This is a genomic window from Nocardia sp. CDC159 (assembly GCF_023740735.1).
Lineage (GTDB): Bacteria > Actinomycetota > Actinomycetes > Mycobacteriales > Mycobacteriaceae > Nocardia > Nocardia pulmonis.
The window spans coordinates 112,983-169,134 of sequence record NZ_JAMRXH010000007.1; the positions used below are offsets into that span (position 1 = coordinate 112,983).

At 69.1% G+C, this 56,152-nt stretch carries 57 protein-coding genes (2 of these 57 only partly in view); 25 read left to right on the forward strand and 32 right to left on the reverse strand.

All coding sequences use genetic code 11. From position 1 onward, the window contains the following. Window positions 1-175 carry the 3' portion of a glucosyl-3-phosphoglycerate synthase gene (locus NDR87_RS17530; RefSeq protein WP_251914098.1) on the forward strand. Its footprint begins 776 nt before the window's first position, so 175 of the gene's 951 nt are visible here — the last part of the coding sequence; its start codon lies off the left edge, out of view; it ends in the stop codon at window positions 173-175. A 235-nt stretch (window positions 176-410) separates the two neighbouring features. Here the strand turns inward: NDR87_RS17530 and NDR87_RS17535 are convergent, their stop codons facing one another. The 5 genes from NDR87_RS17535 to sigE all read right to left on the reverse strand — a co-directional run bounded on the left by NDR87_RS17535 (window position 411) and on the right by sigE (window position 4,621). After that, entirely contained in the window at window positions 411-1,247 is an 837-nt protein-coding gene (locus tag NDR87_RS17535) for a hypothetical protein (protein ID WP_251914097.1), read from the reverse strand. A 153-nt stretch (window positions 1,248-1,400) separates the two neighbouring features. Next, complete coding sequence (gene tatB / locus NDR87_RS17540) at window positions 1,401-1,808, reverse strand: Sec-independent protein translocase protein TatB (protein WP_372494220.1); 408 nt, start codon at window positions 1,806-1,808, stop codon at window positions 1,401-1,403. A gap of 78 nt (window positions 1,809-1,886) precedes the next feature. After that, window positions 1,887-3,461, reverse strand: a complete 1,575-nt coding sequence (locus tag NDR87_RS17545; protein WP_372494212.1) for a S1C family serine protease — start codon at window positions 3,459-3,461, stop codon at window positions 1,887-1,889. A 10-nt stretch (window positions 3,462-3,471) separates the two neighbouring features. Continuing rightward, window positions 3,472-3,855, reverse strand: coding sequence for a zf-HC2 domain-containing protein (locus NDR87_RS17550; RefSeq protein ID WP_251914095.1), 384 nt, complete (start codon window positions 3,853-3,855; stop codon window positions 3,472-3,474). 64 nt (window positions 3,856-3,919) lie between these two features. Next, on the reverse strand, window positions 3,920-4,621 hold the full coding sequence (gene sigE / locus NDR87_RS17555; protein ID WP_251914094.1) for an RNA polymerase sigma factor SigE: 702 nt from the start codon (window positions 4,619-4,621) through the stop codon (window positions 3,920-3,922). Between the two features lie 265 nt (window positions 4,622-4,886). Here sigE and NDR87_RS17560 point away from each other — a divergent pair, with 265 nt between their 5' ends. The 7 genes from NDR87_RS17560 to NDR87_RS17590 all read left to right on the forward strand — a co-directional run bounded on the left by NDR87_RS17560 (window position 4,887) and on the right by NDR87_RS17590 (window position 10,369). Next, window positions 4,887-5,534 carry an O-methyltransferase gene (locus tag NDR87_RS17560; RefSeq protein WP_251914093.1) on the forward strand — a complete coding sequence of 216 codons (648 nt, stop codon included), beginning with the start codon at window positions 4,887-4,889 and terminating at the stop codon, window positions 5,532-5,534. Window positions 5,535-5,616: 82 nt separating this feature from the next. Beyond that, on the forward strand, window positions 5,617-6,345 hold the full coding sequence (locus NDR87_RS17565; protein ID WP_251914092.1) for a phosphodiesterase: 729 nt from the start codon (window positions 5,617-5,619) through the stop codon (window positions 6,343-6,345). A 70-nt stretch (window positions 6,346-6,415) separates the two neighbouring features. Further along, window positions 6,416-7,078: a TetR family transcriptional regulator gene (locus tag NDR87_RS17570; protein WP_251914091.1), complete on the forward strand. Its 663-nt coding sequence runs from the start codon at window positions 6,416-6,418 to the stop codon at window positions 7,076-7,078. A gap of 18 nt (window positions 7,079-7,096) precedes the next feature. Then, complete coding sequence (locus NDR87_RS17575; protein WP_251914090.1) at window positions 7,097-8,029, forward strand: ABC transporter ATP-binding protein; 933 nt, start codon at window positions 7,097-7,099, stop codon at window positions 8,027-8,029. After that, a complete protein-coding gene (locus NDR87_RS17580; protein ID WP_251914089.1) occupies window positions 8,026-9,681 on the forward strand; it encodes an ABC transporter permease in 1,656 nt (551 codons plus the stop codon). Before NDR87_RS17575 ends, NDR87_RS17580 begins: the two co-directional genes overlap by 4 nt. Before the next feature lie 147 nt (window positions 9,682-9,828). Then, window positions 9,829-10,053 carry a hypothetical protein gene (locus NDR87_RS17585; RefSeq protein WP_251914088.1) on the forward strand — a complete coding sequence of 75 codons (225 nt, stop codon included), beginning with the start codon at window positions 9,829-9,831 and terminating at the stop codon, window positions 10,051-10,053. Window positions 10,054-10,150: 97 nt separating this feature from the next. Continuing rightward, window positions 10,151-10,369: a hypothetical protein gene (locus NDR87_RS17590; protein WP_251914087.1), complete on the forward strand. Its 219-nt coding sequence runs from the start codon at window positions 10,151-10,153 to the stop codon at window positions 10,367-10,369. Between the two features lie 4 nt (window positions 10,370-10,373). Here NDR87_RS17590 and glgC read toward each other — a convergent pair whose 3' ends face one another. Continuing rightward, a complete protein-coding gene (gene glgC / locus NDR87_RS17595; protein ID WP_251914086.1) occupies window positions 10,374-11,588 on the reverse strand; it encodes a glucose-1-phosphate adenylyltransferase in 1,215 nt (404 codons plus the stop codon). A gap of 241 nt (window positions 11,589-11,829) precedes the next feature. On the opposite strand from glgC, the gene glgA reads away from it, so the two are divergent. Continuing rightward, on the forward strand, window positions 11,830-12,999 hold the full coding sequence (gene glgA / locus NDR87_RS17600) for a glycogen synthase (RefSeq protein ID WP_251914244.1): 1,170 nt from the start codon (window positions 11,830-11,832) through the stop codon (window positions 12,997-12,999). Window positions 13,000-13,034: 35 nt separating this feature from the next. On the opposite strand, the gene NDR87_RS17605 is transcribed toward glgA, so the two are convergent. The 5 genes from NDR87_RS17605 to NDR87_RS17625 form a co-directional block, all read right to left on the reverse strand. Further along, on the reverse strand, window positions 13,035-13,886 hold the full coding sequence (locus NDR87_RS17605; protein ID WP_251914085.1) for a putative RNA methyltransferase: 852 nt from the start codon (window positions 13,884-13,886) through the stop codon (window positions 13,035-13,037). Window positions 13,887-13,901: 15 nt separating this feature from the next. Further along, entirely contained in the window at window positions 13,902-14,069 is a 168-nt protein-coding gene (locus NDR87_RS17610; protein ID WP_019929283.1) for a DUF3117 domain-containing protein, read from the reverse strand. A gap of 181 nt (window positions 14,070-14,250) precedes the next feature. Beyond that, complete coding sequence (locus tag NDR87_RS17615) at window positions 14,251-14,838, reverse strand: DNA-3-methyladenine glycosylase I (protein ID WP_251914084.1); 588 nt, start codon at window positions 14,836-14,838, stop codon at window positions 14,251-14,253. Then, window positions 14,835-15,236 carry a DivIVA domain-containing protein gene (locus NDR87_RS17620; protein ID WP_251914083.1) on the reverse strand — a complete coding sequence of 134 codons (402 nt, stop codon included), beginning with the start codon at window positions 15,234-15,236 and terminating at the stop codon, window positions 14,835-14,837. The genes NDR87_RS17615 and NDR87_RS17620 overlap by 4 nt, the downstream gene beginning before the upstream one ends. A 151-nt stretch (window positions 15,237-15,387) precedes the next feature. Beyond that, window positions 15,388-15,660, reverse strand: coding sequence for a hypothetical protein (locus tag NDR87_RS17625; RefSeq protein ID WP_251914082.1), 273 nt, complete (start codon window positions 15,658-15,660; stop codon window positions 15,388-15,390). A 135-nt stretch (window positions 15,661-15,795) separates the two neighbouring features. Here NDR87_RS17625 and NDR87_RS17630 point away from each other — a divergent pair, with 135 nt between their 5' ends. Then, window positions 15,796-17,088 carry a hypothetical protein gene (locus tag NDR87_RS17630; RefSeq protein ID WP_251914081.1) on the forward strand — a complete coding sequence of 431 codons (1,293 nt, stop codon included), beginning with the start codon at window positions 15,796-15,798 and terminating at the stop codon, window positions 17,086-17,088. A gap of 5 nt (window positions 17,089-17,093) precedes the next feature. Continuing rightward, entirely contained in the window at window positions 17,094-18,014 is a 921-nt protein-coding gene (locus NDR87_RS17635; RefSeq protein ID WP_251914243.1) for a phosphotransferase, read from the forward strand. Window position 18,015: 1 nt separating this feature from the next. Here the strand turns inward: NDR87_RS17635 and NDR87_RS17640 are convergent, their stop codons facing one another. The 6 genes from NDR87_RS17640 to NDR87_RS17665 all read right to left on the reverse strand — a co-directional run bounded on the left by NDR87_RS17640 (window position 18,016) and on the right by NDR87_RS17665 (window position 24,375). Then, the gene (locus tag NDR87_RS17640) at window positions 18,016-18,600 is read right to left on the reverse strand and encodes a Uma2 family endonuclease (protein ID WP_251914080.1); all 585 of its coding nucleotides are present in this window, start codon (window positions 18,598-18,600) and stop codon (window positions 18,016-18,018) included. Between the two features lie 93 nt (window positions 18,601-18,693). Then, window positions 18,694-19,830 carry an Mrp/NBP35 family ATP-binding protein gene (locus NDR87_RS17645; RefSeq protein ID WP_251914079.1) on the reverse strand — a complete coding sequence of 379 codons (1,137 nt, stop codon included), beginning with the start codon at window positions 19,828-19,830 and terminating at the stop codon, window positions 18,694-18,696. A gap of 93 nt (window positions 19,831-19,923) precedes the next feature. Further along, window positions 19,924-20,715 carry a lytic murein transglycosylase gene (locus NDR87_RS17650; RefSeq protein ID WP_251914242.1) on the reverse strand — a complete coding sequence of 264 codons (792 nt, stop codon included), beginning with the start codon at window positions 20,713-20,715 and terminating at the stop codon, window positions 19,924-19,926. Between the two features lie 176 nt (window positions 20,716-20,891). Next, complete coding sequence (locus NDR87_RS17655; protein WP_251914078.1) at window positions 20,892-22,280, reverse strand: lytic murein transglycosylase; 1,389 nt, start codon at window positions 22,278-22,280, stop codon at window positions 20,892-20,894. A gap of 194 nt (window positions 22,281-22,474) precedes the next feature. Beyond that, window positions 22,475-23,065, reverse strand: a complete 591-nt coding sequence (locus tag NDR87_RS17660; protein ID WP_251914077.1) for a DUF1003 domain-containing protein — start codon at window positions 23,063-23,065, stop codon at window positions 22,475-22,477. Continuing rightward, a complete protein-coding gene (locus NDR87_RS17665) occupies window positions 23,062-24,375 on the reverse strand; it encodes a magnesium transporter MgtE N-terminal domain-containing protein (protein WP_251914076.1) in 1,314 nt (437 codons plus the stop codon). Before NDR87_RS17665 ends, NDR87_RS17660 begins: the two co-directional genes overlap by 4 nt. 51 nt (window positions 24,376-24,426) lie before the next feature. On the opposite strand from NDR87_RS17665, the gene NDR87_RS17670 reads away from it, so the two are divergent. Genes NDR87_RS17670 through NDR87_RS17680 form a run of 3 tightly spaced genes read left to right on the forward strand, consistent with a single transcriptional unit; the run spans window position 24,427 to window position 26,465 of the window. After that, entirely contained in the window at window positions 24,427-25,383 is a 957-nt protein-coding gene (locus tag NDR87_RS17670) for a CoA ester lyase (RefSeq protein WP_251914075.1), read from the forward strand. Window positions 25,384-25,395: 12 nt separating this feature from the next. Then, entirely contained in the window at window positions 25,396-25,887 is a 492-nt protein-coding gene (locus tag NDR87_RS17675; RefSeq protein ID WP_251914074.1) for a general stress protein, read from the forward strand. A 5-nt stretch (window positions 25,888-25,892) separates the two neighbouring features. Beyond that, window positions 25,893-26,465 (forward strand): suppressor of fused domain protein, encoded by a 573-nt coding sequence (locus NDR87_RS17680; protein WP_251914073.1) that lies wholly within the window; start codon window positions 25,893-25,895, stop codon window positions 26,463-26,465. On the opposite strand, the gene NDR87_RS17685 is transcribed toward NDR87_RS17680, so the two are convergent. After that, window positions 26,466-27,536 carry a magnesium and cobalt transport protein CorA gene (locus tag NDR87_RS17685; protein WP_251914072.1) on the reverse strand — a complete coding sequence of 357 codons (1,071 nt, stop codon included), beginning with the start codon at window positions 27,534-27,536 and terminating at the stop codon, window positions 26,466-26,468. A 41-nt stretch (window positions 27,537-27,577) separates the two neighbouring features. On the opposite strand from NDR87_RS17685, the gene NDR87_RS17690 reads away from it, so the two are divergent. From NDR87_RS17690 to NDR87_RS17705, 4 genes are all read left to right on the forward strand, one after another. Then, the gene (locus NDR87_RS17690) at window positions 27,578-28,432 is read left to right on the forward strand and encodes a PHP domain-containing protein (protein WP_251914071.1); all 855 of its coding nucleotides are present in this window, start codon (window positions 27,578-27,580) and stop codon (window positions 28,430-28,432) included. Then, complete coding sequence (locus NDR87_RS17695) at window positions 28,429-28,695, forward strand: hypothetical protein (RefSeq protein WP_251914070.1); 267 nt, start codon at window positions 28,429-28,431, stop codon at window positions 28,693-28,695. The genes NDR87_RS17690 and NDR87_RS17695 overlap by 4 nt, the downstream gene beginning before the upstream one ends. Before the next feature lie 51 nt (window positions 28,696-28,746). After that, entirely contained in the window at window positions 28,747-30,333 is a 1,587-nt protein-coding gene (locus NDR87_RS17700; RefSeq protein WP_251914069.1) for an FAD-dependent oxidoreductase, read from the forward strand. Window positions 30,334-30,880: 547 nt separating this feature from the next. Then, window positions 30,881-32,038 carry an NADP-dependent malic enzyme gene (locus NDR87_RS17705; protein WP_251914241.1) on the forward strand — a complete coding sequence of 386 codons (1,158 nt, stop codon included), beginning with the start codon at window positions 30,881-30,883 and terminating at the stop codon, window positions 32,036-32,038. 76 nt (window positions 32,039-32,114) lie between these two features. Here NDR87_RS17705 and NDR87_RS17710 read toward each other — a convergent pair whose 3' ends face one another. Next, a complete protein-coding gene (locus tag NDR87_RS17710; protein WP_251914240.1) occupies window positions 32,115-32,537 on the reverse strand; it encodes a CBS domain-containing protein in 423 nt (140 codons plus the stop codon). 185 nt (window positions 32,538-32,722) lie between these two features. Here NDR87_RS17710 and NDR87_RS17715 point away from each other — a divergent pair, with 185 nt between their 5' ends. Beyond that, window positions 32,723-33,661, forward strand: coding sequence for an undecaprenyl-diphosphate phosphatase (locus tag NDR87_RS17715; RefSeq protein ID WP_251914068.1), 939 nt, complete (start codon window positions 32,723-32,725; stop codon window positions 33,659-33,661). Here the strand turns inward: NDR87_RS17715 and NDR87_RS17720 are convergent. From NDR87_RS17720 to NDR87_RS17735, 4 genes are read right to left on the reverse strand one after another with little or no spacing between them, the layout of a single operon-like run. Further along, entirely contained in the window at window positions 33,658-34,341 is a 684-nt protein-coding gene (locus NDR87_RS17720; protein ID WP_251914067.1) for an ABC transporter permease, read from the reverse strand. The genes NDR87_RS17715 and NDR87_RS17720 overlap by 4 nt on opposite strands. Beyond that, a complete protein-coding gene (locus NDR87_RS17725; RefSeq protein WP_251914066.1) occupies window positions 34,338-35,033 on the reverse strand; it encodes an ABC transporter permease in 696 nt (231 codons plus the stop codon). Before NDR87_RS17725 ends, NDR87_RS17720 begins: the two co-directional genes overlap by 4 nt. Next, window positions 35,030-36,181, reverse strand: a complete 1,152-nt coding sequence (locus NDR87_RS17730; RefSeq protein ID WP_251914065.1) for an ABC transporter ATP-binding protein — start codon at window positions 36,179-36,181, stop codon at window positions 35,030-35,032. The genes NDR87_RS17725 and NDR87_RS17730 overlap by 4 nt, the downstream gene beginning before the upstream one ends. Window positions 36,182-36,191: 10 nt before the next feature. After that, window positions 36,192-37,088 carry an ABC transporter substrate-binding protein gene (locus NDR87_RS17735; protein WP_251914238.1) on the reverse strand — a complete coding sequence of 299 codons (897 nt, stop codon included), beginning with the start codon at window positions 37,086-37,088 and terminating at the stop codon, window positions 36,192-36,194. 242 nt (window positions 37,089-37,330) lie between these two features. Here NDR87_RS17735 and NDR87_RS17740 point away from each other — a divergent pair, with 242 nt between their 5' ends. Then, a complete protein-coding gene (locus NDR87_RS17740) occupies window positions 37,331-38,290 on the forward strand; it encodes a glycine betaine ABC transporter substrate-binding protein (protein WP_251914064.1) in 960 nt (319 codons plus the stop codon). Here NDR87_RS17740 and NDR87_RS17745 read toward each other — a convergent pair whose 3' ends face one another. Further along, the gene (locus tag NDR87_RS17745) at window positions 38,291-38,884 is read right to left on the reverse strand and encodes a TetR/AcrR family transcriptional regulator (RefSeq protein ID WP_251914063.1); all 594 of its coding nucleotides are present in this window, start codon (window positions 38,882-38,884) and stop codon (window positions 38,291-38,293) included. It abuts the gene before it with no gap. 104 nt (window positions 38,885-38,988) lie between these two features. Here NDR87_RS17745 and NDR87_RS17750 point away from each other — a divergent pair, with 104 nt between their 5' ends. The 4 genes from NDR87_RS17750 (at window position 38,989) to NDR87_RS17765 (ending at window position 44,233) form a co-directional block, all read left to right on the forward strand. Next, entirely contained in the window at window positions 38,989-40,536 is a 1,548-nt protein-coding gene (locus NDR87_RS17750) for an NAD(P)/FAD-dependent oxidoreductase (RefSeq protein WP_251914062.1), read from the forward strand. Continuing rightward, on the forward strand, window positions 40,533-41,363 hold the full coding sequence (locus NDR87_RS17755; RefSeq protein WP_251914061.1) for an SDR family oxidoreductase: 831 nt from the start codon (window positions 40,533-40,535) through the stop codon (window positions 41,361-41,363). Before NDR87_RS17750 ends, NDR87_RS17755 begins: the two co-directional genes overlap by 4 nt. Window positions 41,364-41,379: 16 nt before the next feature. Then, window positions 41,380-42,294, forward strand: a complete 915-nt coding sequence (locus NDR87_RS17760) for an alpha/beta hydrolase fold domain-containing protein (RefSeq protein WP_251914060.1) — start codon at window positions 41,380-41,382, stop codon at window positions 42,292-42,294. Between the two features lie 148 nt (window positions 42,295-42,442). Further along, the gene (locus NDR87_RS17765) at window positions 42,443-44,233 is read left to right on the forward strand and encodes a long-chain fatty acid--CoA ligase (protein WP_251914059.1); all 1,791 of its coding nucleotides are present in this window, start codon (window positions 42,443-42,445) and stop codon (window positions 44,231-44,233) included. Window positions 44,234-44,293: 60 nt separating this feature from the next. Here the strand turns inward: NDR87_RS17765 and NDR87_RS17770 are convergent, their stop codons facing one another. Then, window positions 44,294-45,478 carry a S1C family serine protease gene (locus NDR87_RS17770; RefSeq protein ID WP_251914058.1) on the reverse strand — a complete coding sequence of 395 codons (1,185 nt, stop codon included), beginning with the start codon at window positions 45,476-45,478 and terminating at the stop codon, window positions 44,294-44,296. Window positions 45,479-45,659: 181 nt separating this feature from the next. On the opposite strand from NDR87_RS17770, the gene NDR87_RS17775 reads away from it, so the two are divergent. After that, window positions 45,660-47,222 carry a molybdopterin-dependent oxidoreductase gene (locus NDR87_RS17775; RefSeq protein ID WP_251914057.1) on the forward strand — a complete coding sequence of 521 codons (1,563 nt, stop codon included), beginning with the start codon at window positions 45,660-45,662 and terminating at the stop codon, window positions 47,220-47,222. On the opposite strand, the gene NDR87_RS17780 is transcribed toward NDR87_RS17775, so the two are convergent. The 7 genes from NDR87_RS17780 to NDR87_RS17810 form a co-directional block, all read right to left on the reverse strand. Continuing rightward, the gene (locus NDR87_RS17780) at window positions 47,203-48,696 is read right to left on the reverse strand and encodes a DHA2 family efflux MFS transporter permease subunit (protein ID WP_251914056.1); all 1,494 of its coding nucleotides are present in this window, start codon (window positions 48,694-48,696) and stop codon (window positions 47,203-47,205) included. The two genes, NDR87_RS17775 and NDR87_RS17780, sit on opposite strands and share 20 nt — an antisense overlap. Then, window positions 48,693-49,382, reverse strand: coding sequence for a PadR family transcriptional regulator (locus tag NDR87_RS17785; protein ID WP_251914055.1), 690 nt, complete (start codon window positions 49,380-49,382; stop codon window positions 48,693-48,695). The genes NDR87_RS17780 and NDR87_RS17785 overlap by 4 nt, the downstream gene beginning before the upstream one ends. Window positions 49,383-49,514: 132 nt before the next feature. Continuing rightward, the gene (locus NDR87_RS17790; protein ID WP_251914054.1) at window positions 49,515-50,231 is read right to left on the reverse strand and encodes an AAA family ATPase; all 717 of its coding nucleotides are present in this window, start codon (window positions 50,229-50,231) and stop codon (window positions 49,515-49,517) included. A gap of 4 nt (window positions 50,232-50,235) precedes the next feature. Next, window positions 50,236-54,060 (reverse strand): multifunctional oxoglutarate decarboxylase/oxoglutarate dehydrogenase thiamine pyrophosphate-binding subunit/dihydrolipoyllysine-residue succinyltransferase subunit, encoded by a 3,825-nt coding sequence (locus tag NDR87_RS17795; RefSeq protein ID WP_251914053.1) that lies wholly within the window; start codon window positions 54,058-54,060, stop codon window positions 50,236-50,238. 351 nt (window positions 54,061-54,411) lie between these two features. Next, window positions 54,412-55,194: an ABC transporter permease gene (locus tag NDR87_RS17800; protein ID WP_251914052.1), complete on the reverse strand. Its 783-nt coding sequence runs from the start codon at window positions 55,192-55,194 to the stop codon at window positions 54,412-54,414. Beyond that, a complete protein-coding gene (locus NDR87_RS17805) occupies window positions 55,191-56,114 on the reverse strand; it encodes an ABC transporter ATP-binding protein (protein ID WP_251914051.1) in 924 nt (307 codons plus the stop codon). Before NDR87_RS17805 ends, NDR87_RS17800 begins: the two co-directional genes overlap by 4 nt. Continuing rightward, window positions 56,111-56,152: the final stretch of a hypothetical protein gene (locus NDR87_RS17810; protein ID WP_251914050.1), read on the reverse strand. The gene runs 675 nt beyond the window's last position; 42 of the gene's 717 nt are visible here — the last part of the coding sequence; the start codon falls outside the window, past its right edge; the stop codon is at window positions 56,111-56,113. The genes NDR87_RS17805 and NDR87_RS17810 overlap by 4 nt, the downstream gene beginning before the upstream one ends.

Below are 56,152 nucleotides of genomic sequence, written 5' to 3' on the forward strand. Positions count from 1 at the left end.
CATGAGCCGCCAAATCGTCGGAACCATATTGGGCCGCAGCGGAATCCGCGACTCGGGCGCGGCATTGACCCAATTCCCTTTGATAGGTGATGAATTCACCGCCCTTACCACCGAGGTCTCCCTCACCGACCGCCCCCCGATGAACACCCTCCGCCCCGCCGAAGTGGCCGCCTGACCCCGCCGCTCGCTGCGCTCGCGGCGGGGTAAATGGTTAGCCTCGCGGGGGCATGATTGGGTGAGCCTCGTGGCGGGGTGATTGGGTTAGCCTCGTGGCGGGGTGATTGGGTGAGCCTCGTGGCGGGGTGATTGAGGCCGCGAATCTTCTCGTTCCCTGTCGTTCGGCCGCCAGGCCGGACGACAGGGCCTTGCGTGTCACTCGTCGGCTGTGCGCCCGGTCCGGTTGGGGTGCATTATCTTTCGTGGCGGTAGATGGGGGTGAGGAGGTCGGCTTCCAGGGGTTCGCCGGTGTTGCGGTCGTAGCGGACGCCTACTACTGCGGAGAAGGGGTGGGTGCCTGCTCGTTCGTGGAGGGTGGCCAGGCGGGTGGCGAGGAGGCGGATGGCGCCGAGGGAGCCGGGTGGGTGGAGGCCGTCTATGACCAGGACGGTGCCTCGGGTGTCGGGGCGGGGGAGGCGGGCGAGGTAGGCGATGTCGTAGGGTTCGGTGCCGCCGGGGCGGTAGACGCGGCGGGCGGCGCGGTCCTCGATGCCGCGGCGGACGCGGCCCGCGCGGGCGACCGTGCGGCGCAGGCGGGGGTCGGCGGCGACCAGATAGCGCAGGCTGGGGGAGAGTTCGGGGCCGCCGAGGACGATGAGGCCGTCGCGGTCGAGGTCGAGCGGGCGGCCGGGCAGGAAGCGCTCCACGCCGACGGTAAATCCCAACTCGCGCAACAACTCCACCAGCCGATGCGGGGCCGCGGCGTCGGGCGCGCCGATCAGCGGCGCGGCGCGGGTGGTGCTGCGGACGTCGGGGGTGAGAATGGTCAGCGGCCCGTGCCCGAAGAACAGGCCCTCCGGCACCGGACCTTGGGTACTGACCTGATGAATGCGGGCGCGCGAAAGCCCCGCCGCCGCACCGATTCTGGCGAAGGTCCACCCCTCGGCGTGCAATTCGCGAATGACGGCCCGTCGAATACGCGTGAGCTCATTGATGGTCTGCTGGGCCTGAGCAACCCCTTCGGTGGCCGCTTTCAGGCGCTCGACCTTGTCCTCGATCGCGAACACCCGTGCCACCTCATCGGCTGACATGTGCGAAGTCTAGAGCGCTCGACAGCAGGATGTGTCCAGTCCGCTTGACGACCAACTGCCCGGGATTTTCCCGGACACAACCACGATTACCTGCGTCGATCCGTCCCAATGGCCCGAATGGACCGCATCGGGCGCCGCGGCGAACGGAAATTGTTATGTCGCATCGAAGTCGATCGGAGGTTTTTCGTTGCGCGCCAGCGGTTTCGGCGGCTCCGGCGGCATATAACTCGGCGGCGGCGAATATTCCGATCCGATAGACGAACTGGTCGGTTTATCAAACTTCCCCGTGAACAGCGAATCATCGCCATCGAGCAGATGTTTGGTCACCATCGACCGCGGCGTCATTCCGCGCAAATCGTTGAACGGCCGCCGTAACTCGTTGAGCTCCTCCAGCGGCTTGCGCAATTCGTCGAACTCGGGCCCCAGCTCGCTGCGCAGCTGAGTGGTCGCACCACTGGCGTAATCGCGCACCTGCCGCAGACTCTGCGCGGTCCACCGAATCGCTCCCGGCAGCCGCTCGGGACCCAGGATCACCAACGCCGCGACCACCAGGATCACCATCTCCGGCCAGCCGATGTTGAACACACAGACAGGCTACCTGGGCCGACTCACACCGGCCGAGGTAGCCCGTCGGGGAAATCAGTCCGATTCGAGCGTCACCGGAACGTCCACCCGGCGGCCGTCTCGGATCAATTGGATGTTCACCGTCTCGCCGATCTGATGCGACTGGATCGCGACGGTCAGCTCGGCCTTCTCGGTGACGTCGCGGTCGCCGACCTTCACGATGATGTCGCCCTCGACGATCCCGGCCTTGGCCGCCGCGCTGCCCGCCTGGACGTCGGCGACCTGGGCGCCGCTGAGCACATCGTTCTCGACCTGCTTGGTCTTGGCGCTCACGCCCAGCTGCGCGTGATGCACCTGGCCGTCGCGGATCAACGTCTGCGCGATGCGCTGCACCAGGTCGACCGGGATCGCGAAGCCCAGGCCCACCGAGCCGCCGCTCTCGCTGCGGATGGCGGTGTTGATGCCGATCAGCCGGCCCTCGCTGTCGACCAGCGCGCCGCCGGAGTTGCCGTGGTTGATGGCGGCGTCGGTCTGGACCGCGTCGAACGCTCCGGCCGAATCGTCACCCGCCTCGGGGGATTCCTCGATGGCGCGATGCAGGGCGCTGACGATGCCGGAGGTGACGGTCTTGGTCAGACCCAGCGGGGAGCCGATGGCCAGGACATCGTCGCCGACCTGTACGTCCGAGGACTTACCCAGCCGGACCACGGTCAGATTCCGGACATCGACCTTGAGCACCGCGAGGTCGGTCTTGGGATCGCGGCCGACGAGCCGGGCGGGAGCCTTGGTGCCGTCGGAGAAGGTGATCTGGATCTTGGCGCGGCCCGTCTTGTCGTTGGCCGCCATGGAGATCACATGGTTGTTGGTGACGATATAGCCGTTGCCGTCGATCACCACGCCCGAGCCGAGTGCGCCGTTGTCGCCGACGGTTTCGCGGATCGATACCACCGAGGGCAGCACGGCGTCGGCCACCTTCTGGACCTGACCGTGCGGCTTGTCGGGCGCGCTCTCCTGCTGCAGGGTGACCTTGCGCGAGGTCAGCGCGGAGGTGGCCTCGGCGGTGAACCGCCCGATCAGCCCGCCCGCCACTCCGATGAGCAGGGCCACGACCGCCAGGATGCCCAGCGCCTTCGGCGCGATCCGCCCGCCGAACAGCACCTCGCGCGCGCTCAGCTTGTGATCCGGGGGCAGCGGCTGGGGCCGCGGGGTGGCGATCGCGGGCGCGCCCAGCCGGGCGGCGGATTCGGGATCGCGCCAGGGATCGGCGGGCGCGGCCGGTGCGGCGGTGTCCTCGGCCGCGTCCGGATCGCGTTGCAGCAGTTCGGTGGAGCCCTCGGGGCGGCCGAACGCCTCGGCCAGCACCGCGTCCGGCGGCCGGTTCACCAGCTCCGGGCCGTCGGTGCGCGGAGTCGGCGCGGCGGGGGTGTGCGGTGCGAAGGATCCGGCCTGCCCGCTGGGGCGACGGAACGCCCGAGCGGTGTGAGTGTCGATGTGGGGGCGATAGACCGGCCGCGGACCCAGTACGGGCGCATCCGGCGGCCTCAGGTTCCCCCTGTCGGCCGCCGAATCCGATGCGGCGTCGCGTCCGGAATCGGCCGCGGCGCGAGGGTCATCGGACGTCGATCCGGCGTTCGTGGATTCGGAGGTCACGTGGTGAACTCTACTTGCGCCACCACCCGGTCCACCGCCTGCTCTCGGACACGAAATGGAACGAATCCGTACGCAGTCCGAGGAAACTCGCGCCGCGCGACATATCGTCCATGCCGGGCGCGGTGAGATCGGCGAGCGGAATGCGGCTCAGGGTGTCGTGCAGACCGGTGGGCGCGGAGATCTGGTGCTGCGCGGCCTGGCGCAGGGCGATGCGGGCCTGCTGCTGCGCCTCGACCTCGGCGGCGCATTCGGGGCATTTCGCGAGATGTTCGGCGGCGCGCAGATAGGCGTTCATGCGCAGCTCGCCGTCGACGTAGGCGGCGATGGCCTCACTGGCCAGATGCTCGGTGGGGGCGAATCGGGGCCGGTTCGCCGCGGCATCTTCGCCACTCATACGGTGCACACCCTTCCGACGGACAACAGCTGCGTCGGGGACTGCCGCCCGATGGCGGCCGCGGTCACCCGACCTTCTCGTCAGCGGCGTACCGCTGCTGAGAACCATTATGCGCAAGGTACTCCCGCAGTGCCTGGCGGCCACGGTGGATGCGGCTGCGCACGGTGCCGAGCTTCACCCCCAGCGTCGCGCCGATCTCTTCGTAGGACAGGCCCTCGATGTCGCACAGGACCACGGCCGCGCGGAACTCCGGCGGCAGCGCGTCGAGTGCCGACTGCAGATCGGGGTCCAGCCGGGCGTCGTGGTAGGCCTGCTCGGGACCAGGGCCCTCGGCGGGCACGCGGTCGTAGTCGTCGGGCAGGGCCTCCATGCGGATCCGGTTGCGCCGACGGACCATGTCGAGGAACAGGTTGGTCGTGATGCGGTGCAACCAGCCCTCGAAGGTGCCGGGCTGATAGCTGGACAGGGAGCGGAACACCCGGATGAACGTGTCCTGCGTCAGATCCTCGGCGTCCTGCGGATCGCCGGTCAGCCGGTAGGCCAGCCGGTAGACCCGGTCGGCATGCTCGCGGACCAGTTCCTCCCAGGTCGGCATCATTTCCCGGTCGCCGGTGGCATCGAAGGCCGCGGTGCCGGTCAGGGGCTCGAGGGAGTCGGCCGGGACATCGGTCTGTCCGGCGGCAATGGGCAGCTGGTAATCGGCCGTGCCGTCGTTCGGCAGGCTCGACTCGGGCAGGGTGGCGAACTCACGCGCCGCATCGACCATGTGGATGGGGGTTACCTCCTACTCGGGGACCGTGGCCGGCGCTACAACACGACACTGGGTCGGGTACCGAAAGCAACCGAATTTCCGGATCGGTTGTTCCCGGAGCGCCGCCGAGCGGTCGGTCGGCCTTTGCGTAGCCCTAACTCTGTCGGGTCCCGATGTGCCCGTCGTATGGGGAGGCTGAGGGACACCTGAGAAAAAAGGGGCGGCGATCCCGCATCGTCGTTCGCCACGCGGGCGGTCCTCCGCCATTAGCCTCATACCCGTGAGTCAGTTATCCACCGCAGCGGCCCTGCAGCGCAACCTCGCCTACGTCGAGGAGTCGGTCGTCGAGGACGAGATTCTCGTCGCGGCGCGGGAGCGGGCCACCGAGCTGGGCGCCGCGCCGGTGCCGCCGTCGGTGGGTGCTTTGCTGAGCATGTACGCCCAGTTGTTGGGCGCCCGGGCGGTCGTCGAGGTCGGCACCGGCGCCGGGATCAGCGGGCTGTGGCTGCTGGACGGCATGCGCGAGGACGGCACGCTCACGACCATCGACTCCGAGCCGGAACATCAGCGCGCGGCCAAGGACGCCTTCCGCACGGCCGACATCCCGCCCGCGCGCACCCGGCTGATCAACGGGCGCGCGCTGGATGTGTTGCCGCGCTTGGCCGATGGCGCCTACGACCTGGTCTTCATCGATGCGGCGCCGCTCGAGCATCCGCAGTACGTCGCCCAGGGTGTGCGGCTGCTCCGCGAGGGCGGTGCGATCCTGCTGCACAACGCCCTGCTGGGCGGGCGCGTTCCCGATCCGGCGCAACGCGATCCGGCCACCCAGGCGGTGCGCGCGGCCACCCGGGCCATCGCCGAGGATCCGGATCTGACCTGCGTGCTGATTCCGGTCGGGGACGGATTGCTCTGCGCGTCCCGGGGATGATTGACCCGGCGCAGCCTGGGTATCGCCGAAGCTGAACGTCGGCCGGTACGGCGAGCCCGGCCCGCTGAGCTGAGGTGATCATATGCCAATCCCGGATCGTATTGTCGCGGAGGCGTTTTCGGTGCTGGCGCGGGTGCGCCACGCGCGCGTGTTCCATCCCGAGGGCCTGCCGCTGACCGGCGCGCTGCATGCGGTCGACGACGACTACGCCCGCATCATCGGCGCCCGGGACAAGCCGGTGCTGGCCCGCATGTCCAAGGCCACCAGCATGCCCGGCGGCATCCCGGACGCCCTGGGATTGGCTGTGCGGGTACTGGATTGGCAGAACCGGCCGTGGGATCTGGCCCTGGCCACCACCGGCACCGGCGCGCTCGGGCGGTTCGTGCTGCGCCCGGTGCGCAGCTGGGCCGCGGCCCGCTACGGCAGCCTGATGGCCTATTCGTTCTTCGGCGGCCCGCCCGAGTGGGTGTTCGCCGAACCGGATCACGCTCAGCCGCAATCGGTTTCGCTGGAGGCGCTGTGCCGGTTCCGGGACGGGAACCGGCTCGGTTTCGTGCTGCGGGCGGCCTCGCTGCTGGGTCCGGCCCGCACCCTGGCCGAGATCACGGTGTCGCGCCCGGAGATCGGCGAGCACGCCGCCCCGGGCTTCTTCGATCCGGTGCTGAATCTGCCGCAGGAAGTGGAGCTGCTGCCGCGCGCGGTGGCCAGCGTGCGGGAATGGGCATACGCCGGGAGCAGGCGGGGGCGCGGGGAGCGGGCGCCGGTGGCCGAGGAGGGGTTGGCCGCCTTCCAGGGGCGCGAGCCCCACTGAAATTGGGGGCGAAACGCCAGGTAAAAGGCTCTTGCCCGCCTATTGAACGCCCGTTTAGTATATTGAACATGTGTTTAAGAGAGCAGCCGTATCGGAAGGATCCTCCGACGATCTGAGCACCCGCGCCCGCATCCGCGACGCCGCCATCGTCACCTTCGGCGAGCAGGGTTTCGGGGTGGGGGTGCGTGCCATCGCCGCCGCGGCCGGCGTGTCCCCGGGCCTGGTGAACCATCATTTCGGTTCCAAGGACGGGCTGCGCGAGGCCTGCGACGACTACGTCCGTGATTTGATCCGGGAATACAAGACCGAATACATTCGCCACCCCTCGCCGTCGGGTGTGCTCGAAGCCCTCGCGGAGATAGAGGATTTCGCGCCCTATATCGGCTACCTCATGCGTAGCTTCCAGGCCGGGGGTGCGCTGACGGTGACCATGTTCGAGCACATGGTCGAGGACGTGGAGGGTTACCTCCGCGCCGGAATCGAAGCCGGAACGCTACGCCCGCAACGGGATTTGCGGGCGACCGCACGATATATGGCACTGCACAACGGCGGGGGGTTCTTCCTGTTCCTCCAGCTCCACTCCGCCAGGCATGACGGAAAGCTCGACTACCGCCAGGCCCTGCGCGAATACGCCGACCAGGTCATGCTGCCCGCGGCCGACATCTTCACCAACGGCCTGTTCACCGATTCGATGATGCTGGACACCCTGCTGAACCAGAGCGGTGAACCTTAAATCTCACAAGGAGATCCGATGTCATCGGCAATCAGTGTCCGAGATCTGCACAAGCATTTCGGACAGGTGCACGCCCTCGACGGTCTCGACCTCGAGGTCGCCGAGGGGGAGGTGCACGGATTTCTCGGCCCCAACGGTGCCGGTAAATCGACCACCATCCGAATCCTGCTCGGCATTCTCGCCAGGACCTCGGGCGAGGCGCGGGTGCTCGGCCGCGATCCGTGGTCCGATGCGGTCGCACTGCACCACGATCTCGCCTACGTGCCGGGCGATGTCACCCTGTGGCCCACGCTGTCGGGTGGGGAGATCATCGATCTGCTGGCCCGCATGCGCGGCGGGCTGAACCCGGACCGCCGGGCCGAGCTGATCGAGCGCTTCGAACTCGATCCGCGCAAGAAGGCCCGCACCTATTCCAAGGGCAACCGGCAGAAGGTCGCCCTGGTCTCGGCGTTCTCCTCCAACGCCGAACTGCTGCTGCTCGACGAGCCGACCTCGGGCCTGGATCCGTTGATGGAACAGGTCTTCCGCGAATGCGCCCGCGAGGCGGCCGAGCGCGGCGCGACCGTGCTGCTGTCCAGCCACATCCTCTCGGAGGTGGAGGCGCTGTGCGATCGGGTCACGATCATTCGCGAGGGCAGGACCGTGGAGAGCGGCACCCTCGCCGAGATGCGGCATCTGTCGCGCACCTCCATCAGGGCCGAATTGCTCGGCGATCCGGGCGATCTCGGCCGTATCGCGGGGGTGGAGGATGTCAGCATCGAGGATCACACGCTGCACTGCCAGGTGGACAGTGAACATCTGGGCGAGCTGATCCGGGTGCTCGGCGACGCCGGGGTGCGCAGCCTGATCAGCCAGCCGCCGACGCTGGAGGAGCTGTTCCTGCGGCACTACTCGACCGACGGTCGCGGCACCGCGAAGTCGGCGCACAAGCTCGCGGAGGCATCGAAATGACCACCGCCACCGTCGCTCGCCACCGCTGCGCCGAAAGTGCGCGCACCGGTTCGAATTTCACCGGCACGCTCCAACTGCTGCGGCTGTATCTGCGCCGCGACCGCATCGTAGGGCCGCTGTGGGTGCTGCTGCTGTCGCTGCCACTCGGGCCCACCTATATCGCGAGCACCGAGCGGGTGATGGGCAGCCCGGCGGAACTGGCGAACTACGCGCACACCATCAACACCAGTCCGGCTCAGCTGGCCATGTACGGACCGGCCTACAGCGAAACGCTGGGCGGTGTCGGCATGTGGAAGGCCGGGCCGTTCTACACCTTCATCGCGATCGCCACGATTCTCGTCCTCATCCGGCACACCCGGGCCGAGGAGGAGAACGGGCGCGAGGAGCTGGTGGCCTCGACGCGAATCGGGCGCTACGCCAATACGACCGCGGCCCTGCTGCTCACCTGCGGCGCGGCGCTGCTCACCGGACTGCTCGCGACGGTGAGCGTGACGGGCGCGGGGGTGCCCGGCGGCGGCGCGCTGGCATTCGGACTCGCGATGGCCGGTTGCGGCATCGTTTTCGCCGGGGTGGCCGCGGTCGCGGCCCAGCTGAGTACCAGCGCGCGGACCGCACGGGGCATTGCCTTCGCGGTGCTGGGCACGACCTTCGTGCTACGGGCCATCGGCGACGTGCGCGCGGTCGACGGTCCGGCCGACGTCTTCACTTGGCTTTCCCCGCAGGGCTGGTCGCTGCAGACCCGGCCGTTCGCGGAAGACAACCTCGCGGTGCTCGGCTTGCACGCCGTGACCGCGGCGGTGCTGATCGGGGTGGCGTACGCCCTGCTGGCGCGCCGTGACCTGGGCGCGGGGCTGATCGCGGAGCGACCCGGCCGCGCGGCCGCCGGTCCCGCCCTGGCCGGGCCGTTCGGGCTCGCCTGGCGGCTGCAGCGCGGCACCCTGATCGCGTGGACCGTCGGACTCGGGTTGTACGGGCTGCTGTTGGGTAGCGTCATCCACGAGGTCAGCGATTCGCTCGGACGCAACAGGGCGCTGACCGATCTTTTGGCTCGGCTCGGTGGCTCGCAGGCGCTCGAGGACGCGTTCGTCGCCATGGGGTATACGGCGCTGGGCATGATCGCGGCCGCCTACGCCATATCCGCGGCGCTGCGGCTGCATTCGGAGGAGGGCAGTCAACGGGCGGAGAGTGTGCTCACCGGCTCGGTGAGCAGGATCCGCTGGGTCGCATCGCATCTGGTCTTCGCATTGCTCGGACCCGTGGTGGCGCTGCTCGTCTCGGGCCTCGTCGGCGGGTTGGCCTACGGCCTGGCCACCCACGATGTCGGCGGCAAACTGCCCCGAGTGCTCGCCGCGGCGCTGGTGCAGACGCCGATCATCTGGTTGTTCGCCGGTGTCGCAATGGTGCTGTTCGGCTGGTTGCCGCGTTGGGCGCCGGTGGCGTGGGGGGTGTTCACCGCCGGGATCGCGCTGTTCCTGCTGGGTTCGCTCGCCGGTATGCCGGGGTGGATCCAACGCCTGGATCCCTACGGCCATCTGCCCAGGATCCCGGCGGAGTCGTTCCGCGCCGCGCCGGTATCGATCATGCTGGTGGCGGCCGCGGCGCTGATCGCGCTGGGGCTGTTCGGCTTCCGCCGCCGCGACCTGCGCCAGTAGCGGTCCGCCGGCGCGTGGTCCGCCTCGTTCAGCGGGGTGGACCACGGTTGGGCGACCGTGATCGAAATGCCATCGGTTCGAGGTTCGGGTACCGCACGATGGGTATCAGCATCCGGGTACGCGACGGCTGCGATGTGGAGGACCGTGATGGCAGGTGAGTACGGAATGTTCTTCGGCGAACGTATGCCGCCGGGCTGGCTCATCCCGGCGGTCGTATTCCTGGGCTTCCTGCTGGCCCTGGCTCTGATTCTGATGCTACTGGTCGCGGGGGCGAACTTCGACGACGATCCGACCATCGTGCCGCTGACGACGCCCGGCTCCTGCGAACCGTTCTGCACGCGGCCCACCTCCGCGCCCGTCGTGCCGCGCTGAGCGCCGACCTACCGAGCCGACCGCGCCGGGCGGGTTTTCGCCGCCGCAGCCGATATCATTGGGCGAGTAAGCGATTCGATGGCGCAGAGGAGCTGCGATGGCGTTCGAACGCGGAGTGATCGTCGGGCATCTGCTGCTACCGCGGGGCTGGCCGGTCCTGGCCGCCGTGGTGCTCGGGATCATCGTCTTCCTCGCGCTGCTGGTGCTGCTGCTGGTGAACGGCAGCGACTTCCACGAGCAGAGCAGCGTCCCCAGGGGTTCGTGCTATCCGTTCTGTACGGCCAGTCCGGAGCCCCCGCCGCCCGGATGGCAGTAGCCGGCTAGACCCACACGCCCTTGCCGACGGTGACCACGCCACCGTTGCTGACGGCGAAGCGTTCCCGGTCGCGCTCGAGGTCGACGCCGATGATCTCGCCCTCGCCGACCATCACGTTCTTGTCCAGGATCGCCCGGCGCACAACGGCTCCCCGGCCGACGCGCACGCCCGGCATGAGCACGCTGCCCTCGACGGTCGCGCCGTCCTCGACGAATACGTTGGAGCTCAACACCGAATTGCGGACGGTCGCCGCCGACAGGATGCTGCCCGCGCCGACGATCGACTCCTGGGCCAGGCCGCCCTGGGCGAACTTGGCGGGCGGGAGGTTCTCCGCGGCGCCGCGAATCGGCCAGTGCCGGTTGTAGAGGTTGAAGATCGGGTGCACCGACACCAGATCCATATGGGCGTCGTAGAAGGCGTCGATGGTCCCCACATCGCGCCAGTAGCCGCGGTCGCGGTCGGTCGAGCCGGGTACGTCGTTGCGGGCGAAGTCGTAGACGCCCGCCTCGCCCTGGGCGACCAGCGCCGGGATGATGTCGCCGCCCATATCGTGATCGGAATCGGCGTTGTCGGCGTCGGCGCGGATCGCGTCCACGAGCACCTTGGTGGAGAAGACGTAGTTGCCCATGGACGCGAAGGTCACATTCGGGTCGTCCGGCGTCCCCGGCGGATGGACGGGCTTCTCCAGAAATCCGGTGATGCGGCCCGATTCGTCGGAATCGATGCAGCCGAACGCGTTCGCCTCGGCGCGCGGCACCCGGATCCCGGCCACGGTCACCCCGGCCCCGGAGTCGATGTGATGCTGCACCATCTGCTCCGGATCCATCCGGTACACGTGGTCGGCGCCGAACACCACGATGTAGTCCGGATCCTCGTCGAAGATGAGGTTCATCGACTGCAGGATCGCGTCGGCGCTGCCGGTGTACCAGCGCGGGCCGAGGCGCTGCTGGGCGGGCACCGGGGTGATGTACTCGCCGGTGAAACCCGACAGCCGCCAGGTCTGGGAGATGTGCCGGTCCAGCGAATGCGACTTGTACTGGGTGAGTACGCACAACCGCAGATATCCGGCGTTGACGAGATTGGACAGGACGAAGTCGATCAGCCGGTACGCGCCCCCGAACGGGACCGCGGGTTTGGCACGGTCCTTGGTGAGCGGGAAGAGCCGCTTGCCCTCACCGCCGGCGAGCACGATCCCGAGTACGTGCGGCTGGCTCCTCACATTCATAACGTACTGCATTTTTGGCGCCGTCTCCGGCGTCGCAGGTTCGCGGCCCCTAGGTCTGGTCGTTCAGCGGTCGAGACTCGCGCGGTTGCGTGCGCGCGATCCGGAGCGTTCGTCGTTACCGGTGGCAGTCGACCTGCACAAGTGGTCAAGGTCGCAGGGGAGCGTTTAGTTTGGAGCGGTGAGTTTCGGCGCGGATGGCGGTCGCGAGCCGACAGGGCCTGCGGAGCGGGAACGGTTGCGGGTGGCGATGCTGACCCGCGAATGGCCGCCGGAGGTGTACGGCGGGGCGGGGGTTCATGTCACCGAGCTGGTGTCGCGGCTGCGGGAGCTCTGCGATGTGACGGTGCACTGCATGGGGGTGGCGCGGGCGGATGCCGTGGTGCACCAAGCGGATCCGTCGCTCTACGCGGCCAATTCGGCGCTGCAGATGATGTCGGCGCAGCTGCGCATGGCCGATGCGGTGGGCGGGGTGGACGTGGTCCATTCGCACACCTGGTACACCGGTCTGGCCGGACATCTGGCGGCGACGCTGTACGGGATTCCGCATGTGCTGACCGCGCATTCGCTCGAGCCGCGCCGCCCCTGGAAGGCCGAGCAACTCGGCGGTGGCTATCGGCTGTCGTCATGGTCGGAGCGCAACGCCATGGAGTACGCCGATGCCGTCGTCGCCGTCAGCGAGGGTATGCGCCACGATGTGCTCGACGCCTATCCCACCATCGACCCGGCCCGAGTGCATGTGGTGCACAACGGAATCGACGCCGGGCTGTGGCATCCGGGCGGCCCGGTCGGCGAGGCCCGCGACGTGCTGGGCGAACTCGGCGTGCGCACCGACCTGCCCATCGCCGCCTTCGTCGGCCGCATCACCCGCCAGAAGGGCGTCGCCCACCTGCTGCACGCCGCCCGCGATTTCGATCCCGACATCCAGCTGGTGCTGTGCGCCGGGGCGCCCGATACCGCCCAGCTCGAGGCCGAGGTCTCGCAGGCGGTGGCCGAGCTGGCCCGCACCCGCGGCGGCGTGTTCTGGGTCCGGGAAATGCTCCCCACCGAGCAGGTTCGCCAGATCCTATCCGCCGCAACGGTATTCGTCTGCCCCTCGGTCTACGAACCACTGGGTATCGTGAATCTCGAGGCCATGGCCTGCGGCACCGCCGTGGTCGCCTCCGACGTCGGCGGCATCCCCGAGGTCGTCGCCGACGGCATCACCGGCCGCCTGGTCCACTACGCCCCCGACCACCCCGAGGACTACGAACGCGGCCTCGCCGAGGCGGTCAACGCCATCGCCGCCGACCCGGCCCGGGCCGCCGCCCTGGGCAGCGCGGGCCGTAGCCGCGCCATGGCCGAATTCGACTGGTCGCAGGTCGCCCGCCAAACCGTCGCGCTCTACGACCGGGTCCGCAAGGGCTGACGGCCGGGAGTTAGTCAGGGTCGGCCGGAGCCCGGCTAGCGGGGGCGGTAGGTCGATATGGTCACCGAGGCCGTTACCTGGACAACTTCTGGCAACTCCGCGATGCGGGTGGTGCGGGTGGTGGCGGCGTGGTGGGCCGAGGGGCCCATGGCGGCGACGTTGGCCATGTCGGTGTGGTCGAGCTTCATCGAGTATTCGACCAGGGTGTGGTCGAGGCGGTGGAAGTGGCCGGACAGGGTGTCGGCGAGGCGGGCGTCCTTCGCCGCGTCGACGGTGACCATGCCCAGGGGCTCGATCAGTTCGCCGAGGTGCCGCGGGGTGGGGGTCACCACCAGAAACATTCCGTCCGGTTCGAGTACGCGGGCGACCTCGTCGGGGTTGCGGGGGGCGAAGATCGACAGGACGTGAGTGAGGGCGGCGTCTCGGATGGGCAGGCCGCGCCAGGCGTCGGCCAGGATCGACGCGGCGCGCGGGTGGGCGCGGGCGCCACGCCGGGCGGCGGGCTTGCTGACATCCAGGGCGATCCCGTACGCGTCCGGCGCGGCGTCGAGGGCCGCGGCGAGGTAGTAGCCGGTGCCGGAGCCGATCTCCAGCAGCGTGTGCGGCTCCCCCCGGCCGATTGCCGTGACCAGTGCGTCGGCGATCGGGGCGAAATGGTGTTCACCCTGAAAGGCGGCCCGCGCGTCCAGCATGGCGGCGGTGTCGCCGGTCATCTTGGTCGACGCACCGGTCAGCAGGCTCACGTAGCCCTGGCGGGCGATGTCGAAGCTGTGCCGACGCGCGCAGACCAGCGAGCGATCGCGCACGGTCAGGGCATCCCCGCATTCGGGACAGGCCAGCGACCGCGCGATCGCGGTGAGCGGCTCGGCGCCGGAGTGCACCGGCATCGATGCGACGGGCGACTAGCTGGTGACTTCGGTGAGCTCTTTGCCGAGGGCCGCGGCCTCTTCCGGCGTGAGCTCGACGACCAGACGCCCGCCACCCTCGAGTGGAACCCGCATGACGATTCCACGCCCTTCCTTGGTTGCCTCGAGGGGACCGTCCCCGGTGCGGGGCTTCATGGCCGCCATCCTCTGCTCCCTCCAGATCCGCGCGGTCTGCTGCGCACTTTCTTGGAACTCATGTGTTGTCACCAACAGGCAGCCGCCGCGCGCGAGAAGCCGCGCCCGGAGGGCTGCACCACGCCTATTCTTCCTCATCACGGAACTGGGCGGGTACCTGAGTTCGAAAACCGACCGCCGTGGCGCGTGTTCACCCGCGCGGATGAACCCAGCAATCGGCCAGATGATCGTCGACCATACCGGTCGCCTGCATGAGGGCATACGCCGTGGTCGGGCCCACGAAACGGAAGCCGCGGCGTTTCAGTTCCTTTGCCAGAGCAACGGATTCGGGTGTGACCGCGGGCACGTCGCCGAGGGTGCGCGGGCGCGGGCGCGTCGGCGGCGCGAAGGACCAGAGCAGCTCGTCCAGGGACCGACCAAGATCGGCAGCAACCCGCGCGTTGCCGATGCAGGATTCGATCTTGGCGCGATTGCGCACGATGCCCGGATCGGTCAGCAGCCGCTCGACGTCGGCGTCGGTGAAGGCCGCCACCCGGTCGATGACGAAGCCGTCGAAGGCCGCCCGGAAGGCGGGTCGCTTGCGCAGGATGGTGATCCAGGACAGGCCGGACTGGAACGCCTCGAGGCACATCCGCTCGAACAGCGCGTCGTCGCCGTGCAGCGGCTGCCCCCACTCCGTGTCGTGGTAGTCGCGGTAGAGCCGCGAGGACTCCGCCCAGCCGCAGCGGATCCGGCCGTCGGCGTCGGGCTTGCCGTCGGCCGCGACGGGGGCGCTCATCGGGCGTCTCCGGTGGCGTCGGCATGCGAATCCTCGACCAGCTGGGCGGGCGGTTGCACCTGCGGGATGGACGGGGCCTCGGCGGGGCGGCCGTTGCCCGACGGTGTGCCCTGCTCGGCGCGGGCCTGGGCCAGCTGCGCCTCCAACTCGTCGATGCGGGCGGCCAAACGGGTCAGCGCCCAGTCCACCTCACCGGCCTTGTAACCGCGGAACACCTGCTGGAAGCGCAGCGCGCGCACATCGGCGCCGCCGATGCCCTCGGCGGGCAGCACGGTCGCGGTCGTGCCCTCGGGCAGCGGCCCCAGCTCCTCTCCGCGTCCGAACACCGCGCTCGCGACCAGGAACAGCAGCGCGGCGACCAGGCCGACGATGAGCACGTACAGCAGCAGCGTGAGCATAGGGACGAGGATAGGTGGCGAGGGCGACAGATTCGGCCCGGCGTCGGCCCGCCGACCTCCGCCGAGCCGGGCCCTCATCGCCCGGCTCGGCGGCCCGGCGGGGTGCGCGCCGGAAATCTGGACGGTACGGGATGGTTTGCTAGAGGATCGCTCAGCGTTCGCCGGTACGCCGGAAGCAGGAGGCCGCCGCCGCCAGATACTGTCGGCAGCCGCCGCCGTGCCCCGCATGCACGGCCAGGATGAACCGGGCGTGGTCGTAGCTGAGATCGGCCGGTTCGTGGGCGCAGTCGCGGCTGCCTGCCAGCCATGGATCGCGGGCGTCCGGGGGCGGCGTGTCCATGGGCGGTACCTCCAACAGCGCGGGCGGCGCACCCGGCGCCGACAACCGGACCATGGGGATCGCCGGCCCGGTTCGGGTTGTCACGGCTGCGAAGGTTGTCGCCTCGACGCCGGATGCACTTAGTACTTTCGCCGTGTTGCGACCGATATGAAATCGCGCACCGTTGGCGTTGGTGTTGGCCTACTGTTGGCACAAGAGCTGTGAAACAAAGGCGTAACAATGGTGTTGGGTCGTCCCTGGACCGGATTCGAAGCCGTCGCGCTGCAGGAGGCGATGCGAAAATCCGTGCGGGAGTTCGCCGCTCACCTGGGTGTCGAGATGACGACGGTGGCCAATTGGCGGGCCGGGTTGAGCGCGGTGACGCCACGGCCGCTCACCCAGGAATTGCTCGACACGTTACTGGTCCAGGTCGGTAGTCAGGTCCGCGAGCGGTTCGAACAGATCCTCGCCGAGGGCGAGCAGGCCCTGGGATCGCGCCGAATGCCCCCGCGCCGAACGACTCCCGCCGCGCCGCCCACCCCGGCGTCCGGACACGATCCGGCGCTGCTGAATCGCCTCGACGATGCCCGTGCCCAGGTCGACCGCACGCTCGCGGCCTGCACCATCGGACCGGCCATGGTCGAGCTGATGGAGGAGCGCGCCGCGGGCCGGGTGCTCACCTACACCCGCACGCCACCGGCGCGGGTGCTGGCCACGGTGCTGCCGGATGTGCTGGAGGTGCAGGCGATCTCGACGCGCCGCCAGCCCGCGGCCATCCAGTCGCGGCTGTCGGAGGTCACCGCGGTGCTGGGGCTGCTGATCGCCGACGCGCTGATGAAACTCGGTCAGATCGAACGCGCCAACTTCTGGTACGGCACCGCGCGCATGGCCGCCGACGACACCGGCAACCGGCGGCTGCGGGCCCGCGTGCGCGCCCAGCACGCCATGCTGCCGTACTACTACGGCAGTGCCGAACACGCGGTGACGCTGGCCCGCGCCGCGCAGGCGCAGCTGCCCGAGATCGCCGACGACGCAACGGCTCTGGCCGCGGCGGCCGAGGCCCGGGCGCTGGCCCGGCTCGGCGACGTCGAGGGTGCGGAGGCGGCGATGACGCGGGCCCGCACCCGTGCGGCCGAACTCGGCGACACCACCTCCGACGAGGCGTTCCGCTTCGGGGAGAAGCGGCTGCTGCTCTATCTGTCCGGAACGCTGACCAATCTCGGCCGCATCGCCGACGCCCGGCGCGTTCAGGAGCAGGCGCTGCAGCTGTACCGCGGCAGTCCCGGCGTCGTGGTCGATCCGGCGCTCATCGAATTGGACATCGCCATCGGATACGCCCGCGAGGGCGCGGTGGACGAGGCGTGCGCGCTGGCCGCGCGGGTGCTGACCACGCTCCCGGCCGAACATCGCACCACGATCGTGGTGTCGCGGGCGGCCGCGGTGGTCGACGCGATACCCGAGATCGGCCGGGGCAGGCGTGCGGTGGAGGAATTGCGGCACCTGGTCGCCGCCGGAACCAGCGAACTGCGGTGAGCACGATGTCGGAGGCGGCGACGACGGGAGCGTCCGCCGCGGGGTTCACGCCGCGGCGGACGCGCTGGATACTCGAACGGGCCTGTGCCGAGGCCGGATTCGAGCCGACGGGCGCGCGGCTGCTGCGCCATCACACCAATGCCGTGTACCTGTTGGCCAGTGCGCCGGTCGTGGTGAAGATCGACCGACCGGTCGGGGTGCGGCCGCCGGTGGACGTGGTGACGCTGGTGCGCTGGCTACAGGCGCAGGACGTGCCGACCGTGCCGCTGGCCGGGACGGCGCAGCCGCTGCGCCTCGGCGGCTGCGCGGTGACGTTCTGGCGCTACTTGCCCCAGCGCCGCCCGATCGTGGCCGCCGATCTGGCCGAACCGCTGGCGCTGCTGCATGCCCTGCGCACCCGCCCGGCGCAGTGGCTGCCGAACCGACACCTGGCCGACGCCTTCGCCCACATCGCCCATTCCATCGAGGCGAGCCCCATCCTCACCCCCTTCGACCGCCGCCTGCTGCACGACGAGCGCCTGCGCCTGGCCGCGGGCGCCGCCGACATCGACTATCTTCTGCGCCCCGGCCTCATCCATGGCGACGCCCACCATCGAAACATTCTGTGGGACACCACCGCCGCCCGCGCCGTGCTCTGCGACTGGGAGAGCGTCGCCATCGGCCACCCCGAATGGGATCTGATCACCATCGAGGTCCACTGCCGCCGCTTCGCCCACCCCCCGATCGAATACGAGAAGTTCTGCCGCGACTACGGCTTCGACATCCGCGACTGGCCCGGCTACCCCTGGCTCCGCGACCTACGCGAACTCCGCATGATCACCACCAACGCCTACAAGTCCGCCCCCGGATCCCCGAGTGCCCGAGAGGTGTTGCGCCGCATCCAAGGTCTGCGCGAGGGCATCGAGGCGCGCTGGCACATCCTGTGAATCAGTTCTCGAGCGTCCGGCGACCGGTCAGTGCGTCGAGATCGATGGTGAGCGGAAAGGGCGACTCCACGGTGACGGTCCCGGTGGCTCGCGGGGTGATGTGGTACTCACCGGTGGTGTCGAGGGTGTAGATCGTGAGGCCGACCGACTCGGTGTCCAGGATGTCGATCACCCAGTAGTTGGCGATCTTGTTGGCGGCGTATTCGCCTGCCTTGATGGCGTAGTCGCGCACGGCTGATTCGCCGGAAGAGGCGATTTCGATGGCCAGCACGATCTGCTCGCTGCGGACGCGAGGTTGTTCGTCGACCTCTACGGGGGCGACCACGACGTCGGGCACTTGTCGAGGGGAGCGCCCCACCAATTCGGCTTCCAGTTCCGCGAAGGCTTCCAAGCCTGCTGGCAGTTGGTTGTTGAGCTGACCGATCAGGCGGGTGACCGCGCGGCTGTGTGGCGGTGCTGGGCGAGCGTTCACGAGCAAGAATCCATTCTCGATCTCGTAACGATGGGAAGTATCGACAGGCAGAGCGTCGAATTCTTCCACGGTGATCGACCGCCTGTGCGTCATGTCAGTCGCCTCCACCGTCATGATCGCCTCCGTGTACCAGCCGTAGGTGCGCACTATCCCACATCATCGCATTGCGGATCATGCGCGTCGCGCGGAAATTGCTGTCCGGACCGGTCAGAGGTGTCGCGTGGTATCGATGCCCAGGGACATCCCCGCCAGCCCCCGGCGACGCACCGCCAGCTTCTCCGAGATCTCCAGCAACGCCGCGGCCGCCGGGTTCTTCGGATCGCGCAGGACGAGGGGGGTGCCCTCGTCGCCCGCCTCGCGGAGTTCCTGGGTGATCGGGATCTGGCCCAGGAGGGGGACTTCGGCGCCGACGGCGCGGGTGAGGCGGTCGGCGACGGACTGGCCGCCGCCGGAGCCGTAGAGGTCCATGCGGGTGCCGTCGGGGAGGTCCAACCAGGACATGTTCTCGACCACGCCCGCGATGCGCTGGCGGGTCTGCAGGGCGATCGCGCCCGCGCGCTCGGCGACCTCGGCGGCGGCGGGCTGGGGGGTGGTGACGACCAGGATCTCGGCGTTGGGGATGAGCTGGGCGATGGAGATCGCGACATCGCCGGTGCCGGGCGGCAGGTCGAGCAGCAGGATGTCCAGATCGCCCCAGAACACGTCGGCCAGGAACTGCTGCAGGGCGCGGTGCAGCATCGGGCCGCGCCAGACGACGGGCGTATTGCCCTGGGTGAACATGGCGATCGAGATGACCTTCACATCGTGCGCGATGGGCGGCATGATCATCCGCTCGACCTGGGTGGGCCGCTGGTCGGTACCGAGCATGCGCGGTACCGAATGGCCGTAGATGTCGGCGTCCAGCACGCCCACCGACAGTCCCCGCGCGGCCATCGCCGCCGCGAGATTGACGGTGACGCTGGACTTTCCGACGCCGCCCTTACCGGAGGCGACGGCGTAGACACGGGTCAGCGAGCCGGGCTGGGCGAACGGGATGACCGGCTCGGCCGAATCGCCGCGCAGCTTCTTGCGCAGTTCGGTGCGCTGCTCGTCGTTCATCACGTCGAGATCCACCGTCACCGCGCCCGCGCCGGGAACGTCGGCGACGGCCCTGCTCACCGAATCCACGAGAGTGCTGCGCAGCGGGCAGGCCGCCGTCGTCAGGTAGATCTCGACGTGGACGCCGCCGTCGGCGTCGATGGTGACGCTCTTGACCATGCCCAGTTCGGTGATCGGTTTGCGGATCTCCGGGTCGTTCACCTTCGCGAGGGCGCCCCGCACATCCGATTCCGTTACCACTGGCATGACGCCGAGTTTAGCGGCGGCCGCGTCAGGCCCGAAGGCGGCAGCTCGCGTAGCCACGTAGGGCCCGCGTCCGCCGCCATCGGGCAGAGCACCTCAGATCCTGGGCAGCTGGCTGGCCTGTGGTGCGACGCCCGTCCGGTACGCCACCTCCCAGGCCATCACGTTCGCCACGTAGGCCATCGAGTTGTTGTAGCGCATGATGGCCTTGGACTGCTGGGACAGATCGTTCATGTCCAGCCCGCCGTAGCACAGGTAGTTGCCTGCGGTGAGTGCGGCGTCGTACAGGTTCTGCGGATCGGAGATGCCGTCGCCGTCGCCGTCGCCCGCGAACTTGCGGTAGGTCTCGGGCAGGAACTGCATCGGGCCGAGCGCGCGGGCGTAGCTGCTCATGCCGCCGTCGAGTTCGGCGTCGGTCGCGCGGACGACATTGTTGCCCGCCAGGCTGCCGTCGAGCACGGGGCCGTAGATCGGATCGATCGGATTGCCCTTGGCATCGAGTTTGCCGTAGGCGTGATGCGATTCGATCCGGCCGATGCCCGCGAGCACCGACCACGACATGTGGCAGGTCGGCTGCTCCTGCGCCAGTAGCCGTTCGGCGTTCTGGTAGGCCGCGTACGCGACGCCCGGAATGCCCAGCGGCCCGGCGGGCTCCTCGGCCACGGCCCGGCCGTCCGGCTGCGCAACGGTTTTCACGATCGGCGGTCCGGGATGTTTGGCCGCGTGCATCAACTCGTCGGGGGCCGAATGCCCGACCGCCGCCATCTTCGGGGCCTGCTCAATTTGAGCGTCATCCGAAATATTCTGTGCCGCAGCCAAACTCGCGTGCTCTGCGGTGTCCACGTCCGATGCCGAGGCCGCGCTCACGGCGACGACGCCCGCGGGCACCAGACCGGTCAATGCGATTACGGATCCGCGCCGAACGGTGACGGTCGGCGGCTTCCGGTGACGTCCCACTGTGCGGTGGCCCTCCAATGCTCGCTGTGAGCCTTTCGTGACACAACGAGGAGAAGGCTACCGCATCCGAGACCTTTTCGTTACTTCTTCGTGACCGTGTTTCTCGTTTAGGGCTGCGGGGGCGGCGGGGGCAGCGGCACGACGATGCCGAACGGCAGCGTGATCGCGGGCGGCGGCGGGGGCGCCGGGGCCTCCGCGGGCGCCTGCTCGGCCGGTGCGGTCGGACCGGGTTCCGGTGTCTTCGCCGGGGTTTGGGGCTGCTCCGGAGCCGGGGCGACCGCCACCGGCGGCGGTGGGGGTGCGGGCGGCAGGCCCGGGGCGGGCGGCGGCGGCGCGCAGACGGGCGGGCGCGGTGCGTTCGGATCCTGCGGCCGGGCATTGACATCGACGCTGCGGTTCGGATCCGCATGGGGATCGTCGCCCGCCGCCGCGCCCGGTTGGTGCTGCCCGGGGGCCGGCCAGCGCTGCGCCTCCGCCGGATGGGCGGGATCGCCCGGCCCGGGCATCGGGGCCGGAACCGCCGCCGGGCCGCAGGCGTTCGGCGCGGGCGGCGGACAGAAGATGCCGCACGGAATCGGCGGCAGCCCCGGGATATTGATCATCATCACCTGCGGCTGCTCGGGCGTCGCGGTGGTCGCCGCGGCGCTCGGCGGCTCGGTGGGGCTCGGCGAGCCCGGGATGGTGGTGCTGGCCGCCAGCATGGTCGAACCGGCGCCCGGCGGCATCGGGCCCGGCGGGATCAGATCGGGGGAGATCTGCACCGGGGTGGGCGCGCCGCCGGACTTGTAGGCGTTGGCCCAGCTGAGCACCTGCGCGGCGTAGGCGACGGAGTTGTTGTAGCGCAATACCGAACGCAGCTCCTGCTGCGAATCGCGCAGATCCAGCCCGCCCGAGCACAGATACTTGCCCGCGGCCAGGGTGGCGTCGAAGACGTTGTTGGGATCGGAGACGCCGTCGCCGTTGCCGTCGGAGGCGTAGAGCGACCAGGTGCCGGGCAGGAACTGCATGGGGCCGATCGCGCGGACATATCCGCCGTCGGCGGCCTTGATGATCTCGTTTCCGGGCAGCGTGCCGTCGAGGGCGGGCCCGTAGATCACCCCGACCGTGGTGCCGTTGGCATCGGTCCGGCCGAAGGCCGCGTGATTGGATTCGACCTTGCCGATGCCCGCGAGCAGACTCCAGTTCAGCCCGCAGCCCGGCATCGACGACTGCAGGGCCAGCTCCGCGTTGCGATAGGCCGCCAGCACGATCTCCGGAATTCCCAGCGCGCCGCCGCCCGGCAGCGCGATGTCGCGCAGCGGGACGGTGCCCGCGAACAGTGGTGCGCCACCGGCGGGCGGGGTCATTGCCCGAAGTTTGCGAGGCGGCTCCGGCGCGGCCGGGACGAGCCCTGCGGACTGGTCGGTCGCTGCGGCCGACGCGTCGGTCGGGGCGGTCGCGGCGGCCAGCTGGGCCTCGGGAGCCTTCGGCGCGCCGGTGCGTGCCGAGGTATGCACAGCCGTCGAACCCGAAGCCATCAAACCCGCAACCACCAGCGCCGATACGGTAATCGGACCAGATATTCGCATCGGCACAACCAAACCCCTTCGTAGTCGGTGAGCGATCGGCTCGGCACCCTCCCGGGCCGATCGTTCCGGACAACGTGATCCAGGTTACCCGGCGGTCAGCTTGTTGTTATCAATATTTACGGTCAGTTGCCATCGATCCGTGGCGAAAGCGGTACCCGTCCCCGTTTCCGCTCGGTACCCTTCTTCGATTTGTTCACCGGAACAGATTCTTCCCCGTCCGGTGGTGCATTCGTCTCGAGGCGCGCCAGGGCGTCCTTGATGTCCTCGAGTTCGCGGCGCAAATAGTCGCGAGTGGCGACCTCTCCCACCGCGATTCGCAGGGCCGCCAGTTCGCGGGCCAGGAATTCGGTATCGGCCTTGGTCTGCGCCGCCCGGGCCCGGTCCTCCTCGAGGGCCACCCGGTCTCGGTTGTCCTGCCTGTTCTGCGCCAGCAGGATCAGCGGCGCAGCGTAGGCGGCCTGTGTAGAAAAGGCCAGGTTAAGGAGGATAAACGGATACGGGTCCCAGCGCAGCGTGGCGACGAACACATTGAGGATGATCCAGGCCACCACGAGGACGGTCTGCAGCACCAGATAGCGGCCGGTGCCGAGGAAGCGGGCGATCCGCTCGCTGGTGCGGGCCATCGCCTCGGCGTCGAAGTCGAAGCGGAACCGGGATTCGACGGGGGTCTCCAGACGCTGGCGGGCCAGCGGCTTGTCGGCGCGCTCGGTCACGGGCGCTCTCCGATCCGGTCGACGGCATGCGCGCCCACGTGCATGTCATTGCCCTCCTCGTCGTGTTCGCGCCAGTCCTCCGGCAGCAGGTGATCGAGGACGTCGTCGACCGTCACCGCGCCCAGCAGATGGTTCTCCTCGTCGACGACCGGACCGCAGACGAAGTTGTAGGTGGCGAAGTAGCGGGTGACCGCGATCAGCGGGGCCTCGGGCCGCAGCGGCGTCAGATCGGCGTCCACGATGCCGCCCACCAGATTCGCCGGAGGTTCGCGCAGCAATTGCTGAATATGGACGCAGCCGAGATAGCGACCGGTCGGGGTCGCGGTGGGCGGGCGCACCACGAACACCATCGAGGCCAGCGCGGGGGTCAGATCCGGATTGCGTACCCGGGCCAGCGCCTCGGCGACCGTGGCCGCCGGGGTGAGGATGACCGGCTCGGGCGTCATCAGGCCGCCCGCGGTGTACGGGGAGTACTCCAGCAGGCGTCGCACCGGCTCGGACTCCTCCGGATCCATCCGCGACAGCAGCGCCTCGGCCTCCCGGCTGGGCAGCTCGCCCAGCAGGTCGGCCGCGTCGTCGGGGTCCATCGCCTCGAGCAGATCGGCGGCCCGCTCGACGCCGAGCTGCTGCAGCACCTCGATCTGATCGGTTTCGGGCAGTTCCTGCACCACATCGGCGAGTCGCTCGTCGTCGAGGGCGCGGGCCAGTTCGAGGCGGCGCTTGGCGGGCAGCTCGTGCAGCAGATGGGCGACATCGGCCGGGCGCAGGCCCTCGAACTGGCCGAGCAGCTGGGTGACGTCCTGCCCGGGCAGATTCAACTCCTGCATGGTCAAACCGCGCACATGCGACCAGTCGACCACATGCACCGCGCGCCGGCGGCCGAGCCGCCGATGTCCCCGCACCGCCACCCGCGAGACCACCCAGTCGCGGCTGCGGGTCGGCTCGATGCCCAGATCGACCGCGAACAGATCGACCCCGTGCAGATCCGGCAGCTCCGGATCGTCCACCCGGACCTTGGAATCGAGCACCTGCGCCAGCGCCAGCATCTCGCCCGGCCGCTGCTCGAAGCGGCGCAGGCTGACGGTGCCGGTGTTGAGGTTCACCGAACCCGGTTCGATCGCGGTGACCCGCCCCATCGGCACGAAAATCCGTCTGCGGGTGGGCAATTCGACGAGCAGGCCGAGCACCCGGGGTTGCTGGCGGTCATACCGGATGGAGATCACCACGTCCCGGACGCGGCCGATAGACTCGCCGTCCGGACCCAGCACCACCAGGCCCGCCAGCCTGGCGGCGAAAACCCTCGTCGCCATGTTGCCAGGCTAGAGGGTGGGTTGTCCGGATCTCGACTGGAGGAGTCGCGCATGTCAGTCCGCCGTTCGGTACTCGCCGTTCCCGGCAGCAATCCCCGCATGATCGAGAAGGCCATGGGACTCCCGGCCGACGAGGTGTTCCTCGATCTGGAGGATGCCGTGGCGCCCGCGGCCAAGGCGGCCGCGCGGGCGAATATCGTCGCCGCGCTCAATTCCGCGGGCTGGGGTGACCAGATTCGGGTGGTGCGGGTCAACGACTGGACCACCGAGTGGACCTACGCCGATGTGATCGCGGTCGTCGAGGGCGCGGGCGCGAGGCTGGACGCGATTCTGCTGCCGAAGGTCACCGATGCCGGTCAGGTGCGGGCGCTGGATCTGTTGCTGACCCAAGTGGAGAAGGCCGCGGGGCTCGCGGTCGGGCGCATCGGCATCGAGCCCCAGATCGAGAATGCGCTGGGACTGCGCAACATCGATGCCATCGCCACCGCCAGCCCACGGGTGCGGACGCTGGTTTTCGGCCCGGCCGATTTCATGGCCAGTATCAATATGCGCACCCTGGTGGTCGGCGAACAGCCGGAGGGTTACGACACCGGCGATGCCTATCACCACATCCTGATGACCATCCTGCTCACCGCGCGGGCACACGGCCTGCAGGCAATCGACGGCCCCTATCTGCAGATTCGCGATCTCGACGGTTTCCGGCGCGCCGCATCCCGCACGGCCGCACTGGGTTTCGACGGAAAATGGGTGCTGCACCCGACCCAGATCGAGGCCGCCAACGAAATCTTCTCCCCACGCCAGGCCGATTACGATCGCGCCGAGGAGATTCTGGACGCCTACGCCTTTCACACCTCGGCCGACGGCGGCGCCCGCGGCGCGGTGATGCTGGGGGAGGAGATGATCGACGAGGCGAGCGCGAAGATGGCGCGCGTCATAGCCGAGAAGGGGCGCGCCGCGGGAATGGCGCGAACCACGCGTTTCATGGCCCCGTCGACGGCCGATGAATAGCATGATGGAGTCATGACAAGTCCCATGGGGAATACGAACCGCAATCGGCCGACCCTGCCGACGCCACCGTCGGGCTGGCCGGTCGGGTCGTATCCGACCTACGCCGAGGCGCAGCGGGCGGTCGACTATCTAGCCGACAACCAGTTTCCGGTGGACAACGTGACCATCGTGGGCGTCGACCTGATGCAGGTCGAGCGGGTGCTGTACCGGCTGACCTGGGGCCGGGTCATCGGCGGCGGCATGGTGTCGGGCGCGTGGCTGGGCCTGTTCCTGGGTCTGCTGCTGAGCCTGTTCACCAACGGCGGCGCGCTGGGTCCGCTGGTCGTGGGTCTGGTGGGCGGCATCATCTTCGGCCTCATCTCCGCCTCGATCCCGTACGCCGCCACCCGCGGTCAGCGCGATTTCGCCTCGACCATGCAGCTGGTGGCCGGGCGCTACGACGTGCTGTGCGATCCCAAGACCGCCGAGCAGGCGCGGGACATGCTGGCGCGGCTGGCACTGTAATAGGTATGCGGGTGTTGGAGGAGGTCCGGGCCGCCGTGCTCGGACACTACGGTGTGTCGTCCGCCGATTCGGCGTCGGTGACGTTTCTGGGGTTGGAGCCGATCGAGATCCTGCGGATTCCGGACGGCGAATTCGTGCACTACGTGACGTTGGGCGGGGCGCGGCATCCGATGACCGATCCCACCGCGGCCCTTGCCGATCCGCTGCGCGGCCCGCGCGCCGAGCTGGTGCTGACACTGCGCGGCGACGGTTCGCATGCGGGCATCACCCGCGGCCTGGGCGTACTCATCGCCTCGCCCGCGGTGGAAGGCGTTGTGCTGCAGGAGGACGCGCTGCTGGACCTCGGAGAACCGCTGTGGCACAGCGCCTCCTTCACCGCGGCGCTGCTCGGTCGCAGCGAGATCGCCGAGGTGCCGCTGCCGGAACCGGCCGAGCCCGTGCGGTTGCTGTCGGTGGCCCCGATCACCGCCACCGAGGCGGCGTGGGTGCGGGTGCGCGGCGCGGCCGCGTTGCGGGAGGCGTGGGCCGAGGCGGGTATCGATGTGCGCGATCCCGAGCGCGGGGCGGCCAGTCTCTGATCAGAGCCATTTGTTGCGGCGGAATGTGATGAGCAGACCCGTGCAGATCGCCAGGATGACGATCCACACCATGCCGTAGCCGAAGGTCCACTTCAATTCCGGCATGTGCTCGAAGTTCATGCCGTAGATACCCGCGATCATGGTCGGCACCGCGGCCATGGCGGCCCAGGCGGAGATCTTGCGCATATCGGTGTTCTGCTGCACGGTCACCTTCGCCAGCGCGGCATTGATCAACGCGCTGAGCGATTCGTCGAAATCGCTGATTCGCTCGGCCACGGCGGTGTGATGATCGGCGACGTCGCGCAGATAGCGCCGGATCTCCTTGGGCAGCGGCAATTCCGGACTCTTCGACAGCAATTGCAGCGGCAGGGCGAGCGGATTGACCGCCCGGCGCAATTCCACGACCTCGCGTTTGAGCTGGTAGATCGCATCGATGGCGAGGCGACTGTTCGGCGTGAACACCTCCTCCTCCATTTCGGCGACATCCTCCTCGATCTCCTGGGTCACCTCGGTATAGGAGTCGACGACATGATCGGCGATGGCATGCAGTACCGCGCCGGTGCCGAGTGCGAGTCGCTGCGGATTCGCCTCCAATCGCCGTCGCACACCGGTGAGTTCGGTGTGATCCCCGTGCCGCACGGTCACCACGAAATCGCGGCCGACGAACATCATGATCTCGCCGGTCTGCACGATCTCGGTGATGCTGTGCAGATCGTGTTCGACGTATTTCACCGTGCGCAGCACCAGGAACAGGGTTTCGTCGTAGCGTTCCAGTTTGGGGCGCTGACGCGCGTGCACCGCATCCTCCACGGCCAGTTCGTGCAGGCCGAAAGTCCCGGCCACATCGGCCATCTGGAATTCGTCGGGGGCGTGCAGGCCCACCCAGACGAAGCCGGATTCCTTGGCGCGCACCTCCGCCAGCGCCTCGGCATGGGTGTACCGGCCGGGCAGCCGCTGCCCATCGACGTACACCGCGCAATCGATGATCGCCCGCGCGGTCGGCACCGGAATATGCGGCAGCTCGTCCTTCCCGCGGCCGCGGAACGAGGACAGGGGCGGAATCTGGGGCACGTGTGGGGATGCTAGTCGCTGATCTTCGGCAAGATGGACGGGTGCGCATCGACCTGCATACCCACTCCAACGCCTCCGACGGCACCGACACCCCGGCCGAGCTGATCTGCAACGCGGCCGCGGCCGGACTGGACGTGGTCGCGCTGACCGACCACGACACCACCGCCGGTTGGGCGGCGGCCGCCGCGGCGCTGCCGAGCGGGATGACGCTGGTGCGCGGCATGGAGATGTCGTGTGTGGGCAGGGGAGAGGACGGCTGGCCGGTCTCGGTGCACCTGCTGGCCTATCTGTTCGATCCGGCCGACGCCGCCTTCGCGCGCGAGCGGGAGCGGCTGCGCGCCGAGCGCATCGTCCGGGTGCGGGCGATGGCCGAGCGCATGGCCGCCGACGGGCTGCCGATCGATCCGGAGCAGGTGCTCGCCTCGGCGGGGCCCTCGGCCGGGCGGCCGCATCTGGCCCGGGCGTTAGTGGCGGCCGGGGTGGTGCCGACGGTGAGCGCGGCCTTCGAGAAGCTGCTCGCCCCGCGCGGGCGCTATTACGTCGAGAAGGCCGACACGCCGCTGCGCCGCGCGGTCGAGATGGTGGCGGCCGCCGGTGGGGTGAGCGTGGTGGCGCATCCGCGGGCGCGCTCGCGCGGGCGGCTGCTGGCGCTGGCGGAGATCCACGATCTGGCCGCGCTGGGCCTGGCCGGGCTGGAGGTCGACCATCCGGATCACAGCGCCGCCGATCGGGCGCTGCTGCGCGGCCTGGCCGCCGAACTGGGCCTGCTCACCACCGGGTCCTCGGACTATCACGGCGCCAACAAGACCATCCGGCTCGGCGAATTCACCACCGACCCCGAGCAGTTCGAGAAGCTGGCCGACAAGGCGAGCGGGGTTCCGGTGATCGTCGCGTGAGGCCGCTGCGGGCGCTGAGCGGGATCGTCGCGGGCGGGCTGGCCGCGCTGACCCTGGTCGTGATCGGCGCGGAGATCCTCGGCGCGCGACGCGATTTTCCGGGACCGGGCGCGGCGACGGTGGCATGGCATATCGGATTGTCGGCGGTGGCCGTGGCGGCGCAGATATTTGCCGACCGGCGTCGAGGTTTCGCGGCCATTTCCGGAGTGGTGGTCGTTTTTGGTGCGGCCGGTTATCTGTTGGTTACGCAATGGTGGAATTAGTGACCGCGTAACGGTTGCCTTCGGATGAATTGTGGCCGAATATCTTTCTATGTGAGCGCTGCCATCGAATCCGATGTCCTGATCGTCGGGGGTGGTCCCGCGGGTGCGTGGGCCGCGCTGGCGGCGGCTTATGCGGGGGCGCGCGTGGTCCTGGTCGACAAGGGGCGCTGCGGCAGCAGCGGGCCGACGGCGAAAGGGTTTGTCGCGCTGTGGAACATTCCGCCCGGTCCGGCGCGGGAGGAGGCCGTCCGGCAGAGCTTCGCCAACGGGGGTTGTCTCGGCGATCCGGAGTGGATGCGGCGGGTACTCGCGGAGACGCATCGGCGGGTCGATCAGCTGGTGCGCTGGGGCTACCGATTTCCGGGTGAGCGCGCGGGCCTGCCCGCCCGGGTCTGCCTCGACGGCACCGCATATCTCGGCCGACTGCGGCGCAGCCTGATCGTGGCGGGCGTGCGGATCCTCGATCACCATCCGGCGCTGCAACTGCTCGTCGACGCCGAGGGCGTGGTGAGCGGGGCGAGCGGGGTGCAGTTGCGCAATGGTTACCAGACCTGGACCGCACGCGCCGGGGCCGTGGTGTTGGCGACCGGTGGGTGCGCGTTCCTGTCCGGCGGCGCGGGTACCGATGTCGACACCGGGGACGGCCTGCTGATGGCCGCGGAGGCGGGCGGGGAGCTGTCGGGAATGGAATTCTCCAGCGCCTACGCGCTGGCGCCGGTCGGGCAGGTGCGACTGACCGCGCTGGGCGACGACGGAAACGCCGCGCGGGTGGTACCCGCCCCGGATCTGGCCCTGCACTTCGCCACGCTCTACGACGAGACGGGGGCGGCGATCGGGGACGGGCCGTTCGGTTCGCGCGCGGCGGCGTTCGAGGCGATCGCCGACGGGCGGCGGGTCTACGCGGCGCTGGACGAGATTCCCGGACCGCTGCGCACGCAGCTGACCGCGTCGGCGCTCGCGCCGCGGGTGCAGCTGCGGCCGGTGCTGGAGGGCACCGTGCGTGGCACGGGCGGTCTGCGCATCCTCGACTTCGATTGCTCCACAACGGTTCCCGGCCTGTTCGGCGCGGGCGACGTGACCACCCGCGAGCCCATCACCGGCGCGGTCGGCGGCTTCGGCGGGCAGGGCGGTGCCTGGGCGATCTCGTCGGGGGTGTGGGGCGGTGCCGGGGCGGCGCGGTTCGCGCGCGGCCGGGGGCGGCTGGGCAAGGTGCGCCCGGTGCCGGGCGCGGGACTGGGCACGGACGCGAGTATCGATCCGCGCGCGGTGGTCGGCCTGGTCCAGGAGCACACGCTGCCGCTGCGGCGCAGCTACTGGCGCAGCGCGGGCAGCCTGCGCGACAGCATCGCCGAACTCGACGGCATGTGGCCGGTCACCGAATGCGATCTCGGCGGCGACGGACCCGAGCGGCTGCGCGCCCGCGAGGCGGCCGCCCTGCTGGCGGTGGCGCGCTGGACCAAATACAGTGCGCTGGCCCGCACCGAGAGCCGCGGCATGCACCGGCGCACCGACCATCCCGGCGAGGGCAGCGACTGGCGGATCCGCCTGCACGCGGGCGGTGTCACCTCGGTCTGGGTGCATCCCGAACAGCGCGATCCGGGTCCGGCGACCCCGCACGCGGACCTCACCCCGGCCTGACCTCACATCGGGTTCGGCGGCGGCGGTGCGACAGTTCACCGGCGCCCCCCGCGTACGTGCGAGTTTCCCCTTACGTCCGGGTAATTCGAGCGGCCTAGCCTGGGGAGATGGAACTCGCGACCCACCCGCCGGCAGGGGTGATTTGGCAACCCCTCGGACCTGCTGGCAGAATGTTCCGATCCCCGGCCGACGCCACCGCCCGGTTCGGGGAGATCGGTGAACCGCGACCCGTGACGCACTGCTCCGGACGCGCGGACCACCCCACGGCATTGCCCGGACCCACCCGTCCGGTTTCTGGCTCGACGGATCTGTGCAGCGATACGCCGTAATACCCGGTGCGGCTTGCCGCGATGTCACTATCGATCGGTATTGCGCGGCGCCCGAGTGTGATTGGCGCACCCGACGAGTAGCCCGAAAAAACTGATACCAAATACCCGACGGTAACCGCGAGACGGTTCAGTCGATACCGAGCAGGAGTGAAATCGTGTCACCCGTGACTGATGCACCGAACGCCGCCACGGCGAGCCGTGAAACCGATTCGGCGAACCTGTCCGCCATTACGCACGAGGAAATTTTCGCCGGCCATCTCGGGGGCAAGCTCTCGGTGGAACTGACCGCTCCGCTCGAGACCCAGCGCGATCTGTCCATCGCCTACACCCCGGGCGTGGCGCAGGTGAGTCGGGCCATTCATGCCGACGACGCCCTGGCCAAGCGCTACACCTGGACCGACCGCCTGGTCGTGGTGGTCAGCGACGGCACCGCGGTGCTCGGCCTGGGCGATATCGGCCCGCGTGCCTCGCTGCCGGTGATGGAGGGCAAGGCCGCGCTGTTCAAGAAGTTCGCCGGGCTGGACTCGATTCCGATCGTGTTGGACACCAAGGATGTCGACGAGATCGTGGAGACCCTGATCCGGCTGCGCCCCAGCTTTGGCGCGGTGAACCTGGAGGACATCTCCGCACCGCGCTGCTTCGAGATCGAGAAGCGGGTCATCGAGGCGCTGGACTGTCCCGTCATGCACGACGACCAGCACGGCACCGCCATCGTGGTGCTGGCCGCGCTCAACGGCGCCGCCAAGGTGCAGGGCCGCGGCATCGAGGGCCTGAAGGTGGTGGTGTCGGGCGCCGGTGCGGCCGGGGTGGCGTGCACCAATATCCTGCTGGCGGCGGGGGTTTCGGACATCGTGGTGCTCGACTCCAAGGGCATCGTGAGCCGCGACCGCACCGATCTGAACCACGTGAAGGCCGACCTGGCGCAGCGCACCAACCCGCGCGGGATCACCGGCGGCGCGACCGAGGCGATGGCGGGAGCCGATGTGTTCCTGGGCCTTTCGGCGGGCACCATCGCCGAGGAGCTGATCGCCTCGATGGCGCCGGAGTCGATCGTGTTCGCGATGTCCAACCCGGATCCGGAGATCCACCCCGAGGTGGCGCACCGCCACGCCGCGATCGTCGCGACCGGCCGCAGCGACTTCCCCAACCAGATCAACAATGTGCTCGCCTTCCCCGGCGTGTTCAAGGGCGCGCTGGACGCCGGTGCCCGCCGCATCACCGAGGGCATGAAGATCGCCGCCGCCGAGGCCATCCTGAGCGTGGTCGGCGACGAACTCGCCGCCGACAAGATCGTGCCGAGTCCGCTGGACCCGCGCGTCGCACCCGCGGTCGCCGAGGCCGTGGCCGCCGCCGCGCGCGCCGAAGGCGTTGCGTAGCAGCATCTTTCGGTAACAAAAGCGGGCGCTTCGTTCAATGGCGAACGAAGCGCCCTTTCCTGTCCGGGCTATGCGATCAGTGCGGGACGGCCACCGAGGCGACGAATCGGGCCAGCTGCTCGTCGTCGAGGTTGCGGGCCAGGTCGGATTCACAGATCATGCCGACCAACCGCTTGTCGTGCTTCTTGTCGATGACCGGCACGCGCTTGATCTGATGGGCCTCCATCAGCTCCAGCACCTCGCTGACGTCGGTATCCACATCCACCCAGCGCGGGGTGCCCTGGGCCAGATCCCCGGCGCGCACCCGGCTCGGATCGTGCCCCTCGGCAATGCAGCGAACCACGATGTCGCGGTCGGTGAGCATGCCGATCAGGCGATCGTTGTTGCAGATGGGAAGCGCACCGACGTCCAGATTGCGCATGACCTGGGCGGCCCGATCGAGGGTTTCGTCGGCCGGGATGCAGGTCGCGTCCCGGTGCATGATGTCGCGGGCTTTCATGGCCTTCACTGCAAACCTCCTGTCTCGAAACGGAAGGAGCTTGCACTCCGGGTGCCTTGTCATATGGTGGCCCGGATCGCGATCTTGGTCAATCCGCCCGGTATCGAGGATTAGAGTCGGCCGGTCGGTCCCGGTAGTGTCGCTGCCGTCTGTGGCAGGTGTATCGACGACGAGCGGGAGTATGTGTGGGCGAGTCCATGACCTGGGTGCAAGCGCTGGTGTTGGGCCTGGTCCAGGGGTTGACGGAATTTCTGCCGATCTCGTCGTCGGCGCATCTGCGCATCGTGTCGGCGGTGTTCTTCGGTGACGACGCGGGGGCCTCGTTCACCGCGGTCACGCAGTTGGGTACCGAGGCCGCGGTGCTGGTGTATTTCGCCAAGGACATCTGGCGGATCGTGCAGGCCTGGTTCGGCGTGGGGCTGAGCCGGTTGCGGGGGTCGGCGCGGGAGCGGGTGCCGATCAGCGAACAGGTCACGACGCGGTTGCCGGTGTATACCGGGGGCGAGTACGTGCTCGACGAGGACGCGCGGCGCGAACTGGACTATCGGATCGGCTGGTACGTGATCATCGCGACCATTCCGATCGGCCTGATCGGCTTCGTCCTCAAGGACCAGATCCGTACCGGCGCACGCAATCTCTGGCTGGTGTCGACCATGCTGATCGTCTTCGCGCTCGTCATCGCGGCGGCCGAACATTACGGCAGCAAGCGGCGTCCGATCGAGCAGCTGACCACGCGTGACGGCCTGATCATGGGCTTCGCCCAGTGCCTGGCGCTGATTCCGGGCGTCTCCCGCTCCGGCGCGACCTCCTCGGCGGGCCTGTTCGTCGGCCTGACTCGCGAAGCGGCCGTGCGATTCTCGTTCCTGCTGGCGATTCCGGCGGTGGTGGCGTCGGGCCTGTTCAGCCTGCCCGACGCATTCGAGCCGGCCGGTGAGGGGCTCAATGCCTCGGGCCCGCAGCTGCTGGTGGCCACGGTGCTCTCGTTCGTGGTCGGCTACGCGTCGGTGGCCTGGCTGCTGCGGTTCGTCACCCGGCATTCGTTCAACTGGTTCGTCGGCTACCGCATCGTGCTGGGGCTGGCGATCATGGGACTGCTCGCGACCGGGGTGGTCTCGGCCACCTAGTCGATCGGCGCCGAGCGGCGCAGCCGGCCCGTGCCGGGAACGCTGGCCCATACCGCGAAGGCCAATATCGCGTCCAGGGCCAGGGCTAGCACGGCGACCAGGAGCGCGCCGACCAGGACGCGGTCGTATTTGTAGAGGCTGATGCCGTCGAAGATGTAGCGGCCCAGGCCGCCCAGATTCACATAGGCGGCGATGGTCGCGGTCGCGACGACCTGCAGCGTGGCCCCGCGTAAACCGGTGAGCAGCACCGGAAGTGCGTTGGGCACCTCGACGCGGAACAGGACACGGCGCTCGTTCATGCCCATGGCGCGCGAGGCGTCCACGACGTTCGGATCCACATTGGCGATGCCCGCGTACGCCCCCGCCAGCAGCGGCGGCACGCCGACGGTGATCAGCGCCAGCAGCGGCGGCAGCAGGCCCAGCCCGAGCAGCAGCACCACGAAGGTGAGCAGGCCCAGCGTCGGCAGCGCGCGCATGGCGTTGGCGAAGCCGACGATCAGACCGCCGCCGCGGCGCGTGTGCCCGATGACCAGTCCGATCGGCAGCGCGATCGCCGCCGACAGTGCCACGGCCAGGAAGCTGTACCACAGGTGTTCCAACAGGCGCTGCTGGATTCCGGTGTGCCCGCCCCAGTTCGCCGCCGTGGTCAGGTAGTGCCAGGCATCGATGAAGAGGTTCACGCGTCCGCCCCTTTCGCCAGGTCGACCGACAGCCGTAGGCGCCGCGTGGCGGGGGCGCGACCGGTGCGCAGCCACGGCGTGGCCCAGCGCCCGAGCAGATACAGCACCCGGTCCACGATCAGGGCCAGCGCCAGAACCACGATGATGCCCGCCACGATCTCGTCCGGATAGTCGCGCTGATAGCCCTGGGTGAACAGCTTGCCCAGCCCGCCGACGCCGATCAGCGCGCCGACCGTCACCGCGGAAATATTGGTGACGGCCACTACCCGCAGATTGGCCACGAAAACCGGTAGCGCCAGGGGAAATTCGACGGTGAGGGCGCGGCGCAGCCGGGGGTAGCCGATGGCGTCGGCGGCGTCGAGCACCGCGGTCGGCACCGAGTCCAGGGCGGCGGGCACCGCGATCACCAGCAGTGCGACCGAGTAGATACTCAGCGCGATCACGACATTGAGCGGATCGATGGTGGCGATACCGGCCAGCGGCGGGATGATGACGAACAGCGCCAGCGAGGGCACGGTGTAGGCGACGCTGGCGACGGTCGTGGTGGTGCGGCGCAGCCAGCGCACCCGCCGGGCGACGGTGCCGACGGGCACCGCGACCACCAGGCCGATCAGCAGCGGGACCAGCGCCAGATACAGATGGGTGCGGGCATACCCGGCGATCTCGGCGAAGTTGTCGACGAGGTATCTCATCGCGCGTGTTCCTGCTCGAAGAAGTGCCGATTGCGGGCGGTGTCCTCGTCGGCGCGCTGGCGGGCCAGCTGTTCGATGACCTCGGTGGCGCTCACACCCCCGGTCACCGTGCCGGAATCATCCACGGCCACACCGATATTCGACGGCGAGGAGACGGCGGCGTCGAGCGCCTGGCGCAGGTCGCCGCCGGGTGGGAACAGCGATCCCCCGGCCGCCATGCAGTCGGCGAGATCGTGTCCGGCGCGCACGCCCTCGACACCGGTGACGTCGACCCAGCCGAGCGGGTGGCGGTTCTCGTCCACCACCAGCACCCAGTCACCCGGGGCCAGCCGGAGCTCGCGCAGGCGATCGGCGGTCGCGGTCCGGATGTCGTGCAGCTCGACGCCGTCCGCCTTGCGGAACGACAGCCCGCGATAGCCGCGGTCGCGCCCGGCGAAGTCGGCCACGAAATCGGTTGCGGGCTGGGCCAGTACGGTCTGCGGCGCGTCGTATTGCTGCAGCACGCCGCCGCGGGCGAAGACCGCGATGCGGTCGCCCAGTTTGATCGCCTCGTCGATATCGTGGGTGACGAAGACGATGGTCTTGCGCAATTCCGCCTGCAGCCTTTGCATCTCGGCCTGCAGTTCCTCGCGCACCACCGGATCCACGGCGCTGAACGGCTCGTCCATCAGCAGGACCGGCGGATCGGCGGCCAGCGCCCGCGCCACGCCGACGCGCTGCTGCTGACCGCCCGACAGTTGCGCCGGATAGCGTTTGGCCAGGGCGCGATCCAGACCGACCCGGTCGAGCACCTCGAGGGCGGCGTTGCGGGCGGCGCGGCGCGACTTGCCCTGCAGCACCGGAACGGTGGCGACATTGTCGAGCACCGTCCGGTGCGGCAGCAGCCCGCCGCTCTGGATCACATAGCCGATACCGAGCCGCAACTTCACCGGATCCACGGTCGAAATATCCTTGCCCGCCACCGTGATCGTGCCCGAGCTGGGCACGATCATGCGGTTGATCATTCGCATCGATGTCGTCTTGCCGCAGCCCGAGGGACCGACGAAGACGGTGAACGATCCGGATTCGATCCGCAGATCCAGCTCGGTCACCGCAGTGGTGCCGTCCGGATAGGTCTTGGTGACGCCGCTGAATTCGATATCGGCCACGGAGGCCCTCCTATCCGATCGGCTTGTCCAGCCCCTGCGCGGTCACCCACGCCTTGGCCGCGGCCGCGGGCTCGGTCTTGGCCGATCCGGAGACCGCCTCGTTGAGCGAGATCAGTTCGGTCGTGGTCAATTTCGCCGACACCGCGTCGAGCACCCGCAGCGCCTTGTCGGACTTCTTCTTGGCGTTGAGCACCGGCACCACGTTCTGCGCCGGGAAGTTGTGCTTGGGATCGGCCAGCACCACCAGGTCGTGCTCCTTGATGGCGGGGGAGGTGGTGAAGATATTGGCCGCGGTCACCTGGCCGGAGGTCAGGGCACGCACTGTCGCCGGGCCGCCGCCATCGCCGATCGGGACGAACCGATCGCCACTGATGTCGAGACCGTAGTTCTTCTTCAGGCCGGGCAGCCCCACCGAGCGCTCCGCGAATTCCGCCTGGCCACCGAACTTCACCTCCGCCGAATGCGCCGCCAGATCGGCGATGGTCTTCAGATTCCACTTCTCGGCGGTGGCGCGGGTGACCACCACGGCATCGGAATCCTCGCCGGGAGCGGGCTTTCCGGCCGCGAGGTCCGAACCCAGCGCCTTGGTCAGGGCCGCGTTCACCTCCTCGGCCGCGGTCGCGGTCGCCGCGGAGTCCAAGTACTGCAGCAGATTTCCGGTGTAGTCGGGGATCACGCTGATCGAACATTCGCGCAGCGCAGGGATGTAGGCCTCGCGGCTGCCGATATTGAGTTTGGTGTCGACGCTGAAACCGTTGGCGCGCAACGCCTCCGCGTAGACGTCGGCGACGGTCTCCGACTCCGGGAAGTTGGCCGAGCCCACGGTCAGCTTGTTGGTGTCGCCGTCGCAGCTGCCCGAACCGCTCGACAGCGGGTTGGAGTTGCCGCCACAGGCCGACAGTGCCATCGCGGCGGCCAGCGCGACGGCGGTGGCGAGCAGGCGGGCGGCGGTCAGGGCGGGGCGGAGTCCGCGCCGCCGCGCAGGGGTGGTGTTGGTGGATTTCAAGACTGTCCTTCCGATGTCCCGGCGCTGCGGGGTGGCCGTCCCCGGGCTCCCATTACGATTCCTGTCCGGGCGGTCACCTTCTGGCTGTCCATACTGTCAGCCGGGTGTCGTTCTTACTATCTATCGGGAGTGGGTGTCGCCGGATGAAATCGGCCGCGTCGGTGCGGACCCGGACCAGCATGCTGATCGCCGCGATGGTCGCTACGCTGGCCGTTTCCTGCGCCGACGAGGATCGCGGACCCGCGATCACGGTCGGTGCGGGCAATTCCGCTCAGTCCGAATTGATTGCCGAGATATACGCGGGCGCGCTCGCCCGCACCGGGGCGCGCACGGCCGTGCGGACCGGCCTGGGGCAGCGCGGTGATTATCTGGCGGCCCTGGATGCCGATACGGTGACGCTGGTCGGCGACGACAGCGGCGATCTGCTGACGGCCCTGGATTCGGGCTCACCCGCCCGCGTGCCCGACAAGGGTGTGGCCGACAAGGTCTCCCCGCCCGCGCGACCGGCGCCGAGCGTCGCCCAGGCCCTCAACGGCGCGCTGCCCGAGGGCCTGGCCGTCTCCGACCTCGCCGACGGCACCGATCTGCGGCCGAGCTTCGCCCTCGCCCACCCCGATCCGGCGGCGAGCCTGACCGAGCTGGCCCCGCGGTGCGGCGAGCTGTCCGTCGGCATCGCCACCGGCAGCGAGCTCGATCCGCTGCGCCGCGGTCCGGATCCGCAGCGTGACGTGCTGGAGCCGCTGCGCACGGTCTATCACTGCGACATCGCGCACCACAGCGTCTACGGCAGCGATACCGAACTGCGAAATGCCCTGCGCCACGGGAAGGTTCAGGCGGGTGTGTTCACCGCGCCCGCGACCCTGCTGCCCGGCGGCGCGCAGGAGCTGACCCTGGTGGCCGATCCGTCCTATGCCTTCCGCGCGCAGAACATCGTCCCGCTGTTCCGCAAGGGTGCGCTGACCGAGCGGCAACTCGAGAAGCTCAACTATGTGGCGGGTGAACTCACCACCGCCGAACTCGTCGACCTCGTCCGCCGCGTGCGCGACGAGCACGCCTCGGCCGCGGAACTGGCCCGCGCCTGGCTCGACGCGCATTCGCTGTGACTACTGCCGCAGGGCCGCGGTGAGCGCGGGGCTCAGCGCCAGGGCCGGCAGCGATTCCACCAGCATATCGATCAGCTGCTCGCGCGAAATCGTCTCGTGCCGTAGCCAACTCAGCGTCGTCTCCTCGACGAACGCGATCCAGCCGCGCACGGCCAGCCGCAGCCGGGGGTGGTCGGGATCGTTGTCCGGAATCGGCGTCACGGTCAGGATCCGGTCGACGATGGTATTGCGCGACTCCTCGGCCAGGGCGGCCAGCTCGGGGCTGGCGCTGCTGGGTCCGCGCAGGATGGCCAGATACGGCGTGCGGTTCTTGCTGACGTAGTCGACGTAGCGCTGCACGGCGTCGCGCAGCATGTCGAACAGGGCGAGCTTCGGATCGGGTGCGGTGCGGGTCAGCAGTTCCAGATTCGCGTGCCGCAGGATGGCGAGCTGGAAGTCCTGTTTGGAGGAGAAGTAGTGGAACAGCAGGCCGCGGGAAATCCCGGCCTGTTCGGCGATCTCGCCGACGGAGATGTCCTCGATGGCCCGCTCGCGCAGCATCTCGACACCGAGCCCGATGAGCTGCTGACGACGTTCGTCCGGACTCAGACGCACCCGTTTCCCAGTTTCTCCTGCACTTCTGACGGCCACATTGCAATCTTACTGAACGGGAGTCAATACTGTTGACTGGTGCTCAATAAACCCCTACGCTCAGTTATATGAGTCGCAAGGTTACAGACAAAGTTGTCGACCGCGCCGCCCGGCACGTGCACATCCTCATCGTCGGTAGCGGATTCTCGGGCCTCGGGATGGCGATCCGGCTCAGCCAGCAGGGTCGCGAGGATTTTCTGGTCATCGAGCGCGGCAGCGATGTCGGTGGCACCTGGCGGGACAACACCTATCCCGGCGCGGCCTGCGATGTGCCCTCGCAGCTGTACTCCTATTCCTTCGCGCTCAATCCGACCTGGTCGCGCTCGTTCTCCAAGCAGCCGGAGATTCAGCGCTACATCCAGCAGGTGGCCGACCGCTACCGGGTGCGCGACAAGCACCTGTTCGACTGCGAGATGACCGGCGCCCGCTGGAACGACGCCGCCGCGCGCTGGGAGGTGCAGACCAGCAGGGGCGCGTTCACCGCCGACATCCTGGTCTCGGCCATCGGTGCGCTGTGCGAGCCGAATCTGCCGGATATCAAGGGCATCAACACCTTCGAGGGGCAGATCTTCCACTCCGCGCGCTGGGATCACGAGGCCGACCTGACCGGTAAGCGGGTCGCGGTCATCGGCACCGGCGCCTCGGCCATCCAGATCGTGCCGTCCATCGCGCCGAAGGTGGCGCATCTGGACGTCTACCAGCGCACCGCGCCCTGGCTGCTGCCGCGCATCGATCGGCCCTACACGCTGCCGGAACGGCTGGCGTTCAAATACGTGCCGGGTGTGCAGCGGCTCTCGCGCGCGGCCATCTACGCCGCCCGCGAGACCCAGGTGATCGGCCTGGCCAAATTCCCGCCCGCGATGCTGGCCCTGGAGACCATCGCCCGCGCCAAGCTGGCCTACGAGGTGCGCGATCCGGAGCTGCGCCGCAAGGTCACCCCGAACTTCCGTATCGGCTGCAAGCGCATGCTGATCTCCAACGACTACTACCCGGCGCTGGGCCGCGACAATGTCGACGTCGTCACCGACGGCATCCGCGAGATCCGCGCGAATTCGATCGTCACCACCGACGGCACCGAGCGCGAGATCGATGCCATCGTCGTCGCCACCGGCTTCCACGTCACCGACTCCCCGGCGTACGAGACCATCGCCGGGCGCGACGGGCGCACGCTGGCAGAGGTTTTCGAGGCCGCGGGGCAGCAGGGTTACAAGGGTTCGGCGATCGCCAACTACCCCAATATGTTCTTCCTGCTCGGCCCGAACGTCGGCCTGGGCCACACCTCGATGGTGTACATGATCGAATCGCAGATCAACTACATCGCCGACGCCATCGCCACCTTCGACCGGCTGCACCTGCGCACGGTCGAGGTGCGAAAGGATGCGCAGGACAGGTTCAATCGCGAGCTGCAGGGCAAGCTGGTCGGCAGCGTGTGGAACACCGGCGGCTGCGCCAGCTGGTATCTGGACAAGCACGGCAACAACACCACGTTGTGGCCGGACTTCACCTTCCGCTTCCGTAAGCTGCTGGAAAAGTTCGACGTGGCGGCCTACGACACGACAACCAAGGTAAACGGGGCCGACGTCCGGTCCGACGCGAAAGTGGTGGCAGCACAGTGAGCAATGACGCTTACTTCACGAACAAGGTCTGCGTGATCACCGGTGCCGGCTCCGGCATCGGCCGGGCGCTGGCGGAGAATCTGGCCCGGCGCGGTGCGAAACTCGCGCTGTCCGACATCGATACCGACGGCCTGGCCGAAACCGTCCGGCGCTGCGAGGGCCTGGGCGCTCAGGTGAAGTCGGATCGGCTCAACGTCGCCGAGCGCGAGGCCGTGCTGCTCTACGCGGACGCGGTCAAGAAGCACTTCGGCATCGTGCACCAGGTCTACAACAACGCCGGGATCGCCTTCCACGGTGAGGTGATCGACTCCCAGTTCAAGGACATCGAGCGCATCATGGATGTCGATTTCTGGGGAGTCGTCAACGGCACCAAGGCATTTCTGCCGCATCTGATCGAATCCGGCGATGGGCACGTGGTCAATGTGTCGAGCCTGTTCGGTCTCATCGCGGTGCCCGGTCAGAGCGCCTACAACGCGGCCAAGTTCGCGGTGCGCGGCTTCACCGAATCGCTGCGCCAGGAGATGCTGGCGCGCCGGCATCCGGTCAAGGTCACCTGTGTGCATCCGGGCGGCATCAAGACCGCGGTCGCGCGCAACGCCACCTACGCCGAGGGCATCGACCCGCAGAAGTTCTCCTCGTTCTTCGACAAGCAGCTGGCGCTGCACACCCCGGAGATGGCCGCGCAGACCATCACCGAGGGCGTGCGCAAGGGCCATGGGCGGGTGCTGATCGGCTGGGAGGCAAAGCTGCTCGACGCGTGCGTGCGGGTCTCCGGGTCCTGGTATCAGCGGGTGTCCAGTGTGGTGAACCGTCGCTTCATGCCCTGATACGAGAGGTCGGACGATGCCCGGCATTTCGCTGCCGTCACCGGTGGCCCGGGTGGTGCTGCACCCGATCTACCGAATCGCCCTGCACCACCGGCTGCCCTGGCAGGCCCAACGGGCCGTGCTCGATGCCGCCGCGCGGCTGCAGTTCCTGCCGTCCGGCACCCGGGTCCACCGCATGCGCCTGGGTGGTCGCGCGGCCGAGCGGATCACCGTCGGCACCGAAAGTCTTCCCGGCGCAGTGCTTTATCTGCACGGCGGCGGCTATGCGATCGGATCGCTCCACTCGCACCGCTCGTTGGCGGCGCACCTGGCGCGCGGACTGCGACGGCCGGTGTTCACCCTGGATTACCGCCTCGCGCCGGAACATCCGTACCCCGCCGCCCTCGACGACGCCGACGCGGCCTTCCGCGAGCTGATCTCGGCCGGGCTGCGGGCCGAAGACATTGCGGTGGCCGGTGATTCGGCCGGTGGCGGACTGTCGTTGGCACTGGCGCTGCGGCTGCGCGACCGGCACGGAATCCGGCCCGCCGCACTGGGTCTGATCGCGCCGTGGTCGGATCCGAACGACAGCGATTCGGCCTATCGCGATCTGGTCACCAGCAGGCCGTGGTCGCAGGCGTGCGCCGCCGCCTATCTCGGTGACGGTGACCGCGACGATCCCGGTTACGCGCCGCTGCGGGGCGAGTTGCGCGGCTTGCCACCGGTTTACGTGCAGGTCGACGCCGGGGAGCGACTGCACGATCAGTGCGGGCGGCTGGTCGCGGCGCTGCGGGCGGCCGAGGTGCCCACCCAGTTCTCGGTGACCCGCGGGCTGTGGCACGTGGCCCAGGCCCAGGCCGCGCTCGTACCCGCGGCCGCCGCGGCCGTGGACGAGCTGGCCGCATTTCTGGAAGAGTCGCTTCGACCTGCGCAAACGCGGTCCATAGGATAGGAGCGACGCGCCCGCGCGGCCGCCGCGCCCGTGCCCTTCGCGCCCTGGTCGGCCCGCCTCGCGAGCCGACCGGGCGGTCGGGCGGGCAGCGCCACCGCGGCTGGCGTACATTACCGGTGAGTAATCCACGTGGAAGGGCACCGCACCGATGCGAGAGTTCGAAGTCCCGGCTTCTTACACCATTCCCGAGGTCGCCAACATGTCCGATGGCGCCTTCCGGCATGCCGAGCGCACGCCCGGGCTGGTGGTCTTCAACAAGCCGGACGGGAAGGGCGGCTGGGCCGATGTCACGGCGGCCGAATTCGCGAGCACCGTCACCGCCGTCGCCAAGGGTCTGATCGCCTCGGGCATCGAGCTCGGTGACCGCGTCGCCATTCTGGCCGCCACCCGCTACGAGTGGGTGGTCCTGGACTTCGCCATCTGGGCGGCCGGTGGTTGCACCGTCGCGATCTACGACAGCTCCTCCGCCGAGCAGGCGCGCTGGATCCTGGAGGACTCCGGCACCAAGCTGCTCGTGGTCGAGAACGGCAAGCATCGCGCCACCATCGCCGAGATCGAGGGCAGCCTGCCCGAGCTGCGCGAGACGCTGGAGATCTCGACCGGTGCGGTCGACGAGCTGATCGCGCGCGGCAAGAACCTCGACGACCAGGCCGTGGCCGATCGGCGCGGCCAGGTGCGCGCCGAATCGCCCGCGACCCTGATCTACACCTCCGGGACCACCGGCCGCCCCAAGGGCGTGATGCTCTCGCACGCGAACCTGTATGCCGAATCGGCGGCAGACCGCGATGTGATGCGCCAGTTCCTGCGGCCCGGTAAGCGCTCGCTGCTGTTCCTGCCGCTGGCCCACATCTTCGCCCGCGCGGTGGCGCTGGCGGCCTTCGACGCGGGCGTGACCGTCGCGCACACCGCGGACTGGTCCACGCTGGTGCAGCAGTTCGGGCAGTACAAGCCGGACTTCATCCTCTCGGTGCCGCGCGTATTCGAGAAGGTCTACAACGGCGTCAAGGCCAAGGCCGACGAGGGCGGCAAGGGCAAGATCTTCGAGCTCGCCGCCGATACGGCCACCGCCTACAGCGAGGGTCTGCAGAACGGCTCGGTCGGGCTGCTGCTCAAGCTCAAGCACGCGGCCTTCGACAAGCTCGTCTACAGCAAGCTGCGCGAGGCGATGGGCGGGCGCTGCACGGTCGCGGTCTCCGGCGGCGGCCCGCTGGGCGCGCGGCTCGGGCATTTCTTCCGCGGCGCGGGCGTGACGATCTACGAGGGCTACGGCCTGACCGAGACCACCGCGGCGATCACGGTCAACCTGCCCGATCGCATCAAGATCGGCACGGTCGGACCGCTGCTGCCCGGGCACGCGGCCAAGGTGGCCGAGGACGGCGAGCTGCTGCTGCGCGGTCCGGTCGTATTCGGCGGCTACTGGAACAACGAGACCGCCACCGCGGACGCCTTCGCCGACGGCTGGTTCAAGACCGGTGACCTGGGCGCCATCGATGACGACGGTTTCATCACCATCACCGGCCGCAAGAAGGAGATCATCGTCACGGCCGGGGGTAAGAACGTCTCCCCGGCGGTGCTCGAGGACGCCCTGCGGGCCAACCCGCTGATCAGCCAGGTCATGGTGGTCGGCGACGGCCAGCCCTTCATCGGCGCGCTGGTCACCCTCGATCCCGAGGCGCTGCCCAAGTGGAAGGAGCAGCACAACCTGCCCGCCGATACCCCGATCGAGGACCTGATCGAGCATCCGCAGCTGATCGCGGAGATCGACGAGGCGGTCGCGCAGACCAACAAGCTGGTCTCCCATGCCGAGCAGATCAAGAAGATCCGCATCCTGCCGGTCGATTGGACCCTCGAGGGCGGCGAGCTCACCCCGAAGATGTCGCTCAAGCGCGCGGTCGTGATGAAGAACTACGCGGCCGACGTGGACGCCATCTACAGCTGAGTCGATCGAATTCGCGGCGGCCCGCCCTCTCGTCGAGGGCGGGCCGTTCGCTGTGTGGCCTCAGCCGACCGGACCGCGGGCCAGTTTCACCTGGGCGGTCTGGGTCTGACCGGTCCGGTCGACGATGGTCAGCGTGACGGTATCGCCGGGGCGGTAGCGGTCCATCGTTCTGACCAGGGTGGTCGCCGAGTCGATGGCGTGGTCGTCGATGCGGGTGACCACCATGCCGGGGGCCAGGCCGATCTGGTCGGCGGGCCCGCCGCGTACGACATCGCGGACCACCGCGCCCGAGCCGTTGGTATCGCTGACCGTGACGCCCAGGAAGGCGGTCGGGCCGATGTGCACGCGGTCCGACGCCCGCCCGGCCTGGATCTGCTCGGCGATCGAGCGGGCCTTGTTGATCGGGATGGCGAAGCCCTCGCCACCGCCGGTGCCCATCCGAAAGCCCTGTGAGGCGGCGGTATTCACGCCGATCACCTGGCCCGCGGCATTGATCAGCGGGCCGCCGGAGTCGCCGGGCTGGATATCGGCGGCGACCTGGATGAGTCCGGTCAGCTGTTCGGAGGATCCGGTGGATTCGTCGCTGGCGGTGATGGAGCGGTTCAGGGCGGTGACCCGGCCCGGCGCGGGGGTGGGCGTCCCGGTGCCGCCCGCATTGCCGAGGCCGACGATGGCGTCGCCGATCCGCACCCGGTCCGAATCGCCCAGCGGCGCGGTCGGCAGGCCGGAGGCGCCGCTGAGCCGGACGACCGCCAGATCGTCCTGCCGGTCGTAGCCGACGACGCTGCCGGAATAGGTCTTCCCGGTGCCGAGCACGGTGACCGCGATCTTGGTCGCGCCCTCCACCACATGGTTGTTGGTCAGCACATCGCCGCCCGAGGTGAGCACGATGCCGGTACCCGCGCCCTCGCCGTTCCGCAGGCCGAGCTGGGTATTGATCAGGGCGGTGCCGGGCAGCACCTGGCTCACCGCGGCGGTGAGATCGGCCGGGGTGGCCGGATCGTCGACCGGTAACAGCGCGCTGGCCTGGGACTGGGCCAGCGGCCCGTGCGGCGCGAGCTGATGTGCGGAGAACCGCGAGGCCACCAGTCCGACCGTGACCGCGAGGGCCAGCACGAGCGCGGCCAGGGTGGTGAAGCCCAGCCCGTGCCGGGCCCGGCGCGGCGGTGGTGGCGGGAATGGCGGCGGGCCGTAGGGATCCGGCGGCTGTCCCGGCCAACCACTCTGATTCGGATACACGGGCATCACGTCCTTGCTCGCGTCGCAGCACTCTGTTCTCCATTAAGCCCGCATTTCCTGAGAGTCCGCTGGGTAGTTCCAGTGCGAAGGCCGACGTGCCCGAGACCACAGCGACTTTCTGACGATTCGGTGACGGACCCGGCCGCGACGCCGTCGCCACCGGTCCGGGCGACCTACGCTCGCCGCTATGACCGGAACGGGGCCGCGGATCGCGGGTGGCATGGTGGCGGCGGGGCTGGTGGTGGGCGTGGCGGAGCTGGTGGCCGCGGTCGTGGGGGCGGGGAGCGCGCCGCTGGCGGCGGTGGGCGCGACGGTGGTGGATCGGACGCCGGATGCGGTGCGGGAGTGGGCGATCGACGCCTTCGGGACCAACGACAAGGTGGTGCTGTTCTCGATCATGGGGATGGTGGCGGCCGTCGTCGCCGCGATCGCCGGCGTTGTCGAGCGGGATGGACGGCCGCTGGGGTCGATCGTGTTCGCGGTGTTCGGGATCGTCGCGGCGGCCGCGGCGGTGACCCGGCCGGGGGCGTCGTGGACGTGGGCATTGCCGACGGTGATCGGGGTGGGGGCCGGGATCGTGGCGCTGCGCTGGTCGAGTCGGCGGGTGGCGGCGAGTACGGCCGAACCGGCGGCGCGGATCGAATCGCCCCCGGCGGCAGAAATTTCCGATACCACCTCGCGGGTGGATCGCAGAGGGGTGATGCGGGGCATCGTCGGTGTGGGCGCGCTGGCCGCCGCCGCGGGGGTGACCGGGCGCGTGCTCGGGGTCCGCACGCGAGGTGTGGGGGCCGAGCGGGCCGCGGTGCGGCTACCGGTTCCGAATTCGCCCGCGCCGCCGATCGATCCGGCCGCCGATCTGCGGATTCCGGGTCTGGCACCGTATCTCACGCCCAACAGCGACTTCTATCGCATCGATACCGCGCTCGTGGTGCCGCAGGTGAGTGTCGACGGCTGGTCGCTGCGAATCCACGGCATGGTCGATCGCGAGATCCGGCTCGGCTACGCCGATCTGGCCGCGCGCCCGGCCGTGGAGCGGCTGGTGACCCTCACCTGCGTATCCAATCCGGTCGGCGGGGATCTGATCGGCAACGCGCGCTGGCTGGGATATCGGCTGGCGGAGCTGATCGCCGAGGCGGGACCGCATCCGGACGCCGATATGGTGCTGTCGCGCAGTGTGGACGGCTTCACCGCGGGCAGTCCGCTGACCGCGCTGACCGACGGCCGCGATGCCCTGCTGGCCGTCGGCATGAACGGTGAACCGCTGCCGGTCGAGCACGGCTATCCCGCCCGGCTGGTGGTGCCAGGCCTCTACGGCTACGTGTCGGCGACCAAGTGGGTCACCGAACTGGAGATCACCAGATTCGATCGGGCACAGGCCTATTGGACCAAGCGGGGCTGGTCGGAGCGCGGGCCGATCAAGACCGGCACTCGAATCGACACCCCGGGCGGCGGGCGCGAACTGCGCCCCGGCCGCATTCCCGTCGCCGGGGTCGCCTGGGCCCAGCACCGCGGCATCACCGCCGTTGAGGTCCAGATCGACGGCGGCCCTTGGCAATCGGCCCGCCTCGCCGCCGAACCGTCCATCGACACCTGGCGGCAGTGGACCTACGACTGGGACGCCACCCCCGGCCCGCACACCATCCGAGCCCGGGCCGTCGACGAGACCGGACGTCCCCAGACCGAGGAGGTGCGCGGCGTACTTCCCGACGGCGCGACGGGTTATCCGGCGGTCAGCGTGCGGGTGGGGTGAGCTCAGTGGCGACGTCCACCGGCACCTGGTCGGTCGCGGGCCGCTTGGCGGCACGTGAACCGACGAACAGGGCCGAGGCGGCCGCGCCGATCAGCAGTACCGCGCCGGGCAGGACCATCGACTGGCTCAGTGCGGTGCTGAGCTTGTCGAGGATCTGGGCGGGGATCTCGCCCATCCCCGCACCGCCCTCGGCGGCGGGGGCGTCGCCGAGGCCCTGCGCGGACATCCGCGCGGAGAGCAGCGCGCTGATCGCGGCGCTGCCGAGCACCGAACCCACCTGCCGGGTGGTGTTGTAGACACCGGCACCGGCACCGGCCTGCTGGATCGGCAGATTGCGGGTCGCGGTGGAGGCCAAGGGTCCCCAGACACCCGCGTTCGCCAGCCCGGCCAGCCCGGCCGCCACCATGAACACCGGAATCGAGCTGTCCGGCTTCATCAGCGCCACGAACCAGAACACCGACACCGAGAACAGCACGAAGCCGATGGTCGGCAGCACCCGGGGCGGCAGCCGGTCGGAGAATCTACCCGCGATGGGCGCGGCGAAGCCGGTGACAATCGCCATCGGCGCGAACACCAGTGCCGACACGGTCGGCGAATAGCCGCGCACCGTCTGCAGATAGAAGTAGCCGGGCACCATCAACGCGGCCGTCGCCGCGCCCATGGCCGCGATGGCCAGGCTGGACAGCGCGAAATTGCGGTCGCGGAACAGCGACAGCGGCACCAGCGGCTCACCGGTGTTGCGCGCCTGGTTGATCACGAACAGCGCCAGCACCACCAGGCCCGCGACGATCAGCGCCCAGATCACCCCGTCCCAGTCGCGGGTCTTACCCTCCTGAATCCCGAAGACCAGCAAGAACATTCCGACGGCGCTGAGCGCGACGCCGACCAGATCGAATCTGTGCGAATGGGTCTCCAGTGCGGGCACCAGCCATACCGCCAGCGCGAACGCCACCACGCCGATCGGCACGTTGATGTAGAAGATCCAGTTCCAGCCCAGCTTGTCCACCAGCACGCCGCCCAGCAGCGGGCCCACCAGCGTGGCCAGTCCGGCCACGCCACCCCACAGTCCCATGGCCGCGCCGCGCTTGTCGGGCGGGAAGGTGCGGGTGATGACGGCCATGGTCTGCGGCGTCATCAGCGCCGCGCCCAGACCCTGCGCCGCGCGGGCCGCGATCAGCATGCCGATCGTGGTGGACATGCCGCACCACAGCGAGGCCAGGGTGAATACCGCCAGGCCGGTGAGGTAGACGTTCTTGGGCCCGAAGCGATCTCCGAGGCGCCCGGTCACCAGCAGCGGTACGGCATAGGTCAGCAGATAGGCGCTGGTCACCCAGATGACCTTGGTGATGTCGGTGTGCAGGTCGGCCAGGATCTTCGGATTGGCCACCGCGACGATGGTCATATCCAGCAGGATCATGAAGAACCCGACGACCAGCGCGTAGAGCGCGAGCCACGGGTTACGTTGGGTTGTCATGCGTTTCGTTCCTCTTTCCGGAGTTCGGCCAGCACGTCGTCGGTGACCGCCGAACCCCAGTCGGGGCCGATGGCGTTGGTGGGGGCGGGCATGCGGGTGCCGTCGGGGGCGAAGTCGTCCCAGGCCAGCGTGCCGTCGGCGAGTTCGGTGACGATGCGGCGCAACCAGACGAGTTCGGCATCGGCCTGGCCGCGCAGATATTCCAGGACCATCCAGTACCGGCGCGGTACCTCGTGGGTGGTGAGCCAGCGGTGCAGGACGTCGAGTTCGGTGCGATCGTTTTCGAGCCGGCCGATGCGATCGCGCAGCAGCGCGATCACCTCGTCCGCGGGCAGATTGTGGGCCTCGGACATGGCGTGCGGGAACAGCGGATACTCCCGCACGGGTCGGCGGATGATGTCGGCGATCCGGGCGCGCAGGGCGGTGGTGCCCCCGGGCGTGATGCGATAGATGGTGCGCTCGGGGCGGTTTCCGGCCCGGTCGGTGCCCTCGGCGGTGACCATGCCGCGCTCGGCCAGCCGCGTCACCGTGTGATAGAGGGACCCCGGCCGGATCTTGACCAGATAGTCCTCCCGGCGTTGCAGCAGCGTCTGATACATCTCGTACGGATGCATCGGCCGCTCCTCCAGCAGCGCGAGCACCGAGATCGCCAACGGTGTCAGCAGTGCGCCCGGCTGCACGGTCATCTCGCGACCCCCTCCACATCGCCACCGTAGTCCGGTGCGGCGACTTATTCCTTCTCAAATATTCCACGCCGAATATACGGCTTGGAAAAGTACGGTCTCGAGGGCGGGTAACCGTTGTCACAGCGGTTCGGGCTACAGATGTCGCAGATACGCGGCGGGGGAGTCGAGGAAGGTGCGCCAGTCGTGGACCATGTCCAGCTGCGCCCACTCCCGGTATTCGACGCCGTCGGCGGTGAGTTCCATGATCTCGGCGTCCGGACAGGCGGCCAGGATGGGGGAGTGAGTGGCCATGACGACCTGGGAGCCCTCGGCCGCCAGATCCATCAGCACCCCGACCAGGGCCAGACAGGACTGGAACGACAGCGCCGCCTCGGGCTCGTCGAGCAGCCACAGGCCCTGGCCGACCGGGCGGTCGGCGATGTAGTGCAGAAACGACTGGCCGTGCGAGAGGCGGTTCCACACCTGGTCGGTCGCGCGCACGCGCAGCGCGTCGGCCCGCTCGAAGACGGAGTTCATCGTCTCCGCGCGCAGGAACCCGCCGCCGGTCGGCCTGGGATAGACGCCGTCGCACCGCAGATACGCGCCCAGGTCGCTGTCGCCGGAGGTGCCGCCGGGTGACCAGAGCGGATCGGCCCCGCGCATGCCGGCATTCCAGCTCGCGGCGATCGCCTCGACGAGGGTGGACTTGCCGATGCCGTTCTCGCCCACCAGCACCGTGACCGGTCGCTCGAAAGTCAGCCCCTCCGAACACACCTCGGCGATGACGGGCACATCCAGATACCACGACGCCGGGTCGAATTGCTCGGTGGGAGCGAATTCGACCCGGCGCAGTAGCAGTGGCTTACCCAAATCGTCAGGCGGTCGGTGCGAACGCCTCTTCGATGATCTCCTGCTGCTCCACCGCGTGCACCTTGCTCGAACCCGAGGACGGGGCCGACATGGCGCGGCGCGAGATGCGGCGCAGCTTGTTGAACCGCTCCGGCAGGATCTCCGGCAGGTTCAGGCCGAAGAACGGCCAGGCGCCCTGGTTGGCCGGTTCCTCCTGGACCCAGGCGAGATCGGTGGCGTTGGGGTAGGTCGCCAGCTTCTCGTTCAGGCGGTAGGACGGGATCGGGTAGAGCTGCTCGATGCGGATGATCGCCACATCGTCGCGGTTCTTCTTGGCCTTCTCCGCGGCCAGCTCGTAGTAGAGCTTGCCCGAGGTCAGCAGGATCCGCTTGACCTTGGCGCGGTCGCCGTCACCGCTCTCGTAGGTCGGCTCCTCGAGCACCGAGCGGAACTTGTTGTCGGTGAAGTCCTCGATATTGGAGACCACGGCCTTGTTGCGCAGCATCGACTTCGGGGTGAAGACGATCAGCGGGCGGCGGATGCCGTCGAGCACATGCCGCCGCAGCAGGTGGAAGTAGTTCGACGGGGTCGACGGAACCGCGACCGTCATCGAACCCTCCGCGCACAGCTGCAGGAATCGCTCGATTCGACCGGAGGTGTGGTCGGGACCCTGGCCCTCGTGGCCGTGCGGCAGCAGCAGCACGACCTCCGACAGCTGCCCCCACTTGGCCTCACCGGAGGAGATGAACTCGTCGATGATCGACTGCGCACCGTTGACGAAGTCACCGAACTGCGCCTCCCACAGCACGAGTGCGTCCGGGTTGCCCAGCGAGTAGCCGTATTCGAAACCTACGGCGGCGAATTCGCTCAGCGCCGAATCGTGCACCGCGAACCAGCCCGGATTCTTGCTGCCGATGTTGTGCAGCGGGGTGTACTCCGAACCGGTCTTGCGGTCGATCACCACGGCGTGGCGCTGGGTGAAGGTGCCGCGGCGGGAGTCCTGACCGGTCAGGCGCACCGCCCGACCCTCGTCGATCAGCGTGCCGAAGGCCAGCAGCTCGGCGAAGGCCCAGTCGACCTTGCCCTCGTAGGCCATTTCGCGGCGGCGCTCCAGCACCGGCTTGACGCGCGGGTGGACCGTGAAGCCCTCCGGCACATTGACGAACGCGTCGCCGATGCGCTGCAGCACGGTCTTGTCCACGGCCGTGATGACCGTGCTCGGCACCGTCTGCTCCATCTCGACCGAGGGGCTCGGCGACGGCGGGTACTTCTCCAGCTCCCGCACCTCGTTGAAGACGCGTTCCAGCTGACCCTGGTAGTCGCGCAGCGCGTCCTCGGCCTCCTTCATCGAGATGTCGCCGCGGCCGATCAGGGCCTCGGTGTAGGCCTTGCGGACGCTGCGCTTGGTGTCGATGACGTCGTACATGTACGGCTGGGTCATCGACGGGTCGTCGCCCTCGTTGTGGCCGCGACGGCGGTAGCAGATCAGGTCGATGACCACGTCCTTGCGGAACTTCTGACGGAAGTCCACGGCCAACCGCGCCACCCAGTCGCACGCCTCCGGATCGTCGCCGTTGACATGGAAGATCGGCGCGCCGATGAACTTGGCGATATCGGTGGCGTATTCGGTGGAGCGGCTGTTCTCCGGTGCGGTGGTGAAGCCGATCTGGTTGTTCACCACGATGTGCACGGTGCCGCCCACGCGGTAGCCGCGCAGGCCCGACATGTTCAGCGTCTCGGCGACCACGCCCTGACCGGCGAAGGCCGCGTCACCGTGCAGCATCAGCGGCACGACCGAGAAGGTGCGCGCCTCCTCGCCCTTGGTGACCAGGTCCTCCTTTGTGAGCAGGTCCTGCTTGGCGCGGACCAGACCCTCCAGTACCGGGTCGACGGCCTCGAGATGCGACGGGTTGGCGGTCAGCGACACCTCGATGTCGTTGTCGCCGAACATCTGGATGTAGGTGCCGTGCGCGCCGAGGTGGTACTTCACATCGCCCGAGCCGTGCGTGGCGGCCGGGTTCATATTGCCCTCGAACTCGGTGAAGATCTGCGAGTACGGCTTGCCGACGATATTGGCCAGCACGTTCAGGCGGCCGCGGTGCGGCATGCCGATGACGACCTCGTCGAGCGCGTGCTCGGCGCACTGGTCGATGACGGCGTCCATCATCGGGATGACCGCCTCGGCGCCCTCCAGCGAGAAGCGCTTCTGGCCGACGTACTTCGTCTGCAGGAAGGTTTCGAAGGCCTCGGCCGCGTTCAGCCGGGACAGGATGTACTTCTGCTGGGCGACAGTCGGCTTGGCGTGCTTCTGCTCGACCCGCTCCTGAATCCACTGCAGCTGTTCGGTTTCCAGGATGTGGGTGTACTCCACGCCGACGTGGCGGCAGTACGCGTCGCGCAGCACCGACAGCACATCGCGCAGCTTCATCCGCTCCTGGCCGTGGAAGCCCGCGACGTTGAATTCGCGGTCCAGGTCCCACAGGGTCAGGCCGTGCTGGGTGATGTCGAGATCCGGGTGGCTGCGGAACTTGTCCTTGACCAGCCGCAGCGGATCGGTGTCGGCCATCAGGTGGCCGCGGTTGCGGTAGGCGGCGATGAGCTCCTGAACGCGGACGCTCTTGTCGACGCCGCGCTCCTTGATGTCCTTGCGCCAGCGCACCGGCTCGTAGGGCACGCCCATGCCGTGGAAGATCTCGTCGTAGAACTCGTCGGAGATCAGCAGCTGGTGGATGGTGCGCAGGAAGTCACCCGACTCCGCGCCCTGGATGATGCGGTGGTCGTAGGTGGAGGTCAGCGTCATCAGCTTGCCGATGCCGATCTCGGCCAGCTGCGCGTCGCTCATGCCCTGGAACTCGGCCGGGTACTCCATCGCGCCCGCGCCGATGATCGCGCCCTGGCCCGGCATCAGCCGCGGCACCGAGTGATTGGTGCCGATGGTGCCCGGGTTGGTCAGCGAAATCGTGACACCGGTGAAGTCCTCGGTGGTCAGCTTGCCGTCGCGCGCGCGGCGGACGATGTCCTCGTAGGCGCTGTGGAACTGCGCGAAGCTCATCGACTCGCAGTTCTTGATGGCGGCGACGACCAGCGTGCGGTTGCCGTCCTTACCGGGTAGGTCGATGGCCAGGCCCAGGTTGGTGTGCGCGGGCGTGACCGCGTTCGGCTTGCCGTCGACCTCGGCGTAGTGCCGGTTCATGTTCGGGAAGGCCTTGACCGCCTGCACGATCGCGTAGCCCAGCAGGTGGGTGAACGAGATCTTGCCGCCGCGGGTGCGGGCCAGGTGGTTGTTGATGACCTGCCGGTTGTCGATCATCAGCTTGGCCGGGATGGCCCGGACGCTGGTGGCGGTCGGGATGGTCAGCGACGCCGACATGTTCTTCACGATCGCCGCGGCCGGACCGCGCAGCACCTTCGACTCGTCCTCGGCCTGCACCGGTACCACCGGAGCGGCGGGCTTGGCGGGGGCGGCGTTGGAGGTGGGGGCCGGGACGGTACGCGCCTCGCCGCCGCGCGCCTGCGGGGGTGCGGCCGCGGCGGAGGCCGGGGCGGTCACCTTGGCGGCCGCCGGAGCCGGGGCGGGGGCCGGGGTGGGGGGCACGGTCTTCGTCGGAGCCGGGGCGGCGGGAGCAGGCGCGGAGCTGGCGGCGGTCGCGGGAGCTGTGGTGGTGGGAGCGGCGGGCTTGCTGTTACCAGTGTCACCCGGCGTCTCCGGGGTGTAGTCGGCCAGGAACTCGTGCCAGCTCTCGTCGACCGACGACGGGTCTTGCTTGTACTTCTGGTACATCTCGTCGACAAGCCACTGGTTCTGTCCGAACTGGGATGTTGAGCTGCTCACAGCAGGTGTTCGCCTCATTTCGTTCTTCGCGCTGCGACGTTTGTGACGTGCTCGGCACGGGTAATCGGCTCGATACGCGCCGATGCGCCCCTTCTGAGGATAGGCCCCGCTCCACTCCAGCGTCCCACGGCGGCAACCGCGGGTCCCTTAAGGATTGCTCAACTTCCGGTCCGGACCCCGCGACGGCCACTCGAGCACCGCCGGACAGACCTAGCCTCATAATGTGTCGACCTGTCCGGGAACGAGAATATTCCTTCGCTTCCGAGTGTCGCTCCCCACACTCCCTGGGGGACGTTTTCCCCTGTCGGGTATACGGCCCCCCACCCGCGAGCGGTTCGACGGGCGGGGGCGATTTCGGCGACGGACCGGTCAGATATCGCGCTGCCGCAGATACCACCAGGCACCGGCTCCCGCGATCGAAGTCCAGATGAGCAGGACCACGGCGGCGGCGGGGCTGGGGGCGAGCAGGCGATTGGTGGGGAAGGAATCCACGGCGATCGTGGCGACGGTGGCCGAGCCGGGGAACAGCACGGCCACGCCCGGGACGTCCGCGCCGTGGGCGACCAGCCAGATCAGTGGCTCGATGACGAACAGCCAGCCGAGCGGGGCGACGATGGCCAGCAGCGCCGAGCGCAGCAGCAGACCGAGGCTGGCGCCGATCAGGCCCCAGCAGACGGCGGCCAGCAGGCCGCCGCCCAGGACGGTCACCAGGCGCAGGCCGAATTCCAGTTCGTGGCGGTCGACCGCCACCAGGCCGAGGATCGCGCCGAGCTCGGCGGTCAGGCCGAGCAGAAGTGAATAGGCCGCGGTGACACCGAGTTTCGCGCCGAACAGCAGGTCGCGGTCGGGGGTGAACAGCGCGGTCAGCGGCATGCTCGCATGGCGGTATTCGCCGCCCGCGGTAAGCGCGCCGGTCACCAGGGCCGCGGCGAGCGCCAGTGCGAGCGCGAGATACAGGCCGATGGTGGCGGTGCCGGTCGCGGGATTCTGTTGCGGCTGTGGGCCGCTGCCCAGGGCGGCGCTGACCGCCGCGGCCACCACACCGACCATCGCGCAGATCGCGGGCAGCAGCCACGGCCACCGCAGCGTGCTGAGCTTGCGGGTCTCGGCGGTCGCCGCCCGGCTCACCTCGGCGGGCACGGTGCGGATCATCGGGGCGCTCCGTATGGGGTCGGCGGCGGGGGGACGGTGCTCTTGGTCAGCATCGCGAGGACTCGGTCGGGGTGGACCGGCTCCGGAATCAGCTCGGTCAGCTGGACCTTGGCGGCGTGGGCCGCGGCCTCGATCTCGGTGCGCGTGGCCTCGGCAATGGCCAGTCGGCCGTCGGAGCGCATGATCGCGTCGGTGAAACCCTGGGCAGCCAGCATGGTCGCCAGCGCGATGGGACTGGACGCGCCCACGATCAGCCGATCCGGATGGCTGCGCCGCAGCCGGCGCGGACTGCCCTGGTACACCACCGATCCCGCGCCGAGCACGATCAGCTGATCGGCGACCGGGAGCGCGGCGGCCAGGCTCTGGGAGGTGAACAGCGTGGTCCCGCCGCGGCGGGCGTGCCCGCGCAGATACTCCAGCAGCCAGCCGCGTTCGGCGACGTCGAGTCCGGCGAACGGATCGTCGAGCAGCAGCAGCGGCGGATCGCCCAGCAGCGCGATCGCCAGCGCCAGCCGGGTGTGCAGGCCCGGCGCGAGCGCACCCACCCGCGACCCGGCCACCGTTTCCAGCCGCGTGAGCCCCAGCAGCGAGTCGACGCGATCGTCGGAAACGCCCGCGGCCGCGGCATAGACGCGCAGCTGACCGCGCACCGTGCGCGCCGGATGCAGCCCGCGCGGCTGCGCCACGACCCCGACCGCTCGCCCGCCCCCGGCCGCCTCGACCGAGGACATCCCGGAATCCGGGCGCAGCAGCCCGGCCAGCAGCCGCAGCACGGTCGTCTTCCCCGAGCCGGGGGGACCGACCAGCGCGGCGGTGCTGCCCGCGGCGATGCTGAAACTCACGTCCCGGACCGCGACCACGCCATCGAACTGCTTGGACAGTCCGGTGGCCGAGACGGCGAGCGACCGCGGCGCGCTCACCGCGGACCGGATCCGGGCGAATCGTCGAGCGCCGGAAG

Excerpts from the sequence above, each read along its gene's own strand:
- NDR87_RS17550 (WP_251914095.1), bottom strand. The coding sequence starts at position 3,855 with ATGAGTGGCGAAGATGCCGCGGCGAACCGGCCCCGATTCGCCCCCACC.
- NDR87_RS17765 (WP_251914059.1), top strand. The coding sequence starts at position 42,443 with ATGCGAGAGTTCGAAGTCCCGGCTTCTTACACCATTCCCGAGGTCGCC.
- NDR87_RS17750 (WP_251914062.1), top strand. The coding sequence starts at position 38,989 with ATGAGTCGCAAGGTTACAGACAAAGTTGTCGACCGCGCCGCCCGGCAC.
- tatB (WP_372494220.1), bottom strand. The coding sequence starts at position 1,808 with ATGGTGATCCTGGTGGTCGCGGCGTTGGTGATCCTGGGTCCCGAGCGG.
- NDR87_RS17615 (WP_251914084.1), bottom strand. The coding sequence starts at position 14,838 with ATGAGCGCCCCCGTCGCGGCCGACGGCAAGCCCGACGCCGACGGCCGG.
- sigE (WP_251914094.1), bottom strand. The coding sequence starts at position 4,621 with ATGGTCGATGCGGCGCGTGAGTTCGCCACCCTGCCCGAGTCGAGCCTG.
- NDR87_RS17535 (WP_251914097.1), bottom strand. The coding sequence starts at position 1,247 with ATGTCAGCCGATGAGGTGGCACGGGTGTTCGCGATCGAGGACAAGGTC.
- NDR87_RS17635 (WP_251914243.1), top strand. The coding sequence starts at position 17,094 with ATGTCGGAGGCGGCGACGACGGGAGCGTCCGCCGCGGGGTTCACGCCG.
- NDR87_RS17605 (WP_251914085.1), bottom strand. The coding sequence starts at position 13,886 with ATGCCGGTGCACTCCGGCGCCGAGCCGCTCACCGCGATCGCGCGGTCG.
- NDR87_RS17610 (WP_019929283.1), bottom strand. The coding sequence starts at position 14,069 with ATGGCGGCCATGAAGCCCCGCACCGGGGACGGTCCCCTCGAGGCAACC.
- NDR87_RS17630 (WP_251914081.1), top strand. The coding sequence starts at position 15,796 with ATGGTGTTGGGTCGTCCCTGGACCGGATTCGAAGCCGTCGCGCTGCAG.
- NDR87_RS17800 (WP_251914052.1), bottom strand. The coding sequence starts at position 55,194 with ATGATCCGCACCGTGCCCGCCGAGGTGAGCCGGGCGGCGACCGCCGAG.
- NDR87_RS17795 (WP_251914053.1), bottom strand. The coding sequence starts at position 54,060 with ATGAGGCGAACACCTGCTGTGAGCAGCTCAACATCCCAGTTCGGACAG.
- NDR87_RS17585 (WP_251914088.1), top strand. The coding sequence starts at position 9,829 with ATGGCAGGTGAGTACGGAATGTTCTTCGGCGAACGTATGCCGCCGGGC.
- NDR87_RS17620 (WP_251914083.1), bottom strand. The coding sequence starts at position 15,236 with ATGCTCACGCTGCTGCTGTACGTGCTCATCGTCGGCCTGGTCGCCGCG.
- NDR87_RS17580 (WP_251914089.1), top strand. The coding sequence starts at position 8,026 with ATGACCACCGCCACCGTCGCTCGCCACCGCTGCGCCGAAAGTGCGCGC.
- NDR87_RS17665 (WP_251914076.1), bottom strand. The coding sequence starts at position 24,375 with ATGGCGACGAGGGTTTTCGCCGCCAGGCTGGCGGGCCTGGTGGTGCTG.
- NDR87_RS17640 (WP_251914080.1), bottom strand. The coding sequence starts at position 18,600 with ATGACGGTGGAGGCGACTGACATGACGCACAGGCGGTCGATCACCGTG.
- NDR87_RS17770 (WP_251914058.1), bottom strand. The coding sequence starts at position 45,478 with ATGCCCGTGTATCCGAATCAGAGTGGTTGGCCGGGACAGCCGCCGGAT.
- NDR87_RS17675 (WP_251914074.1), top strand. The coding sequence starts at position 25,396 with ATGACAAGTCCCATGGGGAATACGAACCGCAATCGGCCGACCCTGCCG.
- NDR87_RS17780 (WP_251914056.1), bottom strand. The coding sequence starts at position 48,696 with ATGACAACCCAACGTAACCCGTGGCTCGCGCTCTACGCGCTGGTCGTC.
- NDR87_RS17680 (WP_251914073.1), top strand. The coding sequence starts at position 25,893 with ATGCGGGTGTTGGAGGAGGTCCGGGCCGCCGTGCTCGGACACTACGGT.
- NDR87_RS17590 (WP_251914087.1), top strand. The coding sequence starts at position 10,151 with ATGGCGTTCGAACGCGGAGTGATCGTCGGGCATCTGCTGCTACCGCGG.
- NDR87_RS17775 (WP_251914057.1), top strand. The coding sequence starts at position 45,660 with ATGACCGGAACGGGGCCGCGGATCGCGGGTGGCATGGTGGCGGCGGGG.
- NDR87_RS17785 (WP_251914055.1), bottom strand. The coding sequence starts at position 49,382 with ATGACCGTGCAGCCGGGCGCACTGCTGACACCGTTGGCGATCTCGGTG.
- NDR87_RS17740 (WP_251914064.1), top strand. The coding sequence starts at position 37,331 with ATGAAATCGGCCGCGTCGGTGCGGACCCGGACCAGCATGCTGATCGCC.
- NDR87_RS17575 (WP_251914090.1), top strand. The coding sequence starts at position 7,097 with ATGTCATCGGCAATCAGTGTCCGAGATCTGCACAAGCATTTCGGACAG.
- NDR87_RS17735 (WP_251914238.1), bottom strand. The coding sequence starts at position 37,088 with ATGGCACTGTCGGCCTGTGGCGGCAACTCCAACCCGCTGTCGAGCGGT.
- NDR87_RS17710 (WP_251914240.1), bottom strand. The coding sequence starts at position 32,537 with ATGAAAGCCCGCGACATCATGCACCGGGACGCGACCTGCATCCCGGCC.
- NDR87_RS17645 (WP_251914079.1), bottom strand. The coding sequence starts at position 19,830 with ATGCCAGTGGTAACGGAATCGGATGTGCGGGGCGCCCTCGCGAAGGTG.
- NDR87_RS17565 (WP_251914092.1), top strand. The coding sequence starts at position 5,617 with ATGCCAATCCCGGATCGTATTGTCGCGGAGGCGTTTTCGGTGCTGGCG.
- NDR87_RS17760 (WP_251914060.1), top strand. The coding sequence starts at position 41,380 with ATGCCCGGCATTTCGCTGCCGTCACCGGTGGCCCGGGTGGTGCTGCAC.
- NDR87_RS17670 (WP_251914075.1), top strand. The coding sequence starts at position 24,427 with ATGTCAGTCCGCCGTTCGGTACTCGCCGTTCCCGGCAGCAATCCCCGC.
- NDR87_RS17725 (WP_251914066.1), bottom strand. The coding sequence starts at position 35,033 with ATGAGATACCTCGTCGACAACTTCGCCGAGATCGCCGGGTATGCCCGC.